The 56,407-nt window shown below is 70.2% G+C and carries 53 protein-coding genes and 2 pseudogenes (1 of these 55 cut by a window edge); 7 read left to right on the top strand and 48 right to left on the bottom strand.

Annotation, left to right across the window (positions count from 1 at the left end; all coding sequences use genetic code 11):
* Window positions 1–265: 265 nt before the first annotated feature.
* The 3 genes from WYM_RS09085 to tyrS form a co-directional block, all read right to left on the bottom strand.
* Complete coding sequence (locus WYM_RS09085) at window positions 266–904, bottom strand: UdgX family uracil-DNA binding protein (protein WP_019180520.1); 639 nt, start codon at window positions 902–904, stop codon at window positions 266–268.
* 70 nt (window positions 905–974) lie between these two features.
* Entirely contained in the window at window positions 975–1,802 is an 828-nt protein-coding gene (locus WYM_RS09090; RefSeq protein WP_019180521.1) for a DUF4184 family protein, read from the bottom strand.
* Window positions 1,803–1,996: 194 nt separating this feature from the next.
* Window positions 1,997–3,301: a tyrosine--tRNA ligase gene (tyrS, locus tag WYM_RS09095; RefSeq protein ID WP_026059688.1), complete on the bottom strand. Its 1,305-nt coding sequence runs from the start codon at window positions 3,299–3,301 to the stop codon at window positions 1,997–1,999.
* A 222-nt stretch (window positions 3,302–3,523) separates the two neighbouring features.
* Here tyrS and WYM_RS19785 point away from each other — a divergent pair, with 222 nt between their 5' ends.
* Window positions 3,524–4,144: a hypothetical protein gene (locus WYM_RS19785; RefSeq protein ID WP_019180523.1), complete on the top strand. Its 621-nt coding sequence runs from the start codon at window positions 3,524–3,526 to the stop codon at window positions 4,142–4,144.
* A 52-nt stretch (window positions 4,145–4,196) separates the two neighbouring features.
* On the top strand, window positions 4,197–4,787 hold the full coding sequence (locus WYM_RS09105) for a hypothetical protein (RefSeq protein ID WP_019180524.1): 591 nt from the start codon (window positions 4,197–4,199) through the stop codon (window positions 4,785–4,787).
* A gap of 41 nt (window positions 4,788–4,828) precedes the next feature.
* On the opposite strand, the gene argH is transcribed toward WYM_RS09105, so the two are convergent.
* The 19 genes and pseudogenes from argH to infC all read right to left on the bottom strand — a co-directional run bounded on the left by argH (window position 4,829) and on the right by infC (window position 23,595).
* On the bottom strand, window positions 4,829–6,259 hold the full coding sequence (gene argH / locus WYM_RS09110; protein ID WP_019180525.1) for an argininosuccinate lyase: 1,431 nt from the start codon (window positions 6,257–6,259) through the stop codon (window positions 4,829–4,831).
* Window positions 6,260–6,268: 9 nt separating this feature from the next.
* Window positions 6,269–7,447, bottom strand: a complete 1,179-nt coding sequence (locus tag WYM_RS09115; RefSeq protein ID WP_019180526.1) for a heparan-alpha-glucosaminide N-acetyltransferase domain-containing protein — start codon at window positions 7,445–7,447, stop codon at window positions 6,269–6,271.
* A 10-nt stretch (window positions 7,448–7,457) separates the two neighbouring features.
* Window positions 7,458–8,381 carry an ornithine carbamoyltransferase gene (gene argF / locus WYM_RS09120; RefSeq protein WP_019180527.1) on the bottom strand — a complete coding sequence of 308 codons (924 nt, stop codon included), beginning with the start codon at window positions 8,379–8,381 and terminating at the stop codon, window positions 7,458–7,460.
* A complete protein-coding gene (locus WYM_RS09125) occupies window positions 8,378–9,610 on the bottom strand; it encodes an acetylornithine transaminase (protein ID WP_019180528.1) in 1,233 nt (410 codons plus the stop codon). Before WYM_RS09125 ends, argF begins: the two co-directional genes overlap by 4 nt.
* Window positions 9,607–10,506, bottom strand: a complete 900-nt coding sequence (gene argB / locus WYM_RS09130; RefSeq protein ID WP_019180529.1) for an acetylglutamate kinase — start codon at window positions 10,504–10,506, stop codon at window positions 9,607–9,609. The genes WYM_RS09125 and argB overlap by 4 nt, the downstream gene beginning before the upstream one ends.
* Window positions 10,503–11,660: a bifunctional glutamate N-acetyltransferase/amino-acid acetyltransferase ArgJ gene (gene argJ, locus WYM_RS09135; protein WP_019180530.1), complete on the bottom strand. Its 1,158-nt coding sequence runs from the start codon at window positions 11,658–11,660 to the stop codon at window positions 10,503–10,505. Before argJ ends, argB begins: the two co-directional genes overlap by 4 nt.
* Window positions 11,657–12,046 carry an Asd/ArgC dimerization domain-containing protein gene (locus WYM_RS22480; protein ID WP_423793903.1) on the bottom strand — a complete coding sequence of 130 codons (390 nt, stop codon included), beginning with the start codon at window positions 12,044–12,046 and terminating at the stop codon, window positions 11,657–11,659. The genes argJ and WYM_RS22480 overlap by 4 nt, the downstream gene beginning before the upstream one ends.
* Window positions 11,940–12,824: pseudogene (locus WYM_RS22485) on the bottom strand (N-acetyl-gamma-glutamyl-phosphate reductase); the annotation flags it as partial. The gene WYM_RS22480 and the pseudogene WYM_RS22485, both read right to left, overlap by 107 nt.
* Window positions 12,825–13,150: 326 nt before the next feature.
* Window positions 13,151–14,152, bottom strand: coding sequence for an NAD-dependent epimerase/dehydratase family protein (locus WYM_RS09145; RefSeq protein ID WP_019180531.1), 1,002 nt, complete (start codon window positions 14,150–14,152; stop codon window positions 13,151–13,153).
* Window positions 14,153–14,215: 63 nt separating this feature from the next.
* Window positions 14,216–16,771, bottom strand: a complete 2,556-nt coding sequence (gene pheT, locus WYM_RS09150) for a phenylalanine--tRNA ligase subunit beta (protein ID WP_019180532.1) — start codon at window positions 16,769–16,771, stop codon at window positions 14,216–14,218.
* Window positions 16,771–17,835, bottom strand: a complete 1,065-nt coding sequence (gene pheS, locus WYM_RS09155; protein WP_237739369.1) for a phenylalanine--tRNA ligase subunit alpha — start codon at window positions 17,833–17,835, stop codon at window positions 16,771–16,773. The genes pheT and pheS overlap by 1 nt, the downstream gene beginning before the upstream one ends.
* A gap of 73 nt (window positions 17,836–17,908) precedes the next feature.
* Window positions 17,909–18,835: an amino acid ABC transporter permease gene (locus tag WYM_RS09160; RefSeq protein ID WP_019180534.1), complete on the bottom strand. Its 927-nt coding sequence runs from the start codon at window positions 18,833–18,835 to the stop codon at window positions 17,909–17,911.
* Complete coding sequence (locus WYM_RS09165) at window positions 18,832–19,479, bottom strand: amino acid ABC transporter permease (protein ID WP_019180535.1); 648 nt, start codon at window positions 19,477–19,479, stop codon at window positions 18,832–18,834. The genes WYM_RS09160 and WYM_RS09165 overlap by 4 nt, the downstream gene beginning before the upstream one ends.
* A 78-nt stretch (window positions 19,480–19,557) precedes the next feature.
* Window positions 19,558–20,430, bottom strand: a complete 873-nt coding sequence (locus WYM_RS09170; RefSeq protein ID WP_019180536.1) for a glutamate ABC transporter substrate-binding protein — start codon at window positions 20,428–20,430, stop codon at window positions 19,558–19,560.
* A 77-nt stretch (window positions 20,431–20,507) separates the two neighbouring features.
* Window positions 20,508–21,305, bottom strand: coding sequence for an amino acid ABC transporter ATP-binding protein (locus tag WYM_RS09175; protein ID WP_019180537.1), 798 nt, complete (start codon window positions 21,303–21,305; stop codon window positions 20,508–20,510).
* 84 nt (window positions 21,306–21,389) lie between these two features.
* The gene (locus tag WYM_RS09180) at window positions 21,390–22,190 is read right to left on the bottom strand and encodes a TrmH family RNA methyltransferase (protein ID WP_019180538.1); all 801 of its coding nucleotides are present in this window, start codon (window positions 22,188–22,190) and stop codon (window positions 21,390–21,392) included.
* Between the two features lie 69 nt (window positions 22,191–22,259).
* Window positions 22,260–22,643, bottom strand: coding sequence for a 50S ribosomal protein L20 (rplT, locus tag WYM_RS09185; protein ID WP_019180539.1), 384 nt, complete (start codon window positions 22,641–22,643; stop codon window positions 22,260–22,262).
* A gap of 31 nt (window positions 22,644–22,674) precedes the next feature.
* Window positions 22,675–22,869 carry a 50S ribosomal protein L35 gene (gene rpmI, locus WYM_RS09190; RefSeq protein ID WP_018172232.1) on the bottom strand — a complete coding sequence of 65 codons (195 nt, stop codon included), beginning with the start codon at window positions 22,867–22,869 and terminating at the stop codon, window positions 22,675–22,677.
* Between the two features lie 69 nt (window positions 22,870–22,938).
* Entirely contained in the window at window positions 22,939–23,595 is a 657-nt protein-coding gene (gene infC / locus WYM_RS09195) for a translation initiation factor IF-3 (RefSeq protein ID WP_019180540.1), read from the bottom strand.
* 241 nt (window positions 23,596–23,836) lie between these two features.
* On the opposite strand from infC, the gene WYM_RS09200 reads away from it, so the two are divergent.
* A complete protein-coding gene (locus WYM_RS09200) occupies window positions 23,837–24,256 on the top strand; it encodes a DUF1844 domain-containing protein (protein WP_019180541.1) in 420 nt (139 codons plus the stop codon).
* Window positions 24,257–24,283: 27 nt separating this feature from the next.
* Here the strand turns inward: WYM_RS09200 and WYM_RS09205 are convergent, their stop codons facing one another.
* The 7 genes from WYM_RS09205 to WYM_RS09235 all read right to left on the bottom strand — a co-directional run bounded on the left by WYM_RS09205 (window position 24,284) and on the right by WYM_RS09235 (window position 30,174).
* Complete coding sequence (locus WYM_RS09205; RefSeq protein ID WP_019180542.1) at window positions 24,284–25,675, bottom strand: pyridoxal phosphate-dependent decarboxylase family protein; 1,392 nt, start codon at window positions 25,673–25,675, stop codon at window positions 24,284–24,286.
* A gap of 115 nt (window positions 25,676–25,790) precedes the next feature.
* Window positions 25,791–26,582, bottom strand: coding sequence for an SseB family protein (locus WYM_RS09210; protein WP_019180543.1), 792 nt, complete (start codon window positions 26,580–26,582; stop codon window positions 25,791–25,793).
* Complete coding sequence (priA, locus tag WYM_RS09215) at window positions 26,566–27,312, bottom strand: bifunctional 1-(5-phosphoribosyl)-5-((5-phosphoribosylamino)methylideneamino)imidazole-4-carboxamide isomerase/phosphoribosylanthranilate isomerase PriA (RefSeq protein WP_019180544.1); 747 nt, start codon at window positions 27,310–27,312, stop codon at window positions 26,566–26,568. Before priA ends, WYM_RS09210 begins: the two co-directional genes overlap by 17 nt.
* A 69-nt stretch (window positions 27,313–27,381) precedes the next feature.
* Window positions 27,382–28,071: an imidazole glycerol phosphate synthase subunit HisH gene (gene hisH, locus WYM_RS09220; RefSeq protein WP_019180545.1), complete on the bottom strand. Its 690-nt coding sequence runs from the start codon at window positions 28,069–28,071 to the stop codon at window positions 27,382–27,384.
* Entirely contained in the window at window positions 28,068–28,676 is a 609-nt protein-coding gene (hisB, locus tag WYM_RS09225; RefSeq protein WP_019180546.1) for an imidazoleglycerol-phosphate dehydratase HisB, read from the bottom strand. Before hisB ends, hisH begins: the two co-directional genes overlap by 4 nt.
* Window positions 28,673–29,767 (bottom strand): histidinol-phosphate transaminase, encoded by a 1,095-nt coding sequence (locus tag WYM_RS09230; protein WP_192813733.1) that lies wholly within the window; start codon window positions 29,765–29,767, stop codon window positions 28,673–28,675. Before WYM_RS09230 ends, hisB begins: the two co-directional genes overlap by 4 nt.
* 38 nt (window positions 29,768–29,805) lie before the next feature.
* Entirely contained in the window at window positions 29,806–30,174 is a 369-nt protein-coding gene (locus WYM_RS09235) for a LysM peptidoglycan-binding domain-containing protein (RefSeq protein ID WP_019180548.1), read from the bottom strand.
* A 278-nt stretch (window positions 30,175–30,452) separates the two neighbouring features.
* Here WYM_RS09235 and lexA point away from each other — a divergent pair, with 278 nt between their 5' ends.
* On the top strand, window positions 30,453–31,127 hold the full coding sequence (lexA, locus tag WYM_RS09240; RefSeq protein WP_019180549.1) for a transcriptional repressor LexA: 675 nt from the start codon (window positions 30,453–30,455) through the stop codon (window positions 31,125–31,127).
* Between the two features lie 94 nt (window positions 31,128–31,221).
* Window positions 31,222–32,673, top strand: coding sequence for a hypothetical protein (locus WYM_RS19800; protein WP_019180550.1), 1,452 nt, complete (start codon window positions 31,222–31,224; stop codon window positions 32,671–32,673).
* On the opposite strand, the gene metE is transcribed toward WYM_RS19800, so the two are convergent.
* Window positions 32,670–35,033 (bottom strand): 5-methyltetrahydropteroyltriglutamate--homocysteine S-methyltransferase, encoded by a 2,364-nt coding sequence (gene metE, locus WYM_RS09250; protein WP_019180551.1) that lies wholly within the window; start codon window positions 35,031–35,033, stop codon window positions 32,670–32,672. The genes WYM_RS19800 and metE overlap by 4 nt on opposite strands.
* On the bottom strand, window positions 35,030–35,989 hold the full coding sequence (locus tag WYM_RS09255) for a methylenetetrahydrofolate reductase (protein WP_019180552.1): 960 nt from the start codon (window positions 35,987–35,989) through the stop codon (window positions 35,030–35,032). The genes metE and WYM_RS09255 overlap by 4 nt, the downstream gene beginning before the upstream one ends.
* A gap of 253 nt (window positions 35,990–36,242) precedes the next feature.
* On the opposite strand from WYM_RS09255, the gene WYM_RS09260 reads away from it, so the two are divergent.
* Window positions 36,243–38,186 (top strand): prolyl oligopeptidase family serine peptidase, encoded by a 1,944-nt coding sequence (locus tag WYM_RS09260; protein WP_019180553.1) that lies wholly within the window; start codon window positions 36,243–36,245, stop codon window positions 38,184–38,186.
* Here WYM_RS09260 and hflX read toward each other — a convergent pair.
* Window positions 38,183–39,715 carry a GTPase HflX gene (gene hflX, locus WYM_RS09265; protein ID WP_019180554.1) on the bottom strand — a complete coding sequence of 511 codons (1,533 nt, stop codon included), beginning with the start codon at window positions 39,713–39,715 and terminating at the stop codon, window positions 38,183–38,185. The two genes, WYM_RS09260 and hflX, sit on opposite strands and share 4 nt — an antisense overlap.
* 146 nt (window positions 39,716–39,861) lie before the next feature.
* Here hflX and WYM_RS09270 point away from each other — a divergent pair, with 146 nt between their 5' ends.
* Complete coding sequence (locus WYM_RS09270; protein WP_019180555.1) at window positions 39,862–40,509, top strand: class I SAM-dependent methyltransferase; 648 nt, start codon at window positions 39,862–39,864, stop codon at window positions 40,507–40,509.
* Between the two features lie 63 nt (window positions 40,510–40,572).
* Here the strand turns inward: WYM_RS09270 and dapF are convergent, their stop codons facing one another.
* The 16 genes and pseudogenes from dapF to dapA all read right to left on the bottom strand — a co-directional run.
* Complete coding sequence (gene dapF / locus WYM_RS09275) at window positions 40,573–41,445, bottom strand: diaminopimelate epimerase (RefSeq protein WP_019180556.1); 873 nt, start codon at window positions 41,443–41,445, stop codon at window positions 40,573–40,575.
* 39 nt (window positions 41,446–41,484) lie between these two features.
* A complete protein-coding gene (locus WYM_RS09280; RefSeq protein WP_026059693.1) occupies window positions 41,485–41,907 on the bottom strand; it encodes a GNAT family acetyltransferase in 423 nt (140 codons plus the stop codon).
* On the bottom strand, window positions 41,904–42,854 hold the full coding sequence (miaA, locus tag WYM_RS09285; protein WP_019180558.1) for a tRNA (adenosine(37)-N6)-dimethylallyltransferase MiaA: 951 nt from the start codon (window positions 42,852–42,854) through the stop codon (window positions 41,904–41,906). The genes WYM_RS09280 and miaA overlap by 4 nt, the downstream gene beginning before the upstream one ends.
* Window positions 42,851–44,410 (bottom strand): tRNA (N6-isopentenyl adenosine(37)-C2)-methylthiotransferase MiaB, encoded by a 1,560-nt coding sequence (gene miaB, locus WYM_RS09290; RefSeq protein ID WP_026059695.1) that lies wholly within the window; start codon window positions 44,408–44,410, stop codon window positions 42,851–42,853. The genes miaA and miaB overlap by 4 nt, the downstream gene beginning before the upstream one ends.
* Window positions 44,411–44,479: 69 nt before the next feature.
* The gene (locus WYM_RS09295) at window positions 44,480–45,607 is read right to left on the bottom strand and encodes a glycosyltransferase (protein WP_019180560.1); all 1,128 of its coding nucleotides are present in this window, start codon (window positions 45,605–45,607) and stop codon (window positions 44,480–44,482) included.
* Window positions 45,604–46,239: a TetR/AcrR family transcriptional regulator gene (locus WYM_RS09300; protein WP_019180561.1), complete on the bottom strand. Its 636-nt coding sequence runs from the start codon at window positions 46,237–46,239 to the stop codon at window positions 45,604–45,606. The genes WYM_RS09295 and WYM_RS09300 overlap by 4 nt, the downstream gene beginning before the upstream one ends.
* A gap of 79 nt (window positions 46,240–46,318) precedes the next feature.
* A complete protein-coding gene (locus tag WYM_RS09305; protein ID WP_019180562.1) occupies window positions 46,319–47,053 on the bottom strand; it encodes a regulatory protein RecX in 735 nt (244 codons plus the stop codon).
* Entirely contained in the window at window positions 47,053–48,102 is a 1,050-nt protein-coding gene (gene recA, locus WYM_RS09310) for a recombinase RecA (protein ID WP_019180563.1), read from the bottom strand. Before recA ends, WYM_RS09305 begins: the two co-directional genes overlap by 1 nt.
* Window positions 48,103–48,372: 270 nt before the next feature.
* Window positions 48,373–48,597: a DUF3046 domain-containing protein gene (locus WYM_RS09315; protein WP_019180564.1), complete on the bottom strand. Its 225-nt coding sequence runs from the start codon at window positions 48,595–48,597 to the stop codon at window positions 48,373–48,375.
* A gap of 39 nt (window positions 48,598–48,636) precedes the next feature.
* A complete protein-coding gene (locus WYM_RS09320) occupies window positions 48,637–48,945 on the bottom strand; it encodes a helix-turn-helix domain-containing protein (RefSeq protein WP_019180565.1) in 309 nt (102 codons plus the stop codon).
* 161 nt (window positions 48,946–49,106) lie between these two features.
* Window positions 49,107–49,625 carry a CinA family protein gene (locus tag WYM_RS19805; protein WP_019180566.1) on the bottom strand — a complete coding sequence of 173 codons (519 nt, stop codon included), beginning with the start codon at window positions 49,623–49,625 and terminating at the stop codon, window positions 49,107–49,109.
* The gene (gene pgsA, locus WYM_RS09330; RefSeq protein WP_019180567.1) at window positions 49,615–50,193 is read right to left on the bottom strand and encodes a CDP-diacylglycerol--glycerol-3-phosphate 3-phosphatidyltransferase; all 579 of its coding nucleotides are present in this window, start codon (window positions 50,191–50,193) and stop codon (window positions 49,615–49,617) included. The genes WYM_RS19805 and pgsA overlap by 11 nt, the downstream gene beginning before the upstream one ends.
* 40 nt (window positions 50,194–50,233) lie before the next feature.
* Window positions 50,234–52,957 (bottom strand): FtsK/SpoIIIE family DNA translocase, encoded by a 2,724-nt coding sequence (locus WYM_RS09335; protein WP_019180568.1) that lies wholly within the window; start codon window positions 52,955–52,957, stop codon window positions 50,234–50,236.
* Window positions 52,958–53,068: 111 nt separating this feature from the next.
* Complete coding sequence (locus WYM_RS09340) at window positions 53,069–53,563, bottom strand: GNAT family N-acetyltransferase (protein ID WP_019180569.1); 495 nt, start codon at window positions 53,561–53,563, stop codon at window positions 53,069–53,071.
* A 123-nt stretch (window positions 53,564–53,686) separates the two neighbouring features.
* Window positions 53,687–55,363 (bottom strand): ribonuclease J, encoded by a 1,677-nt coding sequence (locus WYM_RS09345; protein WP_019180570.1) that lies wholly within the window; start codon window positions 55,361–55,363, stop codon window positions 53,687–53,689.
* 78 nt (window positions 55,364–55,441) lie between these two features.
* Window positions 55,442–56,407: pseudogene (dapA, locus tag WYM_RS19810) on the bottom strand (4-hydroxy-tetrahydrodipicolinate synthase); it runs 11 nt beyond the window's last position.

A 56,407-nucleotide genomic window follows, 5' to 3' on the forward strand; every position in this document is an offset into this window, starting at 1 on the left:
CCCCATCCGACCCGTCTGTTCCAACCGGCCAGTCAACGATCTCAGATCGTCAGGACCAGCGGCGACCGCGGTTCCCGGAGGGGGACTCCCCATCATAGACCCGAAGGCCGACACTCTCAAATGAGAGAAGATGAGGGGCTGTTCTCCGCTTGAGGGGGCGGGGCCTTCCGGCCTCTCCGCTCTTCCCTGTGGGGCGAACAAGTAATACGTTACGTGAGGTTCCGCGTTCGGTCGAATCGGGACCGCATCCCGGGCGTGTCGCCCGTCACCGCGCCCCTGCGCGGGCGGCGGCCGCGGCGACGCGAAGGTCGTCGACGAGGCCGTCCAAGGCGGCATCCCGACCGGCGCGATCCCGAAGTCGAAGGATCGACGACGGGTGCACCGTGACGACGGCCACACGATCGCCGAGTCCGAGCGGAGCGCCGCGCTCCTCCCCGATCTTCACTGCCCGACCCAGCACCGCGCGTGCCGCCGTCGCACCCAGGCACACCACCACGGCGGGGTCGATCCGCTCGAGCTCGGCGTCCAGCCACGGGTGGCACGCCTCGATGTGCGGCACGTCCGGTTTGCGGTGGATCCGGCGTTTGCCGCGCTCTTCGAAACGGAAGTGCTTGACGGCGTTCGTGAGGTAGACCTGGTCTCGATCGATACCGGCTGCCTCCAGCGCCCGATCGAGGATCCCGCCCGCCGGGCCTACAAAGGGCTCACCCGCCAGGTCCTCCCGGTCGCCGGGCTGCTCTCCGACGAGCATCAGGCGCACGTCGGCGGGTCCGTCTCCGAACACCGCCTGCGTGGCATCGCGCCACAGCTCGCACCCGCGGCACCCCTGCACCGCCTCTCGAAGGCGCGCGACGCCACCATCACCGGGTACCCACTCCTGCGCCCCGGGTCGTTCGCGATCCATGGCCGGAACGTTAATCCGTGGCCTCGAGACCGGCCGAGGGCCTGGCGACCGCCCGCGCGGAGGACTATCGTCAGCTCCTGCGCCTCACGAGCTGCACCACGACGCACAGGGCGACGGTCACCGCACCCCACACCGCACAGGCAGGGGGGAGCACTCGGTAAGCCAGATGCGCGACCGTGAAGTCGGCGTCGAGGGGGCTGAAGGCGGCGAGGCCGAGCAGCCAGGCGATGACGAGCGCCGCCGGCAGCGAGAGCCACCACGCCCACCGCAACCCGCCGGGCAGGATGCGTCGGATGGATGCAGCCGACCGGTGCCGCAGCCAGAGCAGCAGGTAGACCCCGATGATCGCCAGGCCGACGGCACTCGAGCCGTGCTGCAGCCACTTGTACCCGGCGAGTGCGCCCCAATCGGCCTCGAGCGCCGGAATCGCCGTGACACCCCAGCGCCCCTCGTGGGTGAACAGGTCCCACACGATGTGGCTCAGGACTCCGAGCAGCAGCGACAGCACGAGCAGTGCGAGTCGGCCCCACGACACCCGTCCCGAAGAGGTGACTGCTCGGTCGCGGTCTGGGCGGACCCGCGAGAGCGCGAACGTCTCCCACAGAGCCGGCGCCGCGCCGTGATCCCACTCCTCCGGCAGCCGCCGCGCGAGCCAGGCGGGAGCGAGCTCGCGCGCCGCCGGACGGAGCACGCATCGCCACACCAGCAGCAGCGCCAGCGCGAGCACGACGGTGAGCGGCAGCCATTCGAACGCATGCGTGCGTCCATAGTGCAGCGGCAGCCCTCGCACGAACAGCGGAAGGTCGGGGGTCATCGCCCCCACCGCGATCGCCGCCGGCACGAGCGGCGTCCGCACGAACGGCAGCGCCACCACGGCGTGACTCGGTGTGAACGGCATGCGCACCCTTCGACAGGCTCAGGGACCGGGAGGTTGGATCGGGACCGGGAGTTCGAGTCAGGGACCGGGAGGTCGGATCGGGACCGGGAGTTCGAGTCGGGGACCGGGAGGTCGGTCAGGATCGAGAGATCGGATCAGGACCGGATGCTCGGACCAAGGACCAGGCGCACTGGTCGGCCGGGCGGACGGGAACGTCAGCTTGCGACGAAGACGCCGGCCAGCGTCTTCTTGCCCCGGCGGAGCACCGACACTCCCCCCGGGAGCCCGCCGGAGACGGGGGTCTTCTCGTCCTCCACGCGCGCGCCGTCGAGCGACACCCCGCCCTGCGCGATCGCGCGCCGAGCCTCCGAGAGGCTCGAGACGAGCCCGGTGTCGACGAGCGCCTGCGCGACCGGAGTGCCCGCGGCCAGCGTCGCGTTCGGAAGCTCCTCGAGGGCATGGCGGAGAGTGGCCGCGTCGAGCGCCGCCAGGTCGCCCTGGCCGAACAGCGCTTCGGAGGCCGCGATCACAGCGGCGGCGGCATCCGTTCCGTGCACGAAGGCCGTCACCTCCCGGGCGAGTCGGCGCTGCGCCTCTCGCCGGAACGGCTCGGCGGCGACGAGGCGCTCGTACTCCTCGATCTCTTCGCGCGTGAGGAACGTGAAGATCTTCAAGCGCGAGATGACGTCGCTGTCGTCGGTGTTGAGCCAGAACTGGTACATCCGGTAGGGGCTGCACATCGCAGCGTCCAGCCAGATCGCGTTGCCCTCGCTCTTGCCGAACTTGGTCCCGTCGCTGTTCGTGATCAGCGGCGTGCCGATGGCGTGCACCGAGGCACCCTCGACGCGGTGGATGAGGTCGGTGCCGCTGGTGAGATTTCCCCACTGGTCGCTGCCGCCGGTCTGCAGGACGCAGTCGTACTGCCGGTACAGCTCGAGGTAGTCCATGCCCTGCAGGATCTGGTAGCTGAATTCGGTGTAGCTGATGCCGGCCTCGGAGTTCAGGCGCGCGGCGACCGCGTCCTTCTTGAGCATCGTGCCGACCCGGTAGTGCTTGCCGATCTCGCGCAGGAAGTCGATGGCGCTCATCGGTGCCGTCCAGTCGAGGTTGTTCACGATCCGGGCGGCGTTCTCGCCGTCGAAGCTGAGGAAGCGCTCGACCTGCGAGCGCAGGTACCCGACCCATTCGGACACCGTCTCCTTGGTGTTGAGCGTGCGCTCCGCCGATGGGCGGGGATCGCCGATGAGGCCTGTGGAGCCGCCGACGAGACCGAGCGGCCTGTGTCCTGCCAGCTGGAGACGGCGCATGGTGAGCAGCTGAACGAGGTTTCCCAGGTGCAGGCTGGGCGCCGTCGGGTCGAAGCCGCAGTAGTACGTGATCGGATCCCCGGCAAGCAGCTCGCGGAGCGCCTCCTGATCGGTGGACACATGCACCAAGCCGCGCCAGACGATCTCGTCCCAGACGTTCTCGAACGCCGGGTCGTTGGCAGGTGCGGTCGCTGTCACGACGGTTTCAGACACGCGTTTCAGGCTATCAGCGGCGGATGCTCGGCCCGGCGGCGCCGGGTCGAACTGCTCCCGCAGAAGTCGAAGCTGTCGGAGAACCTCGCGTGGTATCGCTCCGAAGCGGATGAAGTGAAGTCCGTCGGCTCAACTCGGGTGTGATTTAGCCCACAGGCTTTCATCGATCAAGCCCCTAGGCTAAACTGTCGATATCTTGATCTTCTCAGCTAAAGGTGGCCCATGTTCGTCGTGACTGCAGATCAGCGAGGGAGCCGCAAAGGCACCGACCTGATCCCCGCTGCGCTGGCAACGGTCACCCAGAACGGCAGCAGGCCACTGGCACTCTCTCCGGAACGCACGGCCGGTGACGAGTTCCAGGTCGCCGTCTCAGATGCGCGGGCGGCTCTCGGCATCGTGCTCGACCTCACTCGCACCCGCACGTGGAGCGTCGGCGTCGGTGTCGGCGCCGTCGAATCGCCCCTGCCCACGAGCGTCCGCGCCGCGCGGGGCGAGGCGTTCGTCAACGCCCGGGACGCCGTGGACCGCGCGAAGAAGGCGACGACGCGGCTGGCCGTCACCGCACGCGATGACGCGGGAGGGGATGCCGAGGCCCTCGTCCGGCTGCTGGTGGAGCTGCGCGATCGGCGCAGCGACGAAGGCTGGGAGGTCTACGACCTCCTCGCGGACGGTCTCACCCAGCGCGAGGCGGCGACGCGGCTCGGCATCAGCGAAGGCGCCGTGAGCCTGCGGGCCAAGTCCGCAGCACTGCGAGCCGAGGAGGCCGCGGTCCCGGCACTCGAGCGGGCGCTCGAACGCCTCGACGCGGCCGAGGTCGTACGACCGAGCGTCGGACCCGACTGAGGTCGGCCGCGGCTCCGGATCTGCGTCGGAGCCTCATGCCAGACTGAACGCCATGCTTCCCCCCGACGCGATGCTCGGCGCCGTGCTCTCGATCTTCCTGTTCCTCGCTCTGTGCGCCGCTCTCGTCCTGGTCGTCATCAGCCTGCGGCGGCCCGCGGACGTCCCGCTCATCGTCGCCGGCGTCCTCGTGGTGCTGTGTCTGCTGGTGGTGACGATCTCGCCGGTGAACGTCCCGCTGCTCGTCGGCCTCGGCATCGCCCTCCTCGGCACAGCGCTGGCCGTACTCGGGGGCAACCCCGTCACCCGACGGGTCCTCGAGATCGCCACGCACGGGCGCGTGCAGGAGGGCGACAACGGCGGCATCATGCTGCGCGCTCCGTCGCTCGCGGGCGGGAGCGAGGGCGCTGTCCGCGAGGTCCTCCGCGGAGGCACGACCATCGGCTATCTGGAGCGGGTCGCCGTGGCGCTCGGCATCATCGCCGGCTTCCCCGAGGCGATCGCCGTCGTCGTGGCGCTCAAGGGCATCGGCCGCTTCTCCGAGCTCGCCGCGGCGGAGGCTCGCGAGAGGTTCATCATCGGCACGCTCGCGAGCCTCGTCTGGGCGTGCGTCGTCGCCGCGCTCGTCCGGCTGGCCGTGTGGTGAGCGGCCACCGCCGCCCGACGAGAGCCTGACGGAACCGAGGCCTAGAGTCCCAGGGCGTGCGCCGCGGCCTGCACGCGCTCGACGAGCTCGACACGCTGCTCGGCGACACGAACCGGCGCAGTGCCGCCGGCGCCGGTTCGGCTCGCGACCGAACCCTCGATGGTGAGCACGTCCCGCACCTCGGGCCCCAGGTGGAACGACACGGCGGCGAGCTGCTCGTCGGTGACCTCGTGCAGCTCGATGCCGTTCTCTTCGCAGACGCGCACCAGGTGACCTGAGATCTCGTGCGCGTCGCGGAACGGCACGCCCCGCTTGACCAGCCACTCGGCAACGTCGGTCGCGAGCGAGAAGCCCTGGGGCGCGAGCGCGGCCATGCGCGCGGTGTCGAAGCGAAGCGTGGCGACCATGCCGGCGAAGGCCGGCAGTACGGTCTCGAGGGTGCGCACCGAGTCGAAGACGGGCTCCTTGTCCTCCTGCAGATCCCGGTTGTACGCCAGCGGGAGAGCCTTGAGCGTCGCGAGGAGACCGGTGAGGTTGCCGATGAGCCGGCCCGCCTTGCCCCGGGCGAGTTCGGCGATATCAGGGTTCTTCTTCTGCGGCATGATGCTGGAGCCCGTCGAGTAGCCGTCGTCCAGTGTGACGAACCCGAACTCGCGAGTGTTCCAGATGATGATCTCCTCGGCGAACCGGGAGAGGTCGATGCCGATCATCGCCGTGATGAACGCGAACTCGGCAACGACATCGCGCGCGGCGGTGCCGTCGAGCGAGTTCTCGGCCGGACGGTCGAGCCCCAGCTCGCGAGCGACGAGCAGAGGGTCCAGTCCGAGCGTCGAACCGGCGAGCGCCCCACCGCCGTAGGGAGAGACCGCGGCGCGGGCGGACCAGTCGCGCAGGCGCTCGAGATCCCGCACGAGCGGCCAGGCGTGGGCCTGCAGGTGATGCGCGAGCAGCACCGGCTGGGCGTGCTGGAGATGTGTCCGCCCGGGCATGATCGCATCGGGATGAGCCTCGGCCTGCGCCACCAGCGCATCGACCAGGCGAAGCACCTCGCGCGCGATCGTGCGCGAGTGGTCGAGCAGGAACATCCGCACGAGCGTCGCGATCTGGTCGTTGCGGCTCCGTCCGGCGCGGAGCTTGCCGCCCAGCTCCGGCCCGACAGCCTCGATGAGCGCCTGCTCCAGCGCGCCGTGCACATCCTCGTCGGACGCGGCGGGCAGCAGCGTGCCATCGGTGATGCCCTGCACGAGCGTGTCGAGCCCGGCGTGCATCGCCTGCTCCTCGTCCTCATCGAGATACCCGGCGGCGGCGAGCGCCTTCGCGTGCGCGTGGGAACCGGCGATGTCGTAGAGCGCGAGGTCCCAGTCGAAGTGCGTGGAACGGCTCAGCTCCGCCAGTTCCGGAGAGGGCCCCGAGGCGAAGCGGGCTCCCCACAGTGCGCCTTTGTTCGTTCCGTCGGCCTTCGCATCACTCACCCGTCCAGCCTAGCGACGACGCGTGACCGATCCAGTCGCGGCGGGGTCGCCCGGCGGCTCCTCAGGCAGCGGTCGCGGATCCCGGACGACGAGCCGCGCGATCCGGTCCACGGCGGCTTCGAGTGGACCGCGGCCGACCAGCAGCGCCCACGCCGTGCAGAACACGATGGTGCCGAGGGTGAGCGGCCAGAAGGGCTGCAGGTCGCGGAATCCACGAAGGTCGCCGGTGTCGCCGAGGACGGATCCCGCGACCATCGCCCACACCACCAGCTGCAGCGTGTAGGCGGTCAACGGCATGGCGCCGACCGCGCGCAGCGGCACCACGGCGTAGGTTGCCACCGTCCGGCAGACGAGAAGACTGGCTCCGAGCACCGCCAGCGCGAATCCGCCCGAGCCGATGACCTCGAGCAGCCCGGTCGAGTGGGGGCGCGACGTCCACAGCGCCCCCGCGAACGACGAGGCTTCGGCTCGCGCATCGGCCCCCGTCGCGGCATCCAGCCCATACGCGATCGCGGCGAGCGCCGTTCCCGCGCCGAGGAGGACCCACTGCACACGCAGGCGGGTCACTCCCGACCGAGCGACGCCGAGCCCGGCGACGACGAACGCGATCCATGTGGTGAAGGGATAGTGCCAGCCCACGGCGAGGCCCAGGTCACTGCCCACGGGCGTTGACCAGAAGGGCAGAGCATCCAGGATCACCTGGACGAACGGCATGACCACGGCCAGAACCCCCGCGATCGTGAGCAGCGCTCGGGCGCCGAGCCGCGCCAGCGGGATCGCGAGGAGGAAGAGGATCGCGTACGCGGGGAGGATGACGTACACCGGCACGCCGGTGGCGATGAGGACGAGACCGAGCACGCCCAGCAGGCAGGCGCGCACCACGAGTCGCAGGTTGACGGTGGTCGCCGCCTCGCCTCGCAGCGGTGTGCGTCCGCCGGTCACCAGCCCGATCGAGACGCCCGCGAGCGTCGCGAACAGGATCGACGATCTCCCGTCGACCACCACGAGCCACGTCGCGGGCTCCGAGAGGTCGATCTGACCGGTGATCCACAGCAGATGCGCGGCGAACATCCCGAGCACCGCGAGGCCGCGCGCGAGATCCACGCCGTGGATGCGTCGCGGGCCGTTCAGGCGCTCCCACCGCGCCGCAAGGTACCCGCGGTCCGGCGACTCGCTCAACGATCGCACCCCGCCCCGGTCAGTCCTGTCGCAGCAGCCAGACGAGAAGGGCCTTCTGCGCGTGCAGCCGGTTCTCCGCCTCGTCCCACACCACGCTCTGCGGACCGTCGATCACCTCGGCGTCCACCTCGTATCCGCGGTCGGCGGGCAGGCAGTGGATGAAGATCGCGTCGTCCTGGGCGAGCGCCATGAGGTCGCGGGTGACCTTGTACGCCCCGAGATCGCGCAGACGCTCGAGCTTCTCCTCCTCCTTGCCCATCGACACCCAGGTGTCGGTGACGATGACGTCCGCCCCCGCCGCCGCCTCGAGGGGGTCGGTGTAGAGAGTGACCGAGCCGCCGGTCTCGGTGGCGCGGCGGTCGGCGTCGGCGATCACATCGTCGCGCGGCGCGTACGTCTCGGGTGACGCGACGCGCACGTGCATGCCTGCGGTGACGCAGGCGAGCACGTACGAATGCGCCATGTTCGACTTGCCGTCCCCGAAGAAGGCGAGCGTGAGGCCGGCGAGGTCGCCCTTGTGCTCCTTGATGGTGAGGAGGTCGGCGAGCAGCTGGCAGGGGTGGAAGTCGTCGCTGAGCGCGTTGATCACGGGGACGCGTGTCCCCTCGGCCATCTGCTCGAGGCCCGCCTGCGCGTAGGTGCGCCATACGATCGCGGCGACCTGCCGCTCGAGCACCCGTGCCGTGTCGGCGGGCGTCTCTTTGCCGCCGAGCTGGCTGTTCGCGGTGGAGATGATCAGCGGCGTGCCGCCGAGGTCGGCGATCCCGACGGCGAACGAGACGCGGGTACGGGTGGACGACTTGTCGAAGATGACGGCCACCGTCTGCGGGCCCTCGAGCGGCTTCAGCTTCCAGCGGTCCTTCTTCAGCGCGACCGCGAGGCCGAGGATCTCATCCTGCTCGGCCTGCGTCAGGTCGTCGTCGCGCAGCAGGTGGCGGGTCATGCGGGGGCTCCCTGTCGGTCGCTGATCTCGCTGGAGGTCTCGAGGAGCAGCGCGTCCTCGACGGTGCGCACCGCGGCGGTGAACAGCGCGATGAACTCGTCGATCTCGACGTCGCCGATCGTGAGGGCCGGCACGAGACGGATGGTCTCGTCGTTGGGCGCGTTGATCACCAGGCCGTGCTCCTGCGCGGCAGAGACGACCGCCTTGGCGACGGGATGCCGCAGCGCCACGCCCAGCAGAAGCCCGCGACCCCGGCATCCGGTGATCAGCTCGCTGTCGATGCCGAGAATCGCGGCGCGCAGCTGCGCGCCGCGCTCGGCGGCGTTGTGCACCAGCCCCGCGCGCTCGATCTCAGCGAGCACGGCGCCCGCGACCGCGGTGCCGAGGGCGTTCCCGCCGAAGGTCGAGCCGTGCGTGCCGGGGTAGAAGAGCTCACTGGCCGCGCCGAAGGTGATGAGCGCGCCGATCGGGAAGCCGCCGCCGATGCCCTTGGCGACGGTGATCGCGTCGGGGGTGATGCCCGCGTGCTGGAACGCGAACCACTCCCCCGTCCGGCCGGCGCCGGTCTGGATCTCGTCGATGATGAGCAGTGCGCCGTGGCGCTCGGTGATCTCACGGGCTGCTGCGAGGAATCCCTCGGGCAGATCGATCACGCCGGCCTCGCCCTTGACCGGCTCGACGAACAGCGCCGCCACCCGGTCATCCATCGCGGCCTCGAGAGCCTCGGCCGTGGTGTCGATGAACTCGACGCCCGGCGTCATCGGCAGGAACGGCTCCTGCATCCACGGCTTGCCCGTCAGCGCCAGGGTGCCCATGGTGCGACCGTGGAACGCGTCCTTCAGCGCGAGGATGCGGGGGCGCTCGGCTCCGCCGTGCAGGCGGGCGAGCTTGAACGCCGCCTCGTTGGCCTCGGCTCCCGAGTTGCCGAAGTACACTCGGCCCGCGTCACCGGTGCCCGCCAGCCGCTTGAGCGTGGCGGCGAGTGCGAGCTGCGGAGGTGTGGCGAAGTAGTTCGAGACATGCGCCAGGGTCGCCGCCTGAGTCGAGATGGCTTCGACGAACGCCGGGTGCGCGTGACCCAGCGAGTCGACCGCGATACCCGCCAGGAAATCGAGATAGCGCTTGTCGTCGGCATCCCACAGATACGAGCCCTCGCCGCGCACGAACAGCGCCATCCGCTCGCCGAAGCTGCGTACGAGGTCGCGCCCCGCCTCTTCCTGCCACGTCATCCGAGGACCACCTCTGTTCCGATTCCCTTGCTGGTGAAGATCTCCACGAGCACCGAGTGCGGCACCCGCCCGTCGATGATCGCGGCCGTCTCGACGCCGCCTTCGACGGCCTCCAGGCACGCCGACATCTTCGGGATCATGCCCGATTCCAGCCGCGGCAGCATCGCCCGCAGCTCGGTCGAGGTCAGGTGCGACACGAGAGAGTCGCGGTTCGGCCAGTCGGCGTAGAGCCCCGCCACGTCGGTGAGCACCACGAGCTTCGCAGCTCCCAGGGCGACGGCGAGCGCGGATGCCGCGGCATCCGCATTCACGTTCAGCGAGTGCCCGGGATGATCCAGATCGGGCGCGATGCTCGAGACGACGGGGATGCGGCCGGCCGCGATCTGGTCGAGCACGGGCTGCGGATCCACCTCGACGACATCGCCCACGCGGCCGAGATCGTGCTCGACGCCCTCGATCACGACGCCGCGCCGGCGGCCGCCGAACAGGCCGGCGTCCTCACCGCTGAGCCCGGTGGCCACCGGGCCGTGGGCGTTGATCTTCGACACCAGCTGCGGGTTGATCTGACCGGTGAGCACCATACGGACGACCGAGATCGCCTCGGTGGAGGTGACGCGATAGCCGCCCTTGAACTCGCTCGGGATCTCGAGGCGGTCGAGCATCGACGAGATCTGCGGACCACCGCCGTGCACGACGACGGGCTTGACCCCGACGTAGCGGAGGTAGGCGATGTCGGCGGCGAAGGCGTCCTGCAGTTCCTCGCTCACCATCGCGTTGCCGCCGTACTTCACGACGACGATCTGCTCGCGGAAGCGCTTGAGCCAGGGCAGCGACTCGATCAGGGTCACGGCGCGGGAGCTGGCCTGGCCGGGGTCGGTGTCCTGCAGGTCTGTCATGAGGAGTACGCGCTGTTCTCGTGGACGTAGTCGTGGGTGAGGTCGTTGGTGAGGATGCGGGCGGACGCCGAGCCCACCTTCAGGTCGACGACGAGATCGGTCGTCCGAGGCGTCAGATCCACCGCCTCGCGCGGCTGGTCGGGACCGCCGGCCGTGCACACGCGAACCCCGTTCATCCAGACGTCCACGTCGTACGGATCGAACGCCGCCTGCGTGGTGCCGATGGCGGCCAGAACCCGGCCCCAGTTCGGGTCGTTGCCGAAGATGGCGGCTTTGAAGAGGTTGTTGCGGGCGATGGAGCGCCCGACCTCGACGGCCTCCTCTTCGGATGCCGCGTTCTGGACGAGGATGCGGATGTCGTGACTCGCGCCCTCCGCGTCACCCTGCAGCTGCTCCGCGAGGTCGAGGCAGAGGGCTGCGAGCACTTCCCGGAACGCGCCGGGCTCGGGCGTGACCCCCGATGCCCCGCTCGCCAGAAGAGTGACCTGGTCGTTGGTCGACATGCATCCGTCGGAGTCGAGCCGGTCGAAGCTGACTCGGGTGGCATGGCGCAGGTGGGCGTCCGCGTCCTCGGCGGTGAGCACGGCGTCGGTCGTGATGACGACGAGCATCGTCGCGAGGCCGGGCGCCAGCATCCCGGCCCCCTTCGCCATGCCGCCGATCGTCCAGCCGTCCTGCGTGCGCACGGCGCGCTTCGGCCGCGAGTCCGTCGTCATGATGGCGAGGGATGCCGCCTCTCCGCCGTCCTCCGAGAGCTCGGCGATGCCCAGCTCCGTGCCGGCGAGCACCTTGGCGCGGAACACCTCGTCGCCCGTGCCGATCAGCCCGGTCGAGCAGACCAGGATGTCGCCCGCGCTCGCGTCGAGCAGCTCGGCCGCCTTCTCGGCAGTCTGATGCGTCGTCTGGAAGCCGAAGGAGCCGGTGAAGCAGTTGGCGCCGCCGGAGTTCAGGACGATCGCCTCGACCACGCCGTCCTGGATGACCTGCTGCGACCAGATGATGGGGTTGGCCTTGGCGCGGTTGCTGGTGAAGACAGCGGCACCGGCCTTGAGGGGTCCGCGATTGACCACGACCGCAACGTCAGGCTTGCCGGTGGACTTCAGTCCCACGGCGACGCCCGCCGCTGCGAATCCCTGGGCCGCGGTCACGCTCACGGGGCGACTCCGTTCACTGACAGCGCTGTGCCCTCGGGCAGGTCCAGCGCGATGTTCATGGACTGCACGGCGGCTCCGGCCGTGCCCTTGACGAGGTTGTCGACCGCGGTCACGACGACCACGCGGTTCGCCGCGCGATCGATCGCAAGGCCGATGAGCGCCGTGTTGGCGCCCACCACGTCGGCGGTGCGAGGGAATTGGCCGGCCGGCAGCAGCTGCACGAACGTCTCGTCGCCGTACGCCGCCTCCCACGCCTCGCGAATCTGCTCATCGCTGACCCCCCGGCGCGATCGGCGCGGTGGAGGTCGCGAGGATGCCGCGCGCCATCGGCACGAGGACGGGCGTGAAGGAGATCCGGATGCCGCGGTCCGCGGCCTCCGCGGCACCGGCCCCGGAGCCCACCGCGCTGGCCCCTGAGCCCACGGCACCGGCGCCCGAGCCCACGGCACCGGCCCCTGAGCCCTCGGCACCGGCCCCTGAGCCCGTCGAAGGGCGCGCGGCGGCGAGCGCCTGCTGGATCTCGGGGATGTGGCGATGCGAGCCGCCGACGGCATAGGGGTTGGCCGAGCCGAGGATCTCGCTCGCGAGCAGGTTCGTCTTGAGGCTCTTGCCCGCGCCCGACGGGCCGACGGCCAGGACGGTGACGATGTCGCCCGGATCGATCACTCCCGCCGCCACACCGGGGGCGAGCGAGAGGCTCACGGTCGACGCGTTGCATCCGGGGGCGGCGATGCGCGTGGCTCCGACGAGGCGGTCGCGCTGCTTCGCGCCCGCGACCGGAAGCTCGGGCACCCCGTAGACCCACGGTTCATGGAAGTCCCCGCCGTAGAACCGATCCCAGTCCGCCACCGATTCGAGGCGGTGGTCGGCACCGGCGTCGATGACGAGCGGCGTATCCCCGAGGGCGTCGGTGTACTGACCGGACTGTCCGTGCGGCAGAGCGAGGAACACGATGTCGTGGCCGGCGAGCACGTCGGGGGTGGTGTCCGAGAGCGTGAGATGCGCAAGCGATCTCAGGTGCGGCTGATGCTGGATGAGCGGCTGTCCCGCGTTGGAGTGCGCGGTCACGGTGCGGATCTCGACGTCGGGATGCGCGGCGAGGATCCGCAGGATCTCGCCGCCCGCATAGCCGGATGCGCCGGAGACGGCGACCGAATATGTCATGGATTCCACCTTAGAGTCTTGGGGCGGGGCGGAATTGAACCCCGAGGGCCGGAGACGGCGACACCCGCTCGCAGGCGTCCATGACGGACGGCGTGCGGGGTCGCCTAGAGTCGGCGCTCGCCCAGACGGCGTCGGCGCGCAGGCGCGGCGCTCGGAACGAGCGCTGCGAGAACCTGGACCGCCGAAGGCATGGGCCGACGATAGCCGCCTCGCAGCGGCATCCGCAAATCGGCACCGCCGGCGGCACCGCGTGACGTGCGCAACTCCTGAGGTTCGTGGCGCCGGCGCGGGCTGTCGGCTCACACGAGTCCCGCGGACTCGAGATCTCAGGAGTTGGGTACGCCGAGATCGGACAGCAGATCGAGTTCGTCGGCGCGCGAGAGGCCGGCGCGACGGTCGCGGTCCAGTCCGCGCTCGCGCTCGTCGTCCAAGGTGCGACGCAGCGTCTCGCCCAGCGGCCGAAGACGTCCGCCGAGCAGACGGTAGACCGCATTGGACCGTGTCCAGAAGCCCGGCATGTCGCGCGGCAGCCACAGGGGCAGGGAGCGCGGGCCCGACCAGTACGCCACGTCGTGCGCCTCGAGCAAGTCGTCGGCGGCTGTGACGGTCGTCCCCGTGTATCCCGCGACGGCTTGCGCCTCGGAGAACAGTGCGTCCAGCTCGACCGGGTCACCCACGGTGTTCGCTGCACCCGTCCAGCGCTCACGCCCGATCGCGTGGACGAAATCCGCGAGGTCGTCGACGTCGATCACATGCGCACCCCGGCCCTCGGCATCCGGCACGAGCACGTTCGCGGAGTCGGCGTCGGCGGCGGCGAGAGCGAAGCGCGACACCCAATAGCCGAACCGATCGGTGGGGTCGCCCGGGCCGACGATGAGACCCGGGCGGACGACAGCGGCCCGGAAGCCGAGCGAGGAGCGGACGGATGCCTCGGCCCTCGCCTTCGCGCGCCCGTAGTCTTCGTCCTCATCAGGTCCGGCGGGCACGAGAAGGTCCGCCGACTCATCCGCTCCCGGCTCGTCGTTCGCGGCATAGACCGACACCGTGGAGATGTAGGTCCAGTGCTTCGCGCGCTCGCCCAGCGCCTGGACCGCTGAAGCGACGTGCACCGGGTTGGACGAGATGTCCACCACCTCATCCCAGTCCCGCGACGCGACCGCGTCGTAGACGCCGGACTCGTCCCGGTCGCCGACCACCAGCCTCGCGCCGTAGGGGGCGGGTCGCCCACCCCGCGCGAGGCAGGTCACGGAGGCCCCGCCGGCCGTCCATCGATCGACGATGCGGCCGCTCAGCCAGCCCGTCCCGCCCAGTACCAGCACATCGGTCATAGGCTCAGCCAACCAGAATCAGGCACGGCACGGAGGCCCGCACCGCCGTCAGCGGAGGGGCGGCTACTCGCGCAGCGTCGCGCCGAAGCGCTCGGCGGCGACGGCGACGCCCGCGAGCCGCGCCTCGGAAGCCTCGGCAGCGGTCAGGGTGCGGTCGGGCGCGCGGAAGCGCAGCGCGAACGTCAGGCTCTTTGCTCCCTCGGGCACACCCTGGCCGCGGTAGTCGTCGACCAGTCGCAGGGACTCGAGCAGGTCGCCGGCGCCCTCGAGCAGCGAGGCGCGCACTTCAGCGGCAGGGACGTCTGCTCCCACGACGAGAGACACGTCCTGCGTCGCGGCCGGGAAGCCCGAGAGCGACGAAGCCACGACGCGCTCGCCCGCGAGCGAGAGCACGAGATCCAGATCGAGCTCGGCGACGATGACGCGACCGGGAAGATCGGATGCCTCGGCGACGGCAGGAAGAAGCTCCCCGACGTAGCCGACCTCCACGCTGGACCCCGAGTCGGCCGACGCGACCGAGAGCACACCCGTGCGGCCCGGGTGAAGCGCGGCGCGCTGGCCCTGGGCCACGTCGATGGTGACTCCTGCGGCGCCGGCGATCGTCCGGACGGCGTCGAGGACGTCGGCGAGCTGGGCGGCCGCCGCCGCCAGCCCGGGCTGCTTGGCCACCAGGTTGCCGGTGAGCAGGACGGCGACATGCCGGTGCTGGGGCGGAATCGACGCGTCCAGCTCGGCCAGGGTCGCGGCATCCGGTCGCACTGCCAGCGGCGGCACGTGGGCCGTTCCGTACCGGACGCCGGTCTCGGGAAGGAAGACGACGCCCGTCTCGAAGAGCGCGAGGTCTGTGAAGCCACGTGACACGTTGCGGTGCGCCACCTGGAGCAGACCCGGGATCAGCGACCGACGCAGGAAGGGCGCCTGGCCGTCGAGGGGATTGGCGAGCTTCACGCTCGGGAGGTGCTCCCCCGACGCCGAGCCGTGCAGGTCGTTCTGGTCCTCGGTGGTGAAGCCGAAGGAGGGTGTCTCGACGTATCCGGCGGACGCCAGGGCGTTCGCGACGCGGCGCCGGCCCTGCTGGGCCGGAGTGAGGCCGCGGCCCGACGGGGGCGTGGGAAGCTCGGACGGGATGAGGTCGTACCCCTCGATGCGGGCGACCTCTTCGGCCAGCGTCCACTTGTCGGTGAGGTCGGGGCGCCACGACGGCGGGATGACGTGCCATCCGGCCGCGTCGTCCTCGGCCTCCACGACCTCGCAGCCGATCAGTCGCAGCGACCGCTCGATCTGCTGTGCGGTGTAGTTCACGCCGATGAGGTGCTGCACGAACAGCGGCGGAAGCTCGATGCCCGAGATGAGCACCTCGGCGAAGAGCGCGCCACCGAGCTCCTCGTCACTGGTGCCGCCGGCGTACTCGACCATGAGCTCGGCCACGCGGCGCGCCGCCACGAACGGAACGAGCGGGTCGACGCCGCGCTCGAAGCGACGGGATGCCTCGGACGGGAGCTTGTGCCGACGGGCCGTGCGCGCGATCGACACGGTGTCGAACGTGGCCGCCTCGATGAGCACGTTGCGGGTCGAATCGCTCATCTCGGTCGTGCCGCCGCCCATGACGCCGGCGAGGCCGATCGGACCGGACTCATCGGTGATGAGCAGATCTTCAGGGTCGAGCGAGCGCACCTTCGCGTCGAGCGTCTCGAGCTTCTCGCCCGGCGTCGCACGCCGGACGGTGATGCCGCCGCTCAGCTTGTCGAGGTCGTAGCCGTGGATCGGCTGCCCGAGCTCGAGCATGACGTAGTTGGTGATGTCGATCAGGATGCCGAGCGAGCGGATGCCGGCGAGCGTCAGGCGAGCGATCATCCAGGCGGGCGTCGGCTTGGTCGGGTCGACGTCGCGCACGACGCGCGCCACGAACTCGGACGCCCCCACCCGGCCCCGGATCGGAGCAGTGTCGTCGACGGAGATCGGGAAGCCCGATCCGGGCGCGACATCATCCCATGTCCGCTCGGCGGGATCGCGGAAGGGAGCACCGGTGGCGTGCGAGTACTCGCGCGCGACGCCGCGGATCGACAGCGCGTATCCGCGGTCGGGCGTGACGTTGATCTCGACGGCGGCGTCGTCCAAGCCGAGCAGCGAGATCGCGTCGGTGCCGACGGGCGCGTCGATGCCGAGCTCGACCAGGCGCAGGATGCCGTTGTGCTCGTCGCCGAGTCCCAGCTCCTTCGCCGAGGCGATCATGCCGTCCGACACGTGGCCGTAGGTCTTGCGCGCCGCGATGGGGAACGGTCCGGGCAGCACCGACCCGGGCAGCGTCACCACGACCTTGTCGCCGGCGAAGAAGTTCCGGGCGCCGCACACGATGCCGTGGACCGGATCGCCGCCGTCGGCCGCCCGCTCGCCGTCATGCGCGACGCGCACCTGGCACCAGCGGATCGTCTTGCCGTTGGACTGCGGCTCTTCGACGAACTCGACGACTTCGCCGACGACGATGGGGCCCTGCAGCTCGAAACGGTGCACGTCCTCCTCTTCGAAGCCGACGCGCACGAGCGCCGCGAGGACGTCCTCGGGCGTGGCTTCGGCGGGGACGTCGACGTACTCACGCAACCAGGAGAGCGGGACGCGCATCAGACCACCATTCCGAACTGCTCGCTGAAGCGGACATCGCCCTCGGCCATGTCACGCATGTCCTGGACGTCGCTGCGGAACATCAGGGTCCGCTCGATGCCCATGCCGAACGCGAAGCCGGAGTACTCCTCCGGATCGATCCCCGCCGCGCGCAGCACGTTCGGGTTGATCATGCCGCAGCCGCCCCACTCGATCCAGCGCGCCCCGCCCTTGAAGGTGGGGTGCCACAGGTCGAGCTCGGCGGACGGCTCCGTGAACGGGAAGAAGTTGGCGCGGAACCGCGTCTTGGCCTCGGCACCGAACAGCACCTTGGCGGCGTGGTCGAGCGTGCCCTTGAGATGGGCCATCGTGATGCCCTTGTCGACGACGATGCCCTCGAACTGGGTGAAGACCGGAAGATGCGTCGCGTCGAACTCGTCGGTGCGGTACACCCGGCCCGGGCACAGCGCGTACAGCGGCAGATCGCGCTCGAGCATCGAGCGAACCTGCACAGGGCTCGTGTGCGTGCGCATCACGAGGTGGCGGTCGACGGGATCGACGAAGAACGTGTCCTGCATCTGCCGTGCCGGGTGGTCGACGTCGAAGTTGAGCGCGTCGAAGTTGAACCACTCGTGCTCGAGCTCGGGACCCTCGGCGATCTCCCACCCCATGCCGACGAAGATGTCGGCGATCTGCTCCTGCAGAAGAGAGATCGGATGCCGCGCACCGACGCGGGCACGGGCGGCCAGGGCGGTGATGTCGACGCGCTCGGACTCGAGCCGTGCGGCGGTCTCAGCCTCAGCCAGCTCCTCCTCGCGCGCGGCGAACGCCTGGTTCACGCGCGCACGCGCCTGTCCGACGAGCTTGCCGAACTCCGCCTTCTTCTCGTTCGGCACGTCGCGCAGGCGGGCGTTGAGCTTCGCCAGCGGCGAGCCCCCGCCGCTGTGCGCGGAACGGGCGGCCTTCAGGCTCGCCGTATCGGAGGCGGAGCCGATCGCGGCGAGCGCGTCGTCGACGGCGGCGGTCACCGCCTCGGGCGTGATCTCGGCCAAACTCGATGGGCGCGGTTCAGGAGCGTCGGACACGAGAGACGAGTCTACCGACGGAGCGAGCCCGCCCCCGCCGCTGCAGTCAGCCGTCCGACGGGCCGCACGCTTGTCAGCGCGGACCGTTGTACTCGGATTGGCGCGCGGCCGCCGTCGCCTCCACCTGGAGGAGGGTCGCCGGGTTCGTGGGGTCGGCCGCCTTGCCACGACGCACCCGTCCGCCGCCGCTCGCCGTACGCCGCGAGAGCCAGCGAGCGAACCACGACAGCGTCAGGTTGATCACGAGGTAGATGATGAGCGTCACGACGAACATCGAGAACATGTACCTGTTGCCGAAGAAGCTCAGCAGGTTGTTCATGTTGTTCCGGATGATCTCGTTGTAGCCCACGATGTACCCGAGCGACGTGTCTTTCAGGAGCACGACGAGCTGGGCGACGATGATCGGCAGCATCTGCCGGAACGCCTGAGGGAACTCCACCAGCATCTTGGACTGGAACTCGCGCATTCCCACGCTGAGGGCCGCCTCGCGCTGGCCGCGCGGCAGGGCGACGAGACCGGCCCGCAGGATCTCGCCGATGAGCGTGCCGTTGTACAGGATCAGGGCGACGACGACCGCCCAGAAGGCGCCGGTGGATGCGACGAGCAGGATGAACAGCATCATGAGCAGCACCGGCATGCCGCGGAGGAACTCGATGAGCCACGCCGTCGGAATGCGGACCCAGCCGATCGCCGAGCTGCGCATGAGGGACAGCACGACGCCGAGGATGAGTGCTCCGACCGCGGCGACGGCCGCCGCCTGGAGCGTCGCCACGACGCCGCGCCCGATGGAGGTCCAGACCTCCGGGTCGACGAAGATGTCCCAGCGGCTCGCGTCGAACATGCCCGGCAGGGTGATTCCGCCAGACTCCCGAGGAGCGGCGAGCAGCGTCACGACCCAGACGGTGAGGGCGGCGATCAGAATGAGTGAGACCACCGAGAGGATCAGCGAGAATCGCCGCGCCCGAGGGCCGGGGGCATCGAACAGGACCGACGTGCTCATCGCTTCACCACCCAGCGCTTCTCGAGACGCCCGGCCACGAAACCGAGCGGGATGGTGATGACGAGGTACAGGACGGCCGCCGTGAGGAGGATCGGGATCACGATGTTGCCGTTGTCGTTCGCCAGCTGGCGTGTCGTCGCGAAGAGCTCCACCACGAAGAAGCCGCCCGCTACCGACGTGTTCTTCGTCAGAGCGATGAACACGTTGATGAGCGGCGGGATCGTCATGCGGAAGGCTTGGGGAAGGACCACCAGCGAGACCGTCTGCCCGAAGCCGAGGCCGATGCTCCGCGCCGCCTCGGCCTGACCGAGCGGCACGCCGTTGATACCGGAGCGGAGCGCCTCTGCGACGAACGGCGACGTGTAGTAGGTCAACGCGACGAAGGCCAGCAGGAGATACGGAGCCCGCAGCCCGAGCATCGGCATCACGAAAGCGGTGAAGAAGAACACCAGTGTGAGCGGGGTGTTCCGCGCGATCTCCGTCCAGAACGCCGCGAAACCGCGCAGCGCGGCGACGGGCGAGATCCGCATGGCGGCGATCAGCGTGCCGAGCACGAGCGCACCGATGCCCGACACCACCAGCAGGATCAGCGTCACGCGGAAGCCCTCGAGGAAGATCGGCATCAGCGACCACAACTGCTCCATGGGGCTCTCCTTCCTTGCTCCTCGTTCAGGACGGACGGCGACCCGGCCCGTCGGCGAGGACGGACCGGGTCGTCGACATCAGTAGCGGTCCGGTGCCGGCGGCTCGACGAAGGGCAGCACGGTGCCGGCGGTCGAGTTCCAGGCCTCTTCGTAGCGGCCGTCCTCGTACGCCTTCTCGAGCACGTCGTTGATCCAGTCGCGGAACTCGGTGTCTTCGAGGGCGAGGCCGATGCCGTAGGGCTCCTCGGTGAACGGCTCGCCGACGACCTTGAACTCGCCCTCGTTCTGAGCCGCGAGGCCGGCGAGGATGACGTTGTCGGTCGAGACCGCGACCACATCCCCGTTGCGCAGCGGCTCGAGGCAGTTGGAGTACGTGTCGGTCAGTACCGGCTCAGCGCCGATCTCGGCGAGCTTGGCCGCCGGGGTCGAACCTGTCACCGAGCACACGCGCTCACCCTCGAGGTCGGCTTCGCTCTCGATGTCCTCGTTGTCGGCGAGCGTGAGGATCGACTGACCCGCCATGTAGTAAGGACCGGCGAAGGAGACGACCTCCTTGCGCTTGTCGTTGATCGTGTACGTGGCGATGACGATGTCGACCTCGCCGTTCTGGATGAACGGCTCGCGGTTCGCCGAGACCGCTTCCTTCCACTCGATGTCCTCCTCGGCGATGCCGAGCTCGGATGCGATGATCTTGCCGATCTCGACGTCGAAGCCCTCCGGCGTGCCGGACGGCCCCATGAGGCCGAACAGCGGCTGGTCGAACTTGGTGCCGATCGTGATGGAGCCCGCCTCGTTGAGCTCCGCCATCGTGGTGCCCTCTTCGAAGGTGACTTCTTCGGGCTCGGGGGCGGTGGTCTCTTCGCCGCCGGGCGTGCCGCCGGTGGCGCACGCCGACAGCGCGAGCGCACCGGCGGCTGCCAGTGCGATCAGCGGAAGTCGCATTCGCTTCATGTCTTCGTCCTTTGCTGTGGCGGACCGCTCGTGACGGTCCTCTTGGTTCCCGGCCGCGGCAGGCGGCCGGAGCGGGATCAGTGCTCGAGGATCTTGGACAGGAAGTCCTGGGCCCTCTCGCTCTGCGGGTTCGTGAAGAACTGCTCGGGCGTGGCCTCTTCGACGATCGCGCCGTCGGCCATGAACAGCACGCGGTCCGCGGCCTTGCGCGCGAAGCCCATCTCGTGCGTGACCACGATCATGGTCATGCCGTCGGCCGCGAGGCCGATCATGACATCGAGCACCTCGTTGATCATCTCGGGATCCAGCGCGCTCGTCGGCTCGTCCATCAGGATGAGCTTCGGGTTCATCGCCAGCGAGCGCGCGATCGCCACGCGCTGCTGCTGACCGCCCGACAGCTGATTCGGCATCTTCCTCGCCTGGTTGGCGACGCCGACGCGGTCGAGCAGCTGCATCGCCTTCTCTTCGGCGTCCTTCTTCTTCATGCCGCGCACCTGGATCGGCCCGAGCGTGACGTTCTCGAGCACAGTCTTGTGCGCGAAGAGGTTGAAGGACTGGAACACCATGCCGACATCGGCACGAAGCTGCGCGAGCGCCTTGCCCTCTTCGGGAAGCCGGGCGCCGTCGATCGAGATGGTGCCCGAATCGATCGTCTCGAGCCGGTTGATCGCGCGGCACAGCGTCGACTTGCCGGAGCCCGACGGTCCGATCACGACGACGACCTCGCCGCGATTGACGACGGTGTTGATGTCTTTGAGCACGTGCAGGTCGCCGAAGTGCTTGTCGACGTGGTCGATGATGACCAGTGGTTCGCCGCGCCGCACCGAGATGTTCGAGGTCCGGGGCGCCGGCGCCGGGGCTTCAGGTGTCGCCATGAGTTCACCCTAGGGGCGCGCTCCGACCGCGGGCCAGTGGGCGCGCGACCCTTTACCGTTCTGTAACAGCGCGGGAACGGGGCGTCAGACTGCGGCCCGCTGCGCGAACGCGGTCTCGTACAGGCACACGCTGGCCGCGGTCGCCAGGTTCAGCGACTCAGCCGCACCGAAGATGGGCAGCCGCAGCGACAGGTCGGCCAGCGCGAGGGCGTCGTCGTCGAGTCCGCGGGCCTCGTTGCCGAACAGCCACGCGGTCGGCTCGGCGAGGATGGCGCGCGACGCCAGGAAGTCCCCTCCCCCGACGTCGGCCGCGATGACGCGGACGCCCGCGGCGTGGGCCTTCTCGATCGCCGTCGGCAGATCGACTCCGACCGCGATCGGCAGGTGGAACAGCGAGCCGGTCGTGGCGCGCACCACTTTGGGGTTGTAGGGGTCGACGGTGCGGCCCGTGAGCACGACGGCGTCGGCTCCCGCGGCATCAGCTGCCCGAATGATGGTGCCGAGGTTGCCGGGGTCGCGCACCTCTTCGCAGATGGCGACGAGCCGGGGCGAGGCGGCGAAGATCTCGCGCAGCGATGTCGGCGACTGCCGCGCGACGGCGACGATGCCCTGCGGGGTGACGGTGTCGGCCATGGCGTCCAGCACGGCCTCGGTGGTGAGCACGACCTCGATGCCGGCATCCCTCGCCGCGTCGCGGATGTCGGCGTGCTTCTCCATCGCCGTCGGCGTCGCGAAGAGCTCGACGAGCGTGTCGGCGCGGTACGCCAGCACCTCGCGCGCGGCCTGCGGCCCCTCGAGCAGGAACAGCCCCGTCTCGTGGCGGGCGCTGCGCTTGGTCAGCTTCGCGACGGCGCGCACGCGCGGAGAGCGAGGGTTCTCGAGCACGGCACTCAGTCTAGGGACAGAAAAGGCGCCCTCCTCGCGGAGGACGCCTTTTCAGGACGGATGCCGTCGTCAGGCGCTCTTGGGCGCGTTGACGTTCTCGGGCAGTGCGCCCTTGGCCGTCTGGACGAGCGACGCGAACGTGCCCGGCTCGTTCACCGCGAGCTCTGCGAGCATGCGGCGGTCGACCTGCACACCCGCGAGGCCGAGGCCCTGGATGAAGCGGTTGTACGTGATGCCGTTCTGACGGGCAGCGGCGTTGATGCGCTGGATCCACAGGCGGCGGAAGTCGCCCTTGCGCTTGCGACGGTCGCGGTACGCGTAGACGAGCGAGTGGGTGACCTGCTCCTTCGCCTTGCGGTACAGGCGCGAACGCTGACCCCGGTAACCGGAGGCGCGCTCGAGGATGACGCGACGCTTCTTGTGGGCGTTGACCGCCCGCTTGACTCTAGCCATTTCGTGTGATTCCTATTCGTGCGTCGGGCGCTCAGCGACCGAGGAGCTTCTTGGCGACCTTGGCGTCGCCGGGAGCGAGAACCTGCTCCTGCGACAGGCGACGGGTACGGCGCGACGACTTGCCCTCGAAGTTGTGGCGAAGGTTCGCCTGCTGCTTCATGAGCTTCCCGCTGCCGGTGACCTTGAAGCGCTTCTTGGCACCCGAGTGGGTCTTCTGCTTCGGCATCTGTTCTTCCTTCGTTTCACATCCCGACAAGGCGGGAGTCGTATCCCGCGGTGCGGGAGTCTGTGGGGCCTACTCGGCGGCTGCCGGCTCGGCTTCTTCGGAGGCGGCGCCGCCGGTGCGGGCGGTGCGAGCGGCCTCCTTGTTCGCGGCGCGCTGAGCGTTCTGCTCGGTCTTCACCTCGGACTTGTTCTTGTGCGGCGCGATGACCATCACCATGTTGCGGCCGTCGATCGTGGGGTTCGACTCGACGGTGCCGAACTCGGCCACGTCCTCCGCGAACTTGCGGAGGAGGCGGACGCCCTGCTCGGGACGCGACTGCTCGCGGCCACGGAAGAGGATCATCGCCTTGACCTTGTCGCCCGACTGCAGGAAGCCCTCGGCGCGCTTGAGTTTGGTGATGTAATCGTGGGCTTCGATCTTCAGACGGAACCGGACCTCCTTGAGGACGGTGTTCGCCTGATTGCGACGCGCTTCCTTGGCCTTCTGCGCAGCCTCGTACTTGAACTTGCCGTAGTCCATGATCTTGACCACGGGGGGCTTCGAGTTCGGGGCCACCTCGACGAGATCGAGGTCGGCTTCCTGAGCCAGGCGCAGCGCCACCTCGATGCGGACGACGCCGACCTGCTCACCCGCGGGTCCGACGAGGCGGACCTCGGGGACGCGGATGCGGTCGTTGGTGCGGGGATCGCTGATGCGGAACTCCTTGGGTTGCGGGGTGCTGACCACCGCGACACGGATGCGTCGCGGGCGGAGGAAGATCCCACTCCACCCGTCAGGACGCTGCGAGCCCCGACTTCCTGCACCCTTTTCCCGCGTGTTCCTCATGCGGCAACCCCGGCCGCAGAGCGGTCGGGGCGGAGTACGTGACCCGGTAGCCTGGAACGGCAAGCGCGGGTGGGATGTGATCCACTTTCCGATCCGGCGCGGAACGCACCGGAGACCGCACAAGTTTAGCAGAGAGAACGGCGTGGACACGATTCGAGACGACGACGCTCCCCAGACCGACACGACGACGGCGACGGATGCCGCGCGCCAGGCTCGCTGGGAGGAGCAGGAGGAGGCCGCGGCATCCGCCTCTCGCGACATCGCCGACGTGCCGGCCGTCGAGGTCATCACCACGACCGCGGTGCACCTGCTGAGCGCGGCGGCGGTCAAGGTCGGACTCGCAGACGACCCCGCGACCCAGACCGATCTCGACGAGGCACGCAAGCTCATCAACGCCCTCGCCGGGCTCATCACGGCCGGCGCTCCCGAGATCAGCGACATGCATGCCCGCTCTCTCCGGGACGGACTGCGGTCCGTGCAGCTCGCGTTCCGCGAGGCTTCGGTCATCCCCGACCCCATCGGCAAGGGTCCCGGCGAGAAGTGGACCGGCCCGGTCAACTGATCGGGCGCGTCACCTGAACGGGGCGCGTCACCTGATCCCGAGCGCGGCGGCCCCGCGCGCCACGGCGTCGACGGTGCGGCGCACCGCTTCCGCGTCGGTCCCGCGGTTGCTCACCGCGAACCGCACCACGGTGCGGTCCTGCCACGTCGACGACGACGCCCAGACGGTGCCCTCGGCTCGCAGCCAGTCCCCCAGTGCAGCCGTCGCGGCGTCGTCGCCCGCCGCGAGGCAGACCTGGGTGAAGACCACGTCGTTGCGGACCTCGAGTCCGGGAATCGTCCGGAATCCCTCTGCCAGCGCGGCGGCGGCATCCACCAGCCCGTCGATCAGGTCGACGACGCCTCGCCGCCCGAGCGACCGCAGCGCGGCCCACACCGTCACGCCGCGGGCCCGGCGCGAGAGCTCGGGCACCCGGTCGTACGGGTCGGACACGCTCTCGACCACGGGCAGGTACGCCGCGTGGGCGCCGAGGGATGCCGTCATCGCCGCCTCGTCCCGCACGATCGCCACGCCGCAGTCGTACGGCACATTGAGGGTCTTGTGGGCATCGGTGGCCCAGGAGTCGGCGGTGGCCAGACCTTCGACCAGGTGGTGCAGCGCCGGACTCGCCGCCGCCCACAGCCCGAAGGCGCCGTCGACGTGCACCCACGCGTCCGCCGCGCGGGCGACCTCGATCGCGGCGGTGAAGTCGTCGAACGCGCCGGAGTGGACATCGCCGGCCTGGAGCGCGACGAGGGCGGGGCCATCTCCGTCGGCCAGGGCGCGCGCCAGTGCGGCGACGTCGATACGGCCCTGCTCGTCGGCGCCCACGGTGTGCGGGGCGCCCAGCCCGGCGATGCGGCCGGCGAGGACGACGGAGGTGTGCACCGCGTCGCCGGCGAGGAAGCGGATCCGCGGCGCGGACTGCAGACCGGCGACAGGATCGAACCCGCGCCGGCGCAGCAGAGCATCGCGACCGGCGACCAGGCACGACAGGTTGGCGCTCGTCGCGCCCGTGGTGAAGCCGACGCCGCTCTCAGCAGGAAGGCCGAGCACCTCGAGCAGCCACGCCGCGGCGACCTCCTCGACGGCAGCGGTCGCCGGAGTGGGCTGGCGGGAACCGGTGTTCTGGTCCCACGTCGACACCAGCCAGTCCGCGGCGAGCGCCGCGGGATAGGCGCCCCCGATGACGAATCCGTAGAAGCGGGAAGAGCCCATCGCCATGAGTCCCGGCTCGGCCGCTTCGGCCAGCTCCTCGACGACGGCCGCGGCGTCGAGCCCCTCCGCGCCGAGGGGGCGATGGAGGCGGGAGAGGATCGCGTCGACCGCGACCTCGGGACGGATCGGACGCTCCTCCAGGGAGTCGAGCCAGCGCAGCGCCCGCCGATGGGCCACCTCGAGTGCTCGCCGGTATTCGTCCGTCGTCGAGTCGTCGTCCATGGGACACCTCCGCCGTGCCGATCATCCGCCGCGGGGCGTCCGGTCGCAAGGGCGTCCGGTTGCGGCACACGCTGATCAGGAGTGGCCGGCAGGGCGCGCGATACCTCGGGACGGCTCAGGCTCGAACGAGCTTGATCGTCAGCGAGTCCACGAGCACGGCGATCCGGTCGTCGGCGGCCCAGCGCTTGGCGAGCCGCGCCAGCACGGCATCGAGCTCGACCTGCTCGAGCCCCTCCATCAGGTGCAGGCGCACGATCAACTCGGGACCGCGCAGACGCGCGTCGGGATCCCCCGCCTCGACGCTGAGATCGATCACCGCCAATTCGCCGCCGATGCTCTCGTGCAGGCCGGCGAACACCTGCGGTGAGACGAAGCTCGGCTCCCAGGGCTGCTGTTGACCGATCGCCCAGACCGCGGGACGGCGCAGCACGAACTCGGTCGGCGAGCCCGGGTCGAGCACGATCAGATCGGTGTCGTCGGCCGCCGCCGCCAGCGCGGTGCGGACGCCGTCCGCGGGAACGGGCCGGGCCGAGGCATCCCATCGTCCCATCGTCTCGACGGATGAGAACACCGGGAGCACGCGCCGGCCATCGGGCGCCGCCACCGTCACGATCGAGAGCTCCTGCGTCTTGTCCACGGCGAGGCCGTGCGCACCGACGCCCTCGTCGCCCTTCTCGGCGAGCAGGGGGATCAGCAGGCGCGCCGAACGATACGCGTCGACGACGTCCTGCTGGCGCCCCACGCCAGCCCGGAACGCCGTCACCGCGGCCAGCAGCGTCGGGTCGGCAGAGCCGTCGTCGGCGGAGTGCGGGTTGGCCTGGAAGCTGCGACCTTCCCACGGCACGCCGGCGGAATCCCCGCCGTGGCCGGCGTGGTGGTGGTCGTGCGGGTCAGTATCCGGCGACATCCAGCGCCTCGGCGAGCGTGAACTCCCCGGCGTAGAGGGCCTTGCCCACGATCACGCCTTCGACGCCGAGCGGGACGAGATCGCGCAGGGCGATGAGGTCGTCCAGGCTCGAGACGCCGCCCGACGCCACGATCGGCTTCGGCGTCCGCGAGGTCAGCTCGCGAAGAAGCTCGAGGTTGGGCCCCTGGAGCGTGCCGTCCTTGGTGACGTCGGTGACGACGTACCGGCTGCACCCGGCCGACTCGAGCCGATCCAGCACCGTCCACAGGTCGCCGCCCTCGCGGGTCCAGCCGCGCGCCGCAAGGGTCGTGCCGCGCACGTCGAGTCCCACCGCGATCACGTCGCCGTACCGGCCGATCACGTCGGCCGCCCACTCGGGGTTCTCGAGCGCTGCGGTGCCCAGATTGATGCGCGCCGCACCGCTCTCGAGGGCCGCCTCGAGGGTGCGATCGTCGCGAATGCCTCCGGACAGCTCCACCTGCACGCCGCGTACCTGCTTGATCACCTTGCGCAGGACGCCCGCGTTGCTTCCGCGCCCGAAGGCCGCGTCGAGGTCGACGAGGTGGATCCACTCCGCGCCCTGACGCGCGAAGTCGAGCGCCGCGTCGACCGGATCGCCGTAGCTGGTCTCGGTGCCGGCCTCCCCCTGGGTCAGACGAACGGCCTTGCCGTCGGCGACGTCGACGGCGGGCAGGAGGACGAGCTTGGGCGTGGACGCGAAATCGTTCATGGCTCCCTGGCTGATTGCGAGCGATGCGGGAGGATCACACGAACGCGCGCCCCCGCAGACGGCACGATCTCAGAGAGTAGCCCCGCGAAGCCCGCCGATCCAATTGGAGAGCAGACGGATGCCGGCCTCCCCCGACTTCTCGGGGTGGAACTGCGTCGCCGACAGCGGCCCGTTCTCCACCGCTGCGAGGAACGGCGCGCCATAGGTGCACCACGTGACGACCGGCTGCGGGAACGGCGGCTGGACGTCGAGCAGCCATTGCTGTGCCCCGAAGGAGTGCACGAAGTAGAACCGCTCGTCCTCGATGCCGCGGAACAGCCGCGAGCCCTCGCCGGGATCCACCGTGTTCCAACCCATGTGCGGCAGCACCGGAGCATCGAGCTCACCGACGACGCCCGGCCACTCGCCGAGGCCCTCGGTGTCGACCCCGCGCTCGACGCCGCGCTCGAAGAGCACCTGCATGCCCACGCAGATTCCGAGCACCGGGCGCCCGCCCGCGAGCCGGCGCTCGATGAGCTCGTCGCCGCGACTGGCGCGCAGCGCCTCGGCCACGGCGCGGAACGCGCCCACGCCGGGAACCACGAGGCCGTCGGCGTCCATCACGAGGCCGCGATCCTTCGTGAGTATCGCGTCCGCTCCGGCCGCGGCCAGCGCCTTGACCGCCGAGTGGACGTTGCCCGAACCGTAGTCCAGAACCGCGACGAGCGGCCGGCCGCCGTCTTCGGTCGTCGCACCGCCGGTCGACGAGGTGTCGGTCACAGTGCTCCCTTCGTGCTCGGGACTCCCTCCACGAGCGGATCGAGAGCCTTCGCCTGACGGAACGCGCGCGCGAAGGCCTTGTATTCCGCTTCGGCGATATGGTGCGGGTCGCGGCCGGCGAGCACCCTCACGTGCACAGTGAGAGCGGCGTTGAATGAGATCGCCTCGAAAGTGTGCCGCACCAGCGAGCCGGTGAAATGACCGCCGATGAGGTGGTGCTCGAAGCCCGTCGGCTCGCCGTCGTGGACGAGGTACGGACGGCCGCTGATGTCGACGACGGCCTGCGCGAGGGCCTCGTCGAGAGGGACGAGCGCATCGCCGTAGCGGGAGATGCCCGACTTGTCGCCGAGGGCCTCGCGGATCGCCTGGCCGAGCACGATCGAGATGTCTTCCACCGTGTGGTGGGCGTCGATGTCGGTGTCGCCCGAGGCGCGGACGGTCAGGTCGGTGAGCGAGTGCTTCGCGAAGGCGGTGAGCATGTGGTCGAAGAACGGCACCGTCGTGTCGATCCGGCTGCGCCCGGTGCCGTCGAGATCGAGCTCGAGCTCGACGGTGGATTCGCTCGTCGCCCGCCGAAGCGACGCGGTTCTGGGTGCTGCGCTCATGCGGCCGATCCTACCGAGGCGAGGGCGTCGAGGAACGCGGTGGTCTCGTCGTCCGTCCCCGCGGTGACACGCAGGTGGCGAGGGATGCCGACATCGCGGATGAGCACGCCCGCGTCGTAGAGTGCGCGCCACGTCGCGGCGGGCTCGTCGACGTCGCCGAACAGGACGAAGTTCGACCACGACTCATGGGCGGTGTATCCCAGAGCCTCGACGGTCGCCGAGATGCGGTCGCGCTGGGCGACGATCTCGTCCACCATCCCGAGCATGACGGGAGAGTGGCGGAGCGCCGCCGTCGCTGCCGCCTGGGTGAGGGCGCTGAGGTGATACGGGAGGCGCACGAGCCGCAGCGCGTCGATGAAGACCGGGTCGGCGGCGAGGTAGCCCACTCGCGCACCTGCGAACGCGAACGCCTTGCTCATGGTGCGCGACACCACCAGCCGCTCTCTACCCCGCAGCAGCGTCAGCGCCGAGCGCTCATCCCGCGGCGCGAACTCGTGGTACGCCTCGTCCACGATCACGATGCCGTCGGTCGCCTCGTACACCGCCTCGACGACATCGAGGCGCATGGGCGTGCCGGTCGGGTTGTTCGGAGAGCACAGGAAGACCACATCCGGTGCGGCATCAGCGACCTGGGATGCCGCGTCCTGGGCGCCGACGCTGAAATCGGCCCCGCGCACTCCCTCGACCCACTCGGCGCCGGTGCCGCGGGTGAGGAGGGGGTACATCGAATAGGTCGGCCCGAACCCGAACGCCCTCCGGCCAGGCCCGGCGAAGGCCTGCAGAATGTGCTGCAGCACCTCGTTGGATCCGTTCGCGGCCCAGATCTGGTCGCGGGTGAGTCCGTGACCGAGATATTCGGCGAAGCCCTCGCGCAGCGCCGTGAACTCACGGTCGGGGTAGCGATTGACCTCGCGCAGCGCCAGGGCGATCGAATCGAGGATGTCGTCGGCGACCTCCTGCGGCACCGGGTGGGTGTTCTCGTTGACGTTCAGCGCCACCGGCAGCGGCGCCTGAGGAGCGCCGTACGGCTCCTGACCCCGGAGGTCGGGGCGGAGGGGAAGGTCTTCGAGACGAGCACTCACCCCTCCCATGGTACGGGCGGTCGGGTGCCGTCCGGCGAGGCGCGGGCTCAGGGGACGGTCGCGTACTCGGTGGGGATGGCGAGGTTCTGCCCCGCCCACACCGTCGCCCCGTCGAGAGCGTTCAGCCGGACGATGGCGTCGACGACGTCGCGCGGGTCGTGACCCGGAGCGACCTCTTCGGCGATCGACCACAGCGACTCGCCGGCACCGACGCTGACCGTCGTGAACGAACCGGAAGGAGCGCCGTCGTCGCGCGACGCGAGGGCGGTGCCTCCGCTGATCACCGCGATGCTGAGCGCCGCGATGGCCGGCAGTGCCGCCAGGAACGCCAAGACGCGGCGGCCGCGAACGGTGAGCCGGATGCGGGTCGGGCGCACCGAAGGAAGGACGGGCGCCGAGATTCCGATCGCGGTCATTTCTGCTCCTTCTGTGACGACAGCTTCGCCGGGTGAGAGATTCGCATCCGCCGCTCGGCCGGGAGCGGCGGATCCGAACCTCTCTTCCGAAGCTATCTTCGATATTCTGAGGTGTCAAGGCACCGGACCCGGGTCGTTCTCTCGAACGCGACACGCGGCGGGGTTGTTCCCTCCGTGCGTCGATCCCGGATACGGTTTCGATACGAGAACCCCACCACGGGCCTCCGACATTCGAAGAAAACGTGCCCGACGGCGGAGCGCGAGACGGGAGCCGGAACATGAGCGACGCGAGGGACAAGCCCCAGACACGGCGGCGCAAGAGCCTCAGCGACAAGCAGCTCGCGATCCTCGAGGTGATCCAGCGCTCTATCGCACGTCACGGCTATCCGCCGAGCATGCGCGAGATCGGCGACGCGGTGGGCCTGAAGTCGCTGTCCAGCGTGACGCACCAGCTGAACCAGCTCGAGCTGAGCGGTTATCTGCGCCGCGACGCCGGGAAGACGCGCGCCATGGAGGTGCTGATCGACCTGCCCGGCACCGCGACCGAGAGTCCCGCCGATTCGGCGCCGACCGTGGGCGACGCGGCCCTCGTCCCGCTGGTGGGCCGCATCGCCGCCGGCGTGCCGATCACGGCCGAGCAGCAGGTGGAGGAGATCTTCCCGCTGCCGCGCCAGCTCGTCGGCAAGGGCGACCTGTTCATGCTGAAGGTCTCGGGCGAGTCGATGATCGATGCCGCGATCTGCGACGGCGACTGGGTGGTGGTGCGCTCGCAGGCGACCGCCGAGAACGGCGACATCGTCGCCGCGATGCTCGACGACGAGGCGACGGTCAAGACGTTCCGCCAGCGCGACGGCCACACGTGGCTGCTCCCCCGCAACTCGGCGTTCGAGCCGATCCTGGGCGACGACGCCACGGTGCTGGGCAAGGTCGTGGCCGTCCTGCGCACCGTCTGAGCGCCGACCTCTCCGTCCCGCCGACGCACCGACGCCGAGCGACCCCGCGACGACCCTTCTAGCGGGCCGCGCGCTTCCCCGCTATAAGGGGGTTATGACCGCCGACGCGAGCACGACCTCCCACGACGCTCTGCTCGCTCGCCTTGAGGCGCTCGAGGCAGAGAATGCGCGATTGCGCGACCTCTCGACAGCCGGGGCCTCGGAGCCGCCGACCGTCGGGAAGGACCGGCCGGGCGGCAGCCGCTGGCGCGCCTTCCTGTCGGCTCTGTGCATCGTGATCGCCACGATCCTCGTCCCGGTCTCGATCGTCGCGGCGTGGGCGCGGGTCGAGCTCGTGGAAGAGACCCGGTTCGTCGAGACCTTCGCGCCCCTGGCCGATGATCCGGCGGTCCAGACGCTGGTGGCGGACCAGGTGATCCTCGCGCTGGAGGACGCCGTCGATCTCGAAGGCGTCACCAACGACCTGTTCGACGGCCTCCAGCAGCTGGATCTTCCGCCGCGCGCCCTGACCGCGCTGGATCTGCTGCGCACCCCCGCGGTGCAGGGCCTGCAGGGCCTCGTCGACACCGCCGTCACCCGGCTCGTGCAATCCGACGCGTTCGCCGATGTCTGGGAGACGGCGCTGCAGGCGAGCCACCGATCCCTCGCGGCGGTGGCCGCGGGCGGCACCTCCAGCGGTGCGGTGGTCATCGGCGAGGGCGGCGAGCTGGGCATCCAGCTCGGACCCGTCATCGAAGAGGTCAAGGAGCGGCTCGTCGAGCGCGGCATCGGATTCGCGTCCTCGATCCCGGTGATCGACAGGACGATCGTCGTCGCTCAGAGCGATGCTCTCACTCTCGTGGGCACCGTCTACAACCTGGCGGTGTCGGTGGGCTGGTGGACGCCGATCGTCGCGCTCGTGCTCTTCGTGGCGGGCATCCTGATCGCGCGCCGGCGCTCCACCGCGGTGCTCGGCGCCGGAGCCGGCATCGCCCTCGGCAGCGGCGTGCTCGCGATCGGGCTGGCCATCGCCGGTTCGGTCCTGCAGCTGAGCGCTCCGAGCCTCGGCGTGTCGTCGGGGGCTCTCGGGGCGATCTACGAGCAGGTCACGCGTGCGATGCGCGACACCGCGGTGGTGCTGACGCTCATCGGGCTGGTCATCGCCGTGATCGCGTGGACGTCGGGGCGTTGGCGAGGCGCGCGCGCCGCGCGCGCCGGAGTCTCGTCGGTCAACGCGGGGCTGCGGGGCGCTGCGCTCGAGCGCGGCATCGACACGGGACGGGTCGGGGCGTGGTTGTACGCGCAGCGGCTGCTGGTGCGCCTCGTCCTGGGCGTTCTCGCCGTCACCTGGCTGATGCTGCTGCGTCCGCTGAGCGTGGGCGAGGTGTTCCTGGTGCTCGTGGTGTGGCTGGTGGTCTGGTGGGTCACCGAGCTGCTGCAGCGCCGTCCTGACGACAGCGTCGCAGACCCCGCCCTCTCGGACGCAGCAGACGAGGTGAGACCTCAGGGAGCGACAGCGGATGCCGCGACCCCAGCGGCCGCGGCATCCGTCGTACCTCGCTCCTAGACCGGGACCTCGACGTTCTCGCGCACGACCCGCGCCGCCTCGACGAGGTTGCGCAGTGACGTCACCGTCTCGTCATAGCCGCGCGTCTTGAGACCGCAGTCCGGGTTCACCCAGACACGGCGCACCGGCAGCTCGGCGACGGCCCTGTCGAGCAGTTCGGTGAGCTCGGCGACCGACGGCACGCGCGGCGAGTGGATGTCGTAGACGCCGGGTCCGACGCCGTGCGCGAAGCCGGAGGCGGCGATGTCGCCGATCACCTCTCCGCGGCTGCGTGCCGCCTCGATGGACGTGACGTCGGCGTCGAGAGCGGCGATCGCATCGATGACGACGTCGAACTCGGAGTAGCACAGATGCGTGTGCACCTGGGTGGCCACGGCGGCTCCGGCCGTCGCGAGCCGGAATGAGCCCACGGACCAGTCGAGGTAGGTCGGCTGGTCGGCCTTTTTCAGGGGAAGCAGCTCCCGCAGCGCCGGCTCGTCGACCTGGATGACGCCGATGCCGGCCGCCTCGAGGTCGGTGATCTCGTCACGCAGCGCGAGCGCCACCTGGTTCGCGGTGTCGGCGAGGGGCTGGTCGTCGCGCACGTACGACCACGCCAGTATCGTCACCGGTCCGGTCAGCATGCCCTTCATGGGCTTGTCGGTGAGCGACTGCGCGAACGTCGACCAGGCGACGGTGATCGGCGCCGGACGCGCCACGTCGCCCCACAGGATGGACGGACGGGTGGCCCGGGAGCCGTACGACTGCACCCAGCCGTTGCGTGTCACGGCGAACCCGTCGAGGTGCTCGGCGAAGTACTGCACCATGTCGTTGCGCTCGGCCTCGCCGTGCACCAGCACATCCAGCCCGATCCTCTCCTGGAGCTCGACGACCCGCGCGATCTCATCGCGCAGGAATCCCTCGTACTCGCCACTGGCGAGCTCTCCCGCCGTGTGGCGGGCTCGGGCACGGCGGATGTCGCCGGTCTGCGGGAACGATCCGATCGTCGTGGTCGGCAGCACCGGCAGACCGAGGGCTGCGTCTTGGGCGGCGACGCGGTCCTCATAGTCGCCGCGCGCGAAATCCTCCTCCCGCAGCGCAGCGGCGCGATCGCGCACTGCGCCGTCGCGCACGCCGGGAGCACTGCGGCGGTCCACGAGTGCGGCGGATGCCTCGTCCAGCTCGGCCTCGATCGACGGACGTCCCTCTGCCAGGCCTCTGGCGAGCGCGGCCACCTGCGCGGTCTTCTGATCGGCGAATGCCAGCCACGTCGCCAGACGCGGTGCGAGATCGGGCTCGTCCGCGACGTCGTGAGGAACGTGCTGCAGTGAGGTCGACGTGCCGGCCGCGACGGCACCCGCGCCGAGCGCGCGAAGCTGCTCGAGCTTGTGCCACGCGTTCTCGAGGTCGCCCCGCCAGATGTTGCGCCCGTCCACCACGCCTCCGACGAGCGTCTTGTCCGCCAGCCCCGGCACGGCAGCGGGGATCGCGCCGCGGGTGAGGTCGAGCGCGAGTCCCTCGACGGGTGAAGCGGCGAGCGCGGTCCACGCCTCCGCGGACAGCTGCGCGTAGGGGGCGGCGACGAGGATCGCGGGTCGACTGGCGGCGTGGCCGAGCACGTCATAGGCCCGGGTGGCGGCGTCGGCGAGGCGGCCGGGTGAGGCGGGAAGGCTCTCGCTCACCAGGGCCGGCTCATCGAGCTGCACCCACTCCGTCCCGGCAGCGCGCAGCGCGGCGAGAAGCTGTGCATACACCGGCAGCAGATCCTCCAGCCGGCTGAGGGGGTCGAAGCCCGGTCCGGCCACATCCGTCGGCTTGGCCAAGGCCAGGAGCGTCACCGGGCCGACGACGACGGGCCGGACCGTGTAGCCGTCGGCCTTGGCCTCGGCCACCTGGCGCACCAGGCGATCGCTGGACAGGGCGAACGCCGTCTCGGGACCGATCTCGGGGACGAGGTAGTGGTAGTTCGTGTCGAACCACTTCGTCATCTCGAGCGGCGCATGCTCGCCGGCTCCGCGCGCGGCTGTGAAGTAGGCGTCGAGCTCGGCCGCGGCTCCGCACCGGCGGCCGTCGGCCGGCTCGGCGAAGCGCGCCGGCAGGGCGCCGACGGTGGCGGCGGCATCCAGTACCTGGTCGTAGAACGAGAACGTCTCGGGGATCGACGAGTCTCCGCGGCCGAGGCCGAGCGCCGCCAGCCGTTCGCGGGTGGCGCGGCGCAGGCCGCCGGCGATCTGCTCCAGGCCGTCGGCGTCGAGGCGGCCGGCCCAGTGCGCCTCGACCGCGCGCTTCAGCTCACGGCGCGGGCCGATTCGGGGGTAGCCGAGAATCGTCCCCTGCGGGAACGGAGGGTGTGACTCGGAATGTGGGCGAGGGGTGGTCATCGTGCGGCCTCCTTCTGGCGCGGATGGGTGAGGATCCCGGCCTCGCGGAGCACCGCGAGGACCGTGTCGTGGTTGTTGAACGCGTAGAGGTGCACGCCGGGCGCACCGCCCGCGACGACGTCACGGGCGAGCTGAGCCGCGTACGCCACGCCGAACTCGTGCTGCCCCTCGGACGTCGGCTCGATCTCGAGCCCGATCGCCAGCTGCGCGGGCAGGGGTTCGCCGGTGAGCTCGAGCACTCGGCGCAGCCGTGTGGGCGAGGTCACCGGCATGATCCCGGGGAGGATCGGGAGCGTCACACCCGAGTCGCGGGAACGCTGCACGAAACCGAGGTAGTCGTCGGCGTGGAAGAACAGCTGCGAGATGGCCAGGGTGGCGCCCGCCGCCTCCTTCGCCAGCAGCGCGTCGATGTGCTCGCTCGCGTGCCGCGACCGCGGATGCCCGTTGGGAAAAGCCGCCACCGCGATGTCGACGGAACGTCGACGCTCGACGCGCACCGCGCCCGGCACTCCCGGAATGGGCGCCTCGGTGTACGGCGCACGCTCGGCCTGCACACGATCGATCAGCTGCACCAGCTGCGCGGCGCTCTCGAGATCACCGAGGAACGCGTCGTCCTCCGACAGTCCTTCCGGGGGATCGCCCCGCAGCGCGAGGAAGCTCGTGATGCCGGCATCCAGGAACTCGCGGATGAGTGACGCGGCTCCTGCCCAGGTGTTGCCGACGCAGGTGAGATGCGCGAGCGGCTCGATGTGCGTCTCGCGGAGGATGTGGGTCAGCAGCTCCAGGGATCGGCCACCGGTGGAGCCGCCGGCGCCGTAGGTCACCGAGATGAAGCGCGGGTCGACGCGGGCCAGATGGCGGATGGTCTCGTGCAGCGCGGCGACACCGGCCTCGGAGCGAGGCGGGTAGACCTCGAACGAGACGGGCACAGGGGGCATGCGCAGATCGATCGGCATGGTGGGCTTCTCGGTGATCGTGGGCGGACAGAGGCCGGGCGGCCGTGACACCTCGCACCTGCCGGATCGGCGGTGGGGTATCGAACGGGCGGGTGCCGGGCTCGGCTGTCGCTCCTGCCCGGCCCCGATCTCTCGGGGGCGTCCTCACGGACGACCGGGCGACGATTGCTCCACGGTAGCGGCGCGTCAACGGACCGGTCCTTCCTGTGACCTTCTGTTTCGCCGGGACCCGATCGCGCCGCGGCCCCGTACCGTGGTGTACGTGACGACGCCTTCCGATCAGGTCCTCAACTACGGGTCGTGGCCCTCGCCGGTATCGGCGACCGACGTGTCGGCTGCCTCCTCCCGACTGGACGGCGCCCGCTTCGTCGGCGACGAGGTGTGGTGGGGCGAGTCCGTGCCCGTGGAAGGCGGCCGCACCGCGGTGCGCCGGATGACGGCATCCGGGACCGTCGAAGACGTGATCGCGGCCCCGTGGAATGCCCGCTCACGCGTGCACGAGTACGGCGGCGGCTCGTGGACGACGTCGGACGACGGCGTGCTGTTCTTCGTCGAGAAGACAGACCAGCGGGTGTGGCGCCTGGCCCCGGGCGAACTGCCCCGGCCGATCACGCCCTCGACGGGTGATGTCCGATTCGGCGGCCTGACGTGGCAGGGCGGCCGGCTTCTGGCCGTTCGCGAGGCCCACGGCGACGCGGATGTGCCGGAGCGTGACGTCGTCGAGATCGCATCCGACGGCCACGGGCCTGGGGCTGCCTCCTCCGTGCGTCCGCTCGTCGCCGACAGCGATTTCGTGGCCCAGCCCGCCCTGTCTCCTGACGGCGGGCATCTCGCGTGGATCGCGTGGAACCATCCCGACATGGCGTGGGACCGCGCCGAGCTGCGCATCGGGCGCCTCGAGGACGGCGTCGTCGCGGAGTGGACGACGGTCGCCGGCGGCGCCTCCTCTCCGCTGCAGCCGGTGTGGATCGACGACGAGGACCTGCTCTACAGCGACGACCCGTCGGGTCGATGGAACGTGTGGCGCATGCGGCTCACCGCCGACCTGCGGCACGAGGCCGTCGCGCCGGCCGACGCCGACACCGGCGGCCCCCTGTGGTCGCTCGGTCCCCGCTGGTTCGCCCGCCTCGACGACGGCCGCATCGTGTCCGTGCGCACTCACGGCTCGGACCGGCTCGTGGTGATCGACCCCGACGGCACCGTACGCGACCTCCGGATCGACGCCGTGACGCGCCTGTCGATCGAAGACGTGCGAGGCACTCAGCTGCTGGTGTCGGGTGCGGGCTCCGCCGGTGCCGGACTGTGGCAGCTCGACGTCGATCGCCCCGGCGAGGCGCGGGCGATCGTCGGCGGCTCCTCACCGTGGGGTGCGGAATGGATGCCGATCGCCCGGCGCTTCACCGTGGACGGCCCGCACGGACCCGTCCACGCCTTCGACTACCCGCCCACCAATCCCATGGTCACCGGCCCTGCGGACGAGCGTCCGCCGTACGTCGTCTTCGTGCACGGCGGACCGACCGATCACGTCGGGGGCGCGGCATCCGGCCGCATCGCGTTCTTCACCAGCCGTGGAATCGGCGTGCTCGACGTCAACTACGGAGGCTCGAGCGGCTACGGCCGCGCCTACCGCGAGCGGCTTCGCGGGCAGTGGGGGGTGGTCGACGTGGACGACGTCGTCGCCGCGGCGCGCGGTCTCGCAGACGCCGGCATCGCCGACCCGGCGCGCCTCGCGATCGCCGGAGGTTCCGCGGGGGGTTGGACGGTGCTCTGCGCCGTCACGAGGTCCGACGTCTTCGGGGCCGGCATCAGCCGGTACGGCGTCGCCGACCTGCGCCGGCTCGCCGCCGACACCCACGACTTCGAGGCCCGCTACCTCGACGGCATGGTCGGTCCCCTGCCCGACGCCGAGTGGCTCTACGTCGAGCGGTCACCGCTGTCGCACCTGGACCGCCTCCGGACGCCACTGCTCATCGAGCAGGGCCTCGACGACCTCGTCGTGCCTCCCTCGCAGTCCGAGGCGGTGCGTGATGCACTCGTCACGAACGGCGTGCGACACGCCTACCTCGGCTTCGAGGGCGAGGGTCACGGATTCCGTCGGGCCGAGACGGTCATCCGCACGATGGAGGCCGAGCTGGCGTTCCTCGGGCAGATCTTCGGCTTCCCGACCCCCGGAGTGCCGCCCCTCGACCTCGACTAGCGGAGGAAGGGCTCCAGGCGCGCCGCCAGGTGCTCTCCGACGCGCGCGCGGATCGCGGTGCCGCCCTCCTCGTGCTCCTGCGACAGGATCATGCCCTGCTCGTGGATCGCCGAGACGAGGTCGCCGCGATCGTAGGGCACGAGCGCGTGCACCTCGATCGCCGGAAGCGGCAGAGCCGCCTCGATCGCCGCGCGAAGCTCCTCGATGCCCTCACCGGTGCGCGACGACGCGAACACCGCCTTGGGCTCGAGGCCACGCAGCACCAACCGGGTGTCGCCGTCGACGAGATCCGCCTTGTTGAAGACCACGAGCTCGGGGATGTCGCGCGCGCCGACATCGCCGATGACGTCGCGCACGGTCGCGAGCTGGGCGGCCGGATCCGGGTGGGATCCGTCGACGACGTGCAGGATCACATCCGCATCGCCGACCTCCTCGAGCGTCGACCGGAAGGCCTCGACGAGCTGGTGCGGCAGGTTCCGCACGAACCCGACGGTGTCGGTCAGCGTGTAGACGCGGCCGTCGGCGGTCTCGGAGCGGCGGACCGTCGCGTCCAGCGTCGCGAACAGGGCGTTCTCGACGAGCACGCCGGCACTGGTGAGCCGGTTGAGCAGGCTGGACTTGCCGGCGTTGGTGTAGCCGGCGATCGCCACCGAGGGGACCGTGTTGCGCTTGCGCTCCGCCCGCTTCGCCTCGCGTGCCGGGGAGAAGTCGCGGATCTGGCGGCGCAGCTGCGCCATTTTCGTTCGGATGCGACGGCGGTCGAGCTCGATCTTGGTCTCACCGGGCCCGCGCGAGCCCATGCCCGCGCCGCCGGCGCCGACCTGGCCACCGGCCTGACGGCTCATCGACTCGCCCCACCCGCGCAGGCGGGGAAGGAGGTACTCGAGCTGCGCGAGCTCGACCTGCGCCTTGCCCTCACGGCTCTTGGCGTGCTGGCTGAAGATGTCGAGGATCACCGTGGTGCGATCGATGACCTTCACCTTGACGACGTCTTCGAGGGCACGCCGCTGGCTCGGCGCCAGCTCGGTGTCGGCGATCACGGTGTCGGCGCCGACCGCCGCGACGATGTCGCGCAGCTCGTCGGCCTTGCCGCGACCGACATACGTCGCCGGGTCGGGATGCGGGCGTCGCTGCAGGACGCCGTCGAGCACGACGGCTCCGGCGGTCTCGGCCAGGGCCGACAACTCGCGCAGCGAGTTCTCGGCGTCCTCGGTCTCTCCCTGAGCGTGCACGCCGACCAGCACCACGTTCTCGAGGCGCAGCTGCCGGTACTCGACCTCGGTGACGTCCTCGAGCTCGGTCGACAGCCCCGGCACCCGGCGCAGGGCGGCTCGCTCTTCGCGGTCCCACTGCTCGCCGTCGATGTCGGTCCGCTCGACGGTGGCGTCGTCCTGCAGCGCCTGCGCGGCGCCGCCGTCTGTGAAGGTGCTGACGCGTACCCCCGAGCGCGCCTCGGCGCGCGCCAGCACACGTTCCACCGGGTCCACCGGCGTCTCGTCCGCGTTCTGGGGGTTCGTGGTATCCGTCATGTGTTCCTTTCGGGATGCCTTTTCCGTGCCGATCGGCCGGTTCGAGGCATCCGTGAATTCTACGCTCCGCCTTATGGGGCTCGCCCCGCGATTCTCGTCTCGCTGGCGCTCCCCCGACGGGAGCTCCTCCGCTAGGCTCGTCAGCCATGGGGAATGACCACTACTTCAGTGCGTCCCCCGCCAGTGCCGAGAATCTGCGCCGCGTCCGCGTGACGCTCGCGGGTCGCGACCTCGAGCTGACGACTGCGGGCGGGGTTTTCAGTCCCGACCACGTGGATTCGGGCACCCAGGTGCTGCTGTCGAACACTCCCCCGCCGCCGCCAGGTGGAGACCTCCTCGATCTCGGCTGCGGATGGGGTCCGATCGCCCTGACCCTGGCCCTCGAGTCTCCGCACGCCACGGTCTGGGCGGTCGACGTGAACGAACGTGCGCTCGACCTGGTGCGCCGGAACGCCGAGGCGCTCGGTCTCGACAACGTCAACGCGGCGCTGCCGGACGATGTTCCCGCCGATGTCGTGTTCCGCACCATTCGCTCCAACCCGCCGATCCGCGTCGGGAAGCATGAGCTGCACGGACTCCTGGAGCAGTGGATCCCCCGCTTGGACGAGCGGTCGGACGCCTGGCTGGTCGTGCAGCGCAACCTCGGGTCGGATTCGCTGCAGCGGTGGCTGGCGGCGACATTCGCACAGGGCTTCAGCGTGCACCGAGCGGCGACCGGCCGCGGATTCCGCGTGCTGCGGGTCCGGCGTCACGGCTCGCCCCCGAGTGAGCCGATCCTGCTTCCCGAGCTGTGACGGCGCCGCGCCGCCCGACCCACTGCTCGCCGCGTTCAGGCTGCTGCGTTCAGGCGTCTGAGCTCAGGCGAGCGTGACTTCGCCGGAGTAGACCAGCGTCGCCGGGCCCGACAGCAGCACGTGCCGCGTGCCGTCGACCTCGGGCATCCGCACGCCCAGCGTTCCGCCGGGGACGTCGACGGACCAGTGATCCGGGGCGGCGGGACCCGCCCAGTGCCGGACGGCGAGCGCCGCCGCGGCGACGCCCGTTCCGCAGCTGAGCGTCTCGCCGACGCCACGCTCGAAGACCCGCATGCGGATGGAGCCGACGCCGTCGCGCACGAGCGGGTCGGCCGGCACGACGAACTCGACGTTCGCGCCGTGGCGCGGCTCGGGGTGCAGCTGCGGCTGCGCGCTGAGGTCGAGACCGTCGAGCTCGCGCGTGTCGGGCAGCGCCACCACGACATGGGGGTTTCCCACGTCGATGCCGAGGCCCGGCCGCGGCGCGCCGATTCCCCGGGCGCGCACGAGCACGTCGCCGTCCTCGATCGCGAAGGACCCGAGGTCGACCTCGATGCCCAGCTCGCTGCGGGTCAGCGTCTTCACCCCGGCGCGTGTGCCGATCGCCAGCGGGCCGGCATCGAGGGACGCCCAGCCCACCTCCATCAGGTACCGCGCGAACACGCGGATGCCGTTGCCGCACATCTCCGCGGCCGATCCGTCGGCGTTGCGGTAGTCCATGAACCACTCGGCTCCGGATGCCGCGGCCTCCGCGCCCTCGTCGATCGAGTCCGCACGCACCACACGCAGGACGCCGTCCGCGCCGATCCCGAAGCGCCGGTCGCAGAGCACGGCGACCTGATCGTCGGACAGCTCCAGCCGGCCGTCCGGGTCGGGCACGATGACGAAGTCGTTCCCCGTGCCGTGACCCTTGGTGAACGAGACGGTCTGCGGCATGGCTCAAGTCTACGGGCGTGCGCCGCGCGATCCGCCCCGTCAGTCCGCGATCAGGCGCTTGCCGGTCGTCCAGGTCTCGAACGCCTCGTAGCCGAGGGACCCGTAGAAGCCGCGGGCGGTGTTGTTGTCGGGACGTACCATCAGCTGCACCTTGGGGCATCCCATGTCGAGCAGCCGCTCCTCGGCGGCCTCGACGAGTCGGCGTCCGATCCCTTCGCCCCGACGAGCGGGGTCGCTCGCGAGGTAGTACAGCCAGCCGCGGTGGCCGTCATAGCCCGCCATGACCGAGCCGACGATCGCGCCGTCGGCGACCGCGACGAGGAACAGCTCGGGCTGGACGGAGAGCTTGCGGTTGATGTCCTGATGCGGGTTGTTCCACGGCCGGGTGAGGCCCGTCGCCTGCCAGAGCGATATGACGTCTTCGGTGTCGGCGATGGCGAAGGGGCGGATGTCGACGGTCATGCCCACGAGTCTGCCAGTGCCGACGCGTCCGCTCCGGACGAAATCCGGTGCGCCCCGCCGTACCTCTTGAACCACGACACCTGGCGTCGGGCGTAGCGGCGTGTGAGCGCCTGTGTCTCGGCGATCGCCTCGCTCTCCGTCAGCTCGCCGGACAGCTGCGCGAGTGCCTGCGCGTACCCGATCGCGCGTCGCGCGGTCACGCCGTCCTCCAAGCCCTGATCGCGGAGCGCCCGGACCTCGTCGAGCAGGCCGGCCCGCCACATCGCCTCGACGCGGTCATCGAGGCGCGCCACGAGGTCGGCGCGCGGCACGGACACGTCGAAGACCTGCGTCTGGTGGTGCCACAGTTCGGGGGCTTCGGGAAGGGCGGCACCGTGCGTGCGCTCCCCCAGCTCGAGCACCTCCAGCGCGCGAACGATGCGCCGTCCGTTGCGCGAGTCGATGCGGCCGGCGGTGTCCGGGTCGCGCTCGCGCAGCCGCGCGAACAGCGCGCCCGGGCCCTGCGCCTCGAGCTCGGACTCCAGTCGCGCTCGCACGGTCTCGTCGCGCGGCGGAAAGCGGAAGTCGTAGAGAACGCCCGACACGTACAGTCCCGATCCGCCGACGAGGATCGCGTCGGCGTCCCTCCGATGGATGTCTGCGATGGCGTCGCGCGCTGCCTGCTGGTACCAGGCGACGGCCGCCTCCTCGGTGACCTCCAGCACATCGAAGAGATGGTGACGGATGCCGCGGCGCTCGGCTTCAGGAAGCTTCGCGGTGCCGATGTCCATCCCGCGATACAGCTGCATGGCGTCGGCGTTCACGACCTCCGCCGGTCGGCCCCGCCTGGCGAGGGTCTCGGCGAGATCGAGCGACAGGGCGGTCTTCCCCGTCCCGGTGGCGCCGACGATCGCCCACAGGCGCGGCGCCGATGCCGGTGCCGCCGGGGTGGACCCGGGGAGAGTCACACGCCGATGCGCAACGTGGGCAGCCCGAGAGACACCGCTCGCGGCGCGCCGGTCGCGGCCCCGTCACCGGCGGGCGCCGGCACGGCGCAGGACTCGGCCTGCGAGCGATCCCACGCGTCTCCCGACTTCGTCCGCCGGATGCGCAGCGGCGCGCCGTCGGACGCATCGGCCAGGAGATGGAACGGCGCGGCGTGCGTCACCACGACCGAGACGACATCACCCGGACGCGGCACCGCGGACCCGGCGGGCAGCTCGAAGTGGACGAGCCGGTTGTCTTCGGCCCGGCCCGTCAGCCGGTGGGTGGCGGCATCCTTCTTGCCCTCACCGGTGGAGACGAGGACGTGCAGCTCTCGACCGAGCTGCTTCTGGTTCTCTTCCAGCGAGATGCGCTCCTGGAGGGCGATGAGGCGCTCGTAGCGCTCCTGCACGATGTGCTTGGGGACCTGATCGGGCATGGTCGCCGCGGGCGTGCCCTCGCGGATGGAGTACTGGAAGGTGAAGGCGGTCGCGAAGCGGGCCTGCTCGACGACGCGCATCGTGTCTTCGAAGTCCTCGTCGGTCTCGCCGGGGAAGCCGACGATGATGTCGGTCGAGATCGCGGCGTGGGGCATGCGGGCCCGCACGCGGTCGAGGATCCCGAGGAACTTCTCGCTGCGGTACGAGCGGCGCATCGCCTTGAGGATCCGGTCGCTCCCGGACTGAAGCGGCATGTGCAGCTGCGGCATGACGGCCGGCGTCTCGGCCATCGCATCGATCACGTCGTCGGTGAAAGCCGCCGGGTGCGGGCTCGTGAAGCGGATGCGCTCGAGACCGGGGATCTCGCCCGCCGCGCGCAGCAGCTTGCCGAACGCCTGACGATCGCCGAACTCGACGCCGTAGGAATTGACGTTCTGGCCGAGCAGGGTGACCTCCATCGCGCCGTCTTCGACGAGCAGCCGGATCTCGTTGAGGATGTCGCCGGGACGGCGGTCCTTCTCCTTGCCGCGCAGGCTGGGGACGATGCAGAACGTGCAGGTGTTGTTGCAGCCGACCGAGATCGACACCCAGCCGCTGTAGACGCTGTCGCGCTTGGTCGGCAGTGTGGACGGGAAGATCTCGAGCGATTCGAGGATCTCGAGCTCAGCCTCGCCGTTGTGCCGCGCGCGCTCGAGCAGGCTCGGCAGTGACCCCATGTTGTGGGTGCCGAAGACCACGTCGACCCACGGCGCCTTGTCGACGACGGTCTGCTTGTCCATCTGCGCGAGGCATCCGCCCACGGCGATCTGCATGCCGGCGTGCTTGTCCTTGCGCGACTTCAGATGGCCGAGCGTGCCGTACAGCTTGCCCGCGGCGTTGTCGCGCACGGCGCACGTGTTGATGACCACGACGTCGGCTTCTTCACCGGCATCGGCGCGGACGTAGCCGGCGCTCTCGAGAGAACCCGAGAGCCGCTCGGAATCGTGGACGTTCATCTGGCATCCGAAGGTGCGCACCTCGTAGGTGCGGGCTCGGCCATCGACGCCGAGCGCGGCCGGAGAGGGCGCGATGAGCGTCGGAGTTGCGGCGGGCGTGGTCATGATGCCTGCCATTCTACGAGCCACCGTCAGGAGGTCGGTCGGAGGCGGCCGCGCGCGCAGCCTCGCGGGTCACGCGGCAGCGGGCCTCCCCCGCACGGCGGACGTCATCGCGGCTTCGACGGCGTCGCCGGCCAACCGGGCGCTCTCCCTCTGCCGCAGTCGCTCGCCGACGGTCTGAGCACGAGCCCTCAGCGCGTCATCGCGCAGACTCGCGTCGATCAGAGCGGTCAGTTCGAGCGCGGATGCGCGGGTGGGAAGCCGCCGCCCCGCTCCTGCGTGCTCCAGGCCCCGGGCGACGAACACGTGGTCGCCGAGGCCCGACATCGGCCGCACCAGCACCGGCACGCCCGCGGTGAGCGCGCGGGTGGTGGTGCCATGGCCGCCGTGGCTGATCACGAGCCCCGCATCCGCGAGCACCTCGGAGTGCGGAACGGACCTGAGCACTCTGACGTGAGACGGCGCGCGCACGTCGGCGGGATCGATCGTGGGTCCGGTCGTCACGATGGCTTCGACGTCGAGTTCACCCACGGCGTCCACGAGCGTCTGCAGCACCTGCTCCATTCCGGCGTAGTGGATCGTCGACAGACTGACGAGGATGCGGCGACTGCCTGGATTCGTGGCCGGCGGTGATTCCTCCCCCGGTCCGAACAGCGGTCCGACGTAGCGGGCGGTCATGGGCGCCGGCCCGGTGGCGAGTTCGACAGGCGAGGCGACGATGAGTGCATCAGCGGCGCGGAGCGCCCGCGAGAACGAGAATCCCTTGCGTGCAGCCACCACGCCGACCGGGCCGCGGGCGATGCCTCGGATCGCCGACAGCACCGTGTGCACCAGCAGGATGGTCGGGGTCCCGGAGCTGACCGCGGCGTTCATGGCAGAGGGAAGAAGGGCGTCGACGACGACGACGTCAGGCCTGTTCCGGCTCATCGCCTCGCGCAGATCCCGGCCGAAACCGCTGTGTGTGAACAGACGGAGGTAGGCCAGCGCGAAGTTCATCGAGCCGCGAGCCGCTCCCGGATCCCACGGCGGGACGTTCCGATACGCCAGCGCGGTGACCCCGGCCGCCTCGATCGCATCGCGTTGACCCGGGTGGCCGAGGACGGTGACGTCGTGACCACGACTGCGCAGCTCCACGGCTACGCGCAGGGCGGGCGGCACGTTGCCGCCACCGTCGAACGTGGCGATGAGTACCCGGCTCATGATGTCTCCTCGTCTTCCGATCCGGCGCGCTGCTCTGCCGCCGCCAGGACTGCGCTCACGAGGTCGGTGATCCGCGACTCCGCCGTCTCCCGGGAGAGCCCGCGATCGCGCCGGAGCAGCTTCCAGGCGTACACGTCGGTGACCACGACGAGCTGATCGACGACATCGTCGCGACGACACGCCGGCCTGGCTCTGGCGACGAGGTCCGTCACCCATTCCCGATGCACCTGCTTGCCCTGCGAGGTGATCTGCGCGATCCGTTCGTCGAACGCCTCCTGCGCCAGCAGCCGGATGACGGAGTCGCCTCGCCGCTCATAGTGCTCGAGCAGGACGCCGACCGCCGCGCGCAGGTCGGTCGACGGGATCCGTCGTTCGGCTTCGATCAGCGTGCTGCCGTGGGCCAGCGCGGCATCCAACAGCCCCTCACGGGTGCCGAAGTGGCGCAGAACGGTCTGCACGCTCACCCCCGCGCGGGAGCCGACGTCTGCCAGCGAGAGCTCGCTCGTCGCCTTCTCGAGGACCAGGCCCACGGTGGCGTCGAGGATGGCGTCGCGAGTCCGGCCTGCGGCCTCGGCACGCGCGCGCTGCCGGTACGGCCGCACCGATGCGCTGCTCCGCGGTTTGGCGTCCATGACATCGGACGCTAGTCCGGAAGAGAATTCGTGTCAACGGGGACTAACGCGAATGTTTTTCGACGAGATCGAGCCTGTGTCAGCGGAACCTCACGCCGGCGCCGCCGGAATCGCCTTCGCCCAGCGCCTGCCGCGCGGCGGTCAGCGCCACCGACCCTGGGTAGCCACGGCGGGCGAGCTGGCCGGTCAAGCGACGCACTGCGACCTCGCGATCGAGATCCCGCAGAGACCGTGCCTTTCCCCGCGCGTATTCCAGCGCCCGCTCCACGTCGTCGTCGGGCAGCGCGGCGAGGGCGGCATCGGCCACATCCCGAGGAATCCCGCGTTTGGCGAGTGTCTGGGCGATCACCTGACGACCCTGACCTTTGCGGTCGACACCGGCGTGGATCAGCTGCTCGGCGAGGGCGGCGTCGTTGAGATAGCCCCGGCCGAGAAAGTCCGTCAGGACCGCGTCGACGGCGTCGTCGTCGAGGTCGCGCTCTGCGACGACGGCGCGGGCCTCCTTCACCGACAGCGACCGCGAGCGGAGCCGCTTGAGGAGGTTCTTCTCCGCGATGTCGCGCTCGATCCCGTCCTGCCCTGCGTCATCGCCGTCCTCGGTGTCGAACGCTCCTCGGGGGCCGTCGTTGCCGCCCTCGACAGGATCGTCGTCCCACGTGGTGTTCCACCGCGCCGCCGGCCGCACTGCCGGAACATCGGCGGTCGCTGGCGCGGCTGCGCGTGACGCCGAGGGTGCGAAGAGGGGGATGACAGGGGCGAGCCCGACGTCCGATGGAACGTCGGACTCGCCACCACTGTCGCTGAAGCGGACCATCACGCGGGGCGGCGTGCCGCCAGCTCGTCCTCGACCGAGGTGTCGCCCTTCGGAACCCCGATGCCGAGCTTCACCTTGATCTTCGACTCGATGTCGGCCGCGACATCCGCGTTCTTCAGCAGGAAGTTGCGCGCGTTCTCCTTGCCCTGGCCGAGCTGCTCGCCGTCGTACGTGTACCACGCGCCCGACTTCTTGACGATGCCGTGCTCCACGCCGAAGTCGATGAGGCTTCCTTCTCGCGAGATGCCGACGCCGTAGAGGATGTCGAACTCGGCCTGCTTGAACGGCGGGGCCATCTTGTTCTTCACGACCTTCACACGCGTGCGGTTTCCCACCGCGTCGGTGCCGTCCTTGAGCGTCTCGATACGGCGGATGTCGAGACGGACCGAGGCGTAGAACTTGAGAGCCTTGCCGCCCGCGGTGGTCTCGGGCGAGCCGAAGAACACGCCGATCTTCTCTCGCAGCTGGTTGATGAAGATCATCGTGGTGTTCGTCTGGTTGAGCCCACCGGTCAGCTTGCGGAGCGCCTGCGACATCAGTCGGGCCTGAAGGCCGACGTGGGAGTCGCCCATCTCTCCCTCGATCTCGGCCTTGGGCACGAGGGCGGCGACGGAGTCGATCACGATGAGGTCGATCGCACCGGAGCGCACCAGCATGTCGGCGATCTCGAGCGCCTGCTCACCCGTGTCGGGCTGTGACACCAGCAGCGCGTCGATGTCGACGCCGAGCTTCTGCGCATAGTCCGGGTCGAGCGCGTGCTCGGCATCGATGAATGCCGCGATACCGCCGGCCCGCTGCGCGTTGGCGATCGCGTGGAGGGTCAGCGTCGTCTTACCCGACGACTCCGGCCCGTAGATCTCGATGATGCGGCCGCGAGGGAGTCCGCCGATGCCGAGGGCGACATCGAGGGCGATCGACCCGGTGGGGACGACTTCGACGGGCGCGCGCTCGTCGCTGCCCAGTCGCATGACCGAGCCCTTCCCGAATTGCCGGTCGATCTGGGCGAGGGCCGATTCGAGGGCCTTCTCGCGGTCAACTGCTGAGGGCATGGCGTGCTCCTTATGCTCGCGTTCCGTCGCCTGTAGGCTGTCGCGCTCCACCCCGGATGGGACGGATGCTGCGACAAGGCGTGAGGTGTCGTTCGACGTGAATCACGTTAGGGAAGGGCTCCGACATCCGTCTTCGCTCCTCTCGGACCGTGGACAGACACGTCCTCGACTCCTGCTGTGGAGGAGCCTACGCGGATCTCGAACACACGTTCGACCCGACACGCCGCGGGGGTGAAGCCACTGGAACGAAGTGGCGAGCGTCTTCGACGTTCAGGAGCGGCGCGGCTCGAGCCGGCCCACGCCGTAACGGCGCTCCTCCGGAACGTCCAGCTCTTCGCAGAGCGCCAGCCAGACGTCCCGAGGCGGAACACCGGCGGCGATCGCCTCCGCCGCCGTGCGACCGCCGGCCTTCGCGAGCACCAGGTCGGTCAGCACGGCGTCGGCGCGACCGCCGAACTCGTCCGCGACCGCGCGGTCGAACTCACTGCGCCGCATGGGTGCCTTTTGCTGCTGCTCTTGATGTCGAGGCGCAGATCAGCGCAGCGACAGTTCGGCGTCGACCGAGGCGACCAGGTCGTCGGGGACGACGTCGGGGAAGGGCTGCATGCCTTCGAGCACGGAGATGCGGTCCCCGACCTCACGCATGATGGTGGAGATGGGAACGTCGAGCGCTTCGGCCACGGAGGCGAGGATCTCGCTCGAGGCCTCTTTCTGGCCGCGCTCCACTTCGCTCAGGTAGCCGAGCGCGACACTGGCGCGACTCGCGACCTGACGGAGGGTGCGACCCTTCTGCTGGCGGAAGTCACGAAGAACTTCGCCGATCTCTTGACGAACCAGGATCATTGTGGCCCCCTCCTCACATGTGATTCAGCCGCCGTCCGGGTGGACAACAGTACCGCACCGGCTGATGCCAATCTAATCCCGCGAACTGGGGAATGGGTGGGAATCGCTGAATGTAACCGAGACGAAACACCGGATGTTCCCCAGTGCTCGAGACCGGCCGATCAGAGCCGCGCGAAGCATGCGCGCAGCGCCTCGCGCACGGTCCGCGACCGGATCTCGGCACGCGTGCCGCCGAAGACGAATCCCGACACGTACTCGCCTTCGGGAGTCGCCACCGCGATGTACACGGTGCCGACGGGCCGGCCGTCCTGCGGGCTGGGACCGGCCACGCCCGTCGTCGCGATGCCGACGTGAGTGCCGAGGGCCCGCCGCGCCCCCTGCGCCATCTGTGCCGCCACCGTCGCGTCCACGGCCCCGACGCGGTCGAGCAGCGCCGTGTCCACGCCGAGTGCGGTGGACTTCAGATCGGTCGCGTACGCGACGATGCCGCCGCGCACCGATGCCGACGCACCCGGGACGTCGACCAGCGTCGCGACGAGCAGACCGCCGGTGAGCGACTCGGCGGTGCCGACGGTCCAGGCGCGTCGACCGAGGGCTTCGAGGACCGCGCGGGCGTCGGCATCCGTCTCCTCATCGGCCCGGGAGGGCGATGGATGCCGCGTCCGCTGGTCAGGCGCCATTCGGGCTCTTCCGGGCCCGCGCACCTCGCGCCTCGCTCACGATGTAGTCGATGCCGCTGGCGATGGTCAGGACCACCGCGATCGCCATGGTCACGCCGTTGACCCACCAGATCCACTCGCCGACGAGCGTCCACAGGGGAAGGAGGGCGAGCGAGAGTGCAACGGCCTGTGCGACGGTCTTGAGCTTGCCCATCCACGCCGCGGCGAGGACGTGGTCGCTCACCACCAGGAAGCGGTAGACGGTGATGCCGATCTCGCGGACGAGGACCACGACGGTCACCCACCAGGGAAGCTCGGCGAGGATCGACAGCCCGATGAATGCGAACCCCGTCAGGACCTTGTCCGCGATGGGATCCAGCAGCTTGCCGAGGTCGGTGACGATGTCGTGCCGTCGGGCGAGATATCCGTCCAGACCGTCCGTGGCGATCGCCACGATGAACAGCACCGCCGCCCACCACCGGACCGCCCCGTCGGCGCCGCCGTCCGCCAGCAGCATCCAGAGGAAGACCGGCGCGCACAGGATGCGCACGATCGTGATCGCGTTCGGGAGCTGCCGCGGAATGGCCATGGATCGACCCTATCGGCGCGCCGATGCCGAACGTGGCCGCTCAGTCGCGACCGGTTAGCCCCCACGCGTCCTCGGAACCGTCCTCGCTCTCGACCACCGGGTAGCCGTCGAACTGCGAGGCGATGGCATCCGTCCCGTATCGGTCGTCTGCTCCGGCCGCATCCGCGGGAGCGGCAGCCGCAGCGGGCGGGTCCTCGCCTCGCAGGCGCGCCAGAACCTCGGGCAGCTGGTCGGGTCGTACCAGCACGTCTCGGGCCTTCGAGCCCTCGGAGGGCCCGACGATCTCGCGCGACTCGAGCAGGTCCATGAGGCGCCCCGCCTTGGCGAAGCCGACCCGCAGCTTGCGCTGCAGCATCGACGTCGAGCCGAACTGGGTCGACACGATCTGCTCGGCGGCAGCCAGCAGCAGCTCGAGGTCGTCGCCGATGTCGGCATCGACCTCTTTCTTCTCCACAGCGGCGGCGACGTCGGAGCGGTAGTCCGGACGGGCTTGGGCGGTGACGTGCTTGACGACCGCTTCGATCTCTTGCTCGCTGACCCACGCACCCTGCACGCGCAGCGCCTTGGATGCTCCCATCGGGAGGAACAGGCCGTCGCCCTGGCCGATCAGGCGGTCGGCGCCGGGCTGATCGAGGATGACGCGGGAGTCGGTCACGCTGGTCACGGCGAAGGCGAGACGCGAGGGGACGTTCGCCTTGATGAGGCCGGTCACGACGTCGACCGACGGTCGCTGCGTCGCCAGCACCAGGTGGATGCCGCTCGCACGGGCGAGCTGCGTGATCCGCACGATCGAGTCCTCGACGTCGCGCGGGGCGACCATCATGAGGTCGGCGAGCTCGTCGACCACCACGAGAAGGTACGGGTAGGGCTTGAGCACGCGCTCGCTGCCGGCGGGAAGGGTGATCTCACCGGCGACCACGGCCTTGTTGAAGTCGTCGATGTGGCGGAAGCCGAACGACGCGAGGTCGTCGTACCTCATGTCCATCTCCTTCACGACCCACTGCAGCGCCTCGGCCGCCTTCTTCGGGTTCGTGATGATGGGGGTGATGAGGTGCGGCACGCCCGCGTAGGACGTCAGCTCGACGCGCTTGGGGTCGATGAGCACCATGCGCACGTCGGCGGGCTTCGCCTTCATCAGCAGGCTCGTGATCATCGAGTTGACGAAGCTCGACTTTCCCGATCCGGTCGAGCCCGCGACCAGGAGGTGGGGCATCTTCGCGAGGTTCGCCACGACGTAGCCGCCGCCGACGTCCTTGCCGACGCCGATCGTCATGGGGTGCGTGGAGTTGGTCGCGTTCGCCGAGCGCAGGACGTCGCCGAGCGTGACGATCTCGCGGTCGGCGTTGGGGATCTCGACGCCGATGGCGCTCTTCCCCGGGATGGGCGCGAGGATGCGCACTTCGTTCGACGCGACGGCGTAGGCGATGTTGTTGGTGAGCGCGGTGATGCGCTCGACCTTCACGCCGGGGCCGAGCGAGATCTCGTACTGGGTCACGGTCGGGCCGCGCGAGAAGCCCGTGACGCGGGCATCGACCGAGAACTGGTCGAGCACGCTCGTGATCGCGCGGACGGTGTCGTCGTTGGCCTGGGAACGGGCGACGTGTGGAGTGCCGGCGGCGAGGGCGTTCACCGACGGGAGGCGGTAGGGAGCTGACGGCGAGTCGATCGCGGTCTGCGAGCCGATCCCGTCCAGTCCGGGGAGCACGCCGTCGTCGACGGGTCCGGTGTCGTCGTGGAGCGAGGTGCGGGACGAGGATGTCGCGGCCTTCGCCGCCTCCAGCACCGCCGGGTCGATGACCTCGGTGAGTGCGTCGGCGCCCGGCGGCTCGGGTGCCACTGGCGGAGTGATCGCCTGCTCGAAGCCGCCCTGTGCCGAGCCCGGCGTGAGCAGGGCCGTGAGGTCCTGCGAGCCGAGCTCGCCGTCGGGGTCCTTCTCGCGGCCGGTCTTGTTGCGGCGCCACCACGGAAGCGATGGATCGCCCTCGTCGTCGTCCTGCCCTGCGGCATCCGGCGTCGACTTCGGCGCCTTCTCGGCGCGGGGCTCGGCGTCGAACATCCAGGCGTACAGGTCGCCCAGGCGCTGCCCGATACGGTTCGGGGGCGTCTTGGTGAGGATCAGGATGCCGAGCACGGCGAGCAGCGACAGCACAATGTATGCGCCGACGTCGGTGAGGAGGATCGCCAGGGGCTCGCCGAGCATCCACCCGAACGTGCCGCCGGCCTCGCTGAGCGCCGGGAGTCCCTCGCTGGGCTGCGGACGCCCGCCCGCGACGTGGCAGAAGCCCGCGACGGTGACGACGATGAGGCCGAAGCCGATGCCCACTCGCCCGTTGTCGTGCACCGACGACGGGTGGCGGAACATCCATCCGGCCAGCAGCAGGAGCAGCACCGGCAGCACGAACGCCTCGCGGCCCAGGAGCGCGCCGACGGAGTAGGCGCTGATCGTCTTCGCGACCTCGTTACCGATGAAGAACCACTCGTTGGCGGCGCCGGCGATGGCCAGCAGGACCAGCAGGAACGGGAACCCGTCGCGGCGCTGCTCCTTCTCGAGCGTCTCGGGGCCGAACGCGCGGAACAGCCCGCCCGTGGCGTGTGCGACGGCGAGCCACGCCCGTGCGGCGACGGGAGGCTTCTCGGTCTCGCCGACATACTGCTTCGGGGCGGGCGCGGGCTTGCGGGCGCGCGAGGACGATGCGTTCGACGCCCCGGACGAGGGGCTCGAGGACGCGCGTGATCCCTTGGTCGGGCTGCTGCTCCTGGCCATTCCCCAACGGTAAGCCGCTCCCCCGACAAATCCGCGAGGGCGCGCGGCGCTTCGACAGGCTCAGCGACCGGCCGGGCGCGCGTCGACAGGCTCAGGGACCGGCGGGGCGGCTCAGCGGAGGCGCTTGACCATCGTGTCGCGGCCGAGGCCGCTCTGCGTCACCGCGAAGCCCTCGCTGCGATACAGCGTCGTCGCGAAGTTGCCGCGCTCGACGCTCAGGCTGATGCGGCCGTAGCCCTGTGCGCCGGCGTGCTCGCACAGGCGCTGCAGCAGCGCTCGTCCGACGCCGTGCGCGCGCCAGATCGGCCGTACCCCGATGATGAGCTCGGGCACGCCGGTGCCGACATACCCGAATCCCGGGTCGCTGCGCGGCAGCATGCGGTACCAGGCCCCTCCGATGGGTTCGCCGTTGCGGTCCTCGGCGACGAAGCCCGCATCGCCGGGTCGCATCCAGCCCGAGACGTAGCGGCTGTGTTCCGTACCGGCCATCACCTCGTGTCGCGGCCGCAGTCCACCCTGGCGCCAGTTCGCCGCCTCGACGACCATGTCGCCGAGGAAGGCACCGTCCGCTTGCACGGCGGCGCGGACTCCGAAGGCGGGCGGCATGCGGTGGAGTCTACGGCCGCCGTGTCACGGCCGGATAAACGGCGTGTGGTGATCTCGCTACGCTTCGATGCTCCGCCCGTGGTGATCTCGCTACGCTTCGATGCTCCGCCCGTGGTGATCTCGCTACGCTTCGATCACGAGCGGCACGATCATCGGGCGACGACGCAGCGACTGGTTCACCCAGCGGCCGATCGTGCGCCGGACGACCTGCGACAGGGCGTGCGAGTCGCGGACCCCCGACTGCGCGGCATCGGTGAGCGCGGCGGCGATCTTCGGCTTGACGGCCTCGAAGACCGCGTCGTCCTCGGCGAAGCCCCGCGCGTGGATCTCGGGGCCGGAGATGATCTTGCCCGTCGAGGCGTCGACCACGACGATCACCGAGATGAAGCCCTCTTCGCCGAGGATCCGGCGGTCCTTGAGATCGGCATCCGTGATCTCGCCGACCGTCGACCCGTCGACGTAGACGAAGCCGAGGTCGAGCTGGCCGACGACGCGTGCATCGCCGCCCTTCAGGTCGATGACGGTGCCGTTCTCGGCGAGGATCGTCCGCTCGGCGGCGATGCCGGTGTCTTGCGCGAGGCGCGCGTTGGCCATCAGGTGCCGGTACTCGCCATGCACCGGCAGCACGTTGCGGGGCTTGAGGATGTTGTAGCAGTACAGCAGCTCGCCGGCCGCCGCGTGCCCCGACACGTGCACCTTGGCGTTGCCCTTATGCACCACGTTGGCGCCCAGCTTGGTGAGCCCGTCGATGACGCGGTAGACGGCGTTCTCGTTGCCCGGGATGAGGCTCGAGGCCAGGATGACGGTGTCTCCGGGGCCGGGCTCGATGGCGTGATCGAGATTCGCCATGCGGCTGAGCACGGCCATCGGCTCGCCCTGCGACCCCGTCGACATGAAGACGATCCGGTCGTCGGGCAGATCCTGCGCCTTCTTGTAGTCGATGAGCACGCCCTCGGGGACGTGCAGATACCCGAGCTCTTCGGCGATGCTCATGTTGCGCAGCATGCTGCGCCCGAGGAGCGCGACTCGACGACCGTGTGCGGCCGCGGCATCCAGCACCTGCTGCACGCGATGCACGTGGCTCGAGAAGCTCGCGACGATGACCCGCCGCGGCGCCTTGCCGATGACCTGATCCAGCACCGGACCGATCGAGCGCTCGAGCGGGGTGAAGCCGGGCACGTCCGCGTTGGTCGAGTCGACGAGGAAGAGGTCCACACCCTCCTCGCCCAAGCGTGAGAACGCGCGAAGGTCGGTCAGGCGGCCGTCCAGCGGCAGCTGGTCCATCTTGAAGTCGCCGGTGGCGAGCACGAGACCCGCGGGCGTGCGGATCGCCACGGCGAGCGCGTCGGGGATCGAGTGGTTGACGGCGACGAACTCGAGCTCGAACGGGCCGAGATTCTCGCGCTGGCCCTCGGCCACCGTGAGGCTGTACGGCTTGATGCGGTGTTCCTTGAGCTTCGCCTCGGTGAGGGCGAGAGTCAGGCCCGACCCGATGATCGGGATGTCGCTCTTGAGCTTCAGCAGGTAGGGCACCGCGCCGATGTGATCTTCGTGACCGTGGGTCAGCACGACGCCGACGATGTCGTCGAGGCGGCTCTTGATCGGCTCGAAGTCGGGCAGGATCAGGTCGACGCCGGGCTGGTGCTCCTCGGGGAACAGCACGCCGCAGTCGACGACGAGCAGCTTGCCGCCGTACTCGAACACCGTCATGTTGCGGCCGACTTCGCCGAGTCCGCCGAGCGGGACGACCCGGAGGGTCCCCGCTTCGAGCTCGGGCGGGTCGTAAGGGGTCGTGGGCATTGTCAGCCTCCTTCGGATGCCGCGGCATCCGTTCGCTCTTTCACGCCGCCGCCCCGATCCGGGTGCCGGCGCGCCTTGTCATCTCGTGGTGCCCGACACCTTCGGCAGCGCTCCGCCGGCGGCGGCGTTGCGGTCGGGCGGAAGTTCGAGAAATCTGCGCCGGGAACGTCGCGCACGAGGGCGAGCTCGTCCTCGATCTTCGCGGCCTCCCACTCCTCCGGGCCGACCAGGGGCAGACGCACCCGGGGGCTGGAGATCCGGCCGAGGCCGTGCAGGATGTACTTCGCCGACACGGTGCCGGGGACGTGGGTCATGACGGCGCGCACGAGCGGCTCGAGCTGCATATGCGCGGCGGTCGCGGCCTGGAGGTCACCCCGGTTGACGGCATCGACGATCACGCGGTACGGCTGCGCCGCCACGTTCGCCGTGACGCCGATCAGCCCGGTGGCCCCGATTGCGAGGTGCGGGAGCACGTTGGCGTCGTCGCCGGAGAAGTACATCAGGTCGGTCTGGTTGAGCACCCGGCTCACCTCGCTGAAGTCGCCCTTGGCGTCTTTGATGGCGAGGATGTTCGGGTGCTTCGCGAGGCGCAGGATCGTCTCGTACCGGATCGGCACGCCGGTGCGACCGGGAATGTCGTACAGGATCACGGGAAGGTCGGTCGCGTCGGCGACGAGCCGGAAGTGCGTGAGGATGCCGGCCTGCGTCGGCTTGTTGTAGTACGGCGTGACGATCATGATGGCGTCGGCGCCGACCTTCTCGCTGGCCTTGTAGAGCTCGATCGCGTGGGCGGTCTCGTTCGACCCGCCGCCCGTGATGATCTTCGCCCGACCGGCGGCGACGTCCTTGCCGACCTCGACGAGCCGGATCTTCTCGGCGTCGGTGAGCGTCGAGGTCTCGCCGGTGGTCCCGGTGACGACGATGCCGTCGGCGCCGGCCGTGATGACGTCGTCGATGTGCTTCTCGACGGCGGGCCAATCGACCTCGCCGTCTGCCGTCATCGGGGTGATGAGGGCGACGAGCACCTGTCCGAAGGGATTGCCC

This window comes from Microbacterium yannicii PS01, assembly GCF_000304335.1.
Lineage (GTDB): Bacteria > Actinomycetota > Actinomycetes > Actinomycetales > Microbacteriaceae > Microbacterium > Microbacterium yannicii_A.

Coding starts and splice junctions, on each gene's coding strand:
- WYM_RS09085 (WP_019180520.1), bottom strand. CDS start 904: ATGGATCGCGAACGACCCGGGGCGCAGGAGTGGGTACCCGGTGATGGT.
- WYM_RS09090 (WP_019180521.1), bottom strand. CDS start 1,802: ATGCCGTTCACACCGAGTCACGCCGTGGTGGCGCTGCCGTTCGTGCGG.
- WYM_RS19785 (WP_019180523.1), top strand. CDS start 3,524: ATGTTCGTCGTGACTGCAGATCAGCGAGGGAGCCGCAAAGGCACCGAC.
- WYM_RS09105 (WP_019180524.1), top strand. CDS start 4,197: ATGCTTCCCCCCGACGCGATGCTCGGCGCCGTGCTCTCGATCTTCCTG.
- argF (WP_019180527.1), bottom strand. CDS start 8,381: ATGACCCGCCACCTGCTGCGCGACGACGACCTGACGCAGGCCGAGCAG.
- WYM_RS09125 (WP_019180528.1), bottom strand. CDS start 9,610: ATGACGTGGCAGGAAGAGGCGGGGCGCGACCTCGTACGCAGCTTCGGC.
- argB (WP_019180529.1), bottom strand. CDS start 10,506: ATGACAGACCTGCAGGACACCGACCCCGGCCAGGCCAGCTCCCGCGCC.
- WYM_RS09145 (WP_019180531.1), bottom strand. CDS start 14,152: ATGACCGATGTGCTGGTACTGGGCGGGACGGGCTGGCTGAGCGGCCGC.
- pheT (WP_019180532.1), bottom strand. CDS start 16,771: ATGCGCGTCCCGCTCTCCTGGTTGCGTGAGTACGTCGACGTCCCCGCC.
- WYM_RS09160 (WP_019180534.1), bottom strand. CDS start 18,835: ATGAGCACGTCGGTCCTGTTCGATGCCCCCGGCCCTCGGGCGCGGCGA.
- WYM_RS09165 (WP_019180535.1), bottom strand. CDS start 19,479: ATGGAGCAGTTGTGGTCGCTGATGCCGATCTTCCTCGAGGGCTTCCGC.
- WYM_RS09170 (WP_019180536.1), bottom strand. CDS start 20,430: ATGAAGCGAATGCGACTTCCGCTGATCGCACTGGCAGCCGCCGGTGCG.
- WYM_RS09175 (WP_019180537.1), bottom strand. CDS start 21,305: ATGGCGACACCTGAAGCCCCGGCGCCGGCGCCCCGGACCTCGAACATC.
- rplT (WP_019180539.1), bottom strand. CDS start 22,643: ATGGCTAGAGTCAAGCGGGCGGTCAACGCCCACAAGAAGCGTCGCGTC.
- rpmI (WP_018172232.1), bottom strand. CDS start 22,869: ATGCCGAAGCAGAAGACCCACTCGGGTGCCAAGAAGCGCTTCAAGGTC.
- WYM_RS09205 (WP_019180542.1), bottom strand. CDS start 25,675: ATGGACGACGACTCGACGACGGACGAATACCGGCGAGCACTCGAGGTG.
- WYM_RS09210 (WP_019180543.1), bottom strand. CDS start 26,582: ATGTCGCCGGATACTGACCCGCACGACCACCACCACGCCGGCCACGGC.
- priA (WP_019180544.1), bottom strand. CDS start 27,312: ATGAACGATTTCGCGTCCACGCCCAAGCTCGTCCTCCTGCCCGCCGTC.
- hisB (WP_019180546.1), bottom strand. CDS start 28,676: ATGAGCGCAGCACCCAGAACCGCGTCGCTTCGGCGGGCGACGAGCGAA.
- WYM_RS09230 (WP_192813733.1), bottom strand. CDS start 29,767: ATGGGAGGGGTGAGTGCTCGTCTCGAAGACCTTCCCCTCCGCCCCGAC.
- WYM_RS09235 (WP_019180548.1), bottom strand. CDS start 30,174: ATGACCGCGATCGGAATCTCGGCGCCCGTCCTTCCTTCGGTGCGCCCG.
- lexA (WP_019180549.1), top strand. CDS start 30,453: ATGAGCGACGCGAGGGACAAGCCCCAGACACGGCGGCGCAAGAGCCTC.
- WYM_RS19800 (WP_019180550.1), top strand. CDS start 31,222: ATGACCGCCGACGCGAGCACGACCTCCCACGACGCTCTGCTCGCTCGC.
- metE (WP_019180551.1), bottom strand. CDS start 35,033: ATGACCACCCCTCGCCCACATTCCGAGTCACACCCTCCGTTCCCGCAG.
- WYM_RS09255 (WP_019180552.1), bottom strand. CDS start 35,989: ATGCCGATCGATCTGCGCATGCCCCCTGTGCCCGTCTCGTTCGAGGTC.
- hflX (WP_019180554.1), bottom strand. CDS start 39,715: ATGACGGATACCACGAACCCCCAGAACGCGGACGAGACGCCGGTGGAC.
- WYM_RS09270 (WP_019180555.1), top strand. CDS start 39,862: ATGGGGAATGACCACTACTTCAGTGCGTCCCCCGCCAGTGCCGAGAAT.
- dapF (WP_019180556.1), bottom strand. CDS start 41,445: ATGCCGCAGACCGTCTCGTTCACCAAGGGTCACGGCACGGGGAACGAC.
- WYM_RS09280 (WP_026059693.1), bottom strand. CDS start 41,907: ATGACCGTCGACATCCGCCCCTTCGCCATCGCCGACACCGAAGACGTC.
- miaB (WP_026059695.1), bottom strand. CDS start 44,410: ATGACCACGCCCGCCGCAACTCCGACGCTCATCGCGCCCTCTCCGGCC.
- WYM_RS09295 (WP_019180560.1), bottom strand. CDS start 45,607: ATGAGCCGGGTACTCATCGCCACGTTCGACGGTGGCGGCAACGTGCCG.
- WYM_RS09300 (WP_019180561.1), bottom strand. CDS start 46,239: ATGGACGCCAAACCGCGGAGCAGCGCATCGGTGCGGCCGTACCGGCAG.
- WYM_RS09305 (WP_019180562.1), bottom strand. CDS start 47,053: ATGGTCCGCTTCAGCGACAGTGGTGGCGAGTCCGACGTTCCATCGGAC.
- recA (WP_019180563.1), bottom strand. CDS start 48,102: ATGCCCTCAGCAGTTGACCGCGAGAAGGCCCTCGAATCGGCCCTCGCC.
- WYM_RS09315 (WP_019180564.1), bottom strand. CDS start 48,597: ATGCGGCGCAGTGAGTTCGACCGCGCGGTCGCGGACGAGTTCGGCGGT.
- WYM_RS09320 (WP_019180565.1), bottom strand. CDS start 48,945: ATGATCCTGGTTCGTCAAGAGATCGGCGAAGTTCTTCGTGACTTCCGC.
- WYM_RS19805 (WP_019180566.1), bottom strand. CDS start 49,625: ATGGCGCCTGACCAGCGGACGCGGCATCCATCGCCCTCCCGGGCCGAT.
- pgsA (WP_019180567.1), bottom strand. CDS start 50,193: ATGGCCATTCCGCGGCAGCTCCCGAACGCGATCACGATCGTGCGCATC.
- WYM_RS09335 (WP_019180568.1), bottom strand. CDS start 52,957: ATGGCCAGGAGCAGCAGCCCGACCAAGGGATCACGCGCGTCCTCGAGC.
- WYM_RS09340 (WP_019180569.1), bottom strand. CDS start 53,563: ATGCCGCCCGCCTTCGGAGTCCGCGCCGCCGTGCAAGCGGACGGTGCC.
- WYM_RS09345 (WP_019180570.1), bottom strand. CDS start 55,363: ATGCCCACGACCCCTTACGACCCGCCCGAGCTCGAAGCGGGGACCCTC.